The 57392-nt window shown below is 68.7% G+C and carries 54 protein-coding genes and 1 pseudogene (1 of these 55 only partly in view); 22 read left to right on the top strand and 33 right to left on the bottom strand.

Going from position 1 to position 57392, the window contains the following annotated elements; genetic code table 11:
• Positions 1-37: 37 nt before the first annotated feature.
• From yczE to M8859_RS27230, 3 genes are all read left to right on the top strand, one after another.
• Positions 38-676, top strand: coding sequence for a membrane protein YczE (yczE, locus tag M8859_RS27240; protein WP_443678229.1), 639 nt, complete (start codon positions 38-40; stop codon positions 674-676).
• A 238-nt stretch (positions 677-914) separates the two neighbouring features.
• Positions 915-1484, top strand: a complete 570-nt coding sequence (locus M8859_RS27235; RefSeq protein ID WP_249645007.1) for a GNAT family N-acetyltransferase — start codon at positions 915-917, stop codon at positions 1482-1484.
• A gap of 65 nt (positions 1485-1549) precedes the next feature.
• Positions 1550-3763 (top strand): molybdopterin oxidoreductase family protein, encoded by a 2214-nt coding sequence (locus M8859_RS27230; protein WP_249645006.1) that lies wholly within the window; start codon positions 1550-1552, stop codon positions 3761-3763.
• A gap of 255 nt (positions 3764-4018) precedes the next feature.
• On the opposite strand, the gene M8859_RS27225 is transcribed toward M8859_RS27230, so the two are convergent.
• Complete coding sequence (locus tag M8859_RS27225) at positions 4019-4417, bottom strand: PPOX class F420-dependent oxidoreductase (protein ID WP_195071042.1); 399 nt, start codon at positions 4415-4417, stop codon at positions 4019-4021.
• A 30-nt stretch (positions 4418-4447) separates the two neighbouring features.
• Positions 4448-4924, bottom strand: a complete 477-nt coding sequence (locus tag M8859_RS27220) for a DUF1772 domain-containing protein (protein ID WP_159928656.1) — start codon at positions 4922-4924, stop codon at positions 4448-4450.
• A 236-nt stretch (positions 4925-5160) separates the two neighbouring features.
• Between M8859_RS27220 and M8859_RS36980 the strand changes: the two genes are divergently transcribed.
• Complete coding sequence (locus M8859_RS36980) at positions 5161-5289, top strand: hypothetical protein (protein WP_255466260.1); 129 nt, start codon at positions 5161-5163, stop codon at positions 5287-5289.
• Positions 5290-5344: 55 nt separating this feature from the next.
• Here M8859_RS36980 and M8859_RS27215 read toward each other — a convergent pair whose 3' ends face one another.
• From M8859_RS27215 to M8859_RS27205, 3 genes are all read right to left on the bottom strand, one after another.
• Positions 5345-5917, bottom strand: a complete 573-nt coding sequence (locus tag M8859_RS27215) for a TetR/AcrR family transcriptional regulator (RefSeq protein WP_195071043.1) — start codon at positions 5915-5917, stop codon at positions 5345-5347.
• Positions 5918-5997: 80 nt separating this feature from the next.
• Positions 5998-6969, bottom strand: a complete 972-nt coding sequence (locus tag M8859_RS27210) for an enoyl-CoA hydratase/isomerase family protein (protein WP_159928652.1) — start codon at positions 6967-6969, stop codon at positions 5998-6000.
• Positions 6970-7053: 84 nt separating this feature from the next.
• Positions 7054-7956: an alpha/beta fold hydrolase gene (locus tag M8859_RS27205; protein ID WP_159928650.1), complete on the bottom strand. Its 903-nt coding sequence runs from the start codon at positions 7954-7956 to the stop codon at positions 7054-7056.
• A gap of 127 nt (positions 7957-8083) precedes the next feature.
• Here M8859_RS27205 and M8859_RS27200 point away from each other — a divergent pair, with 127 nt between their 5' ends.
• Positions 8084-9940: a Na+/H+ antiporter gene (locus M8859_RS27200; RefSeq protein ID WP_159928648.1), complete on the top strand. Its 1857-nt coding sequence runs from the start codon at positions 8084-8086 to the stop codon at positions 9938-9940.
• A gap of 9 nt (positions 9941-9949) precedes the next feature.
• On the opposite strand, the gene M8859_RS27195 is transcribed toward M8859_RS27200, so the two are convergent.
• Positions 9950-10498, bottom strand: coding sequence for a TetR/AcrR family transcriptional regulator (locus M8859_RS27195; RefSeq protein WP_159928646.1), 549 nt, complete (start codon positions 10496-10498; stop codon positions 9950-9952).
• 202 nt (positions 10499-10700) lie between these two features.
• Between M8859_RS27195 and M8859_RS27190 the strand changes: the two genes are divergently transcribed.
• The 3 genes and pseudogenes from M8859_RS27190 (at position 10701) to fadD11 (ending at position 13672) form a co-directional block, all read left to right on the top strand.
• Positions 10701-11303 carry a TetR family transcriptional regulator gene (locus tag M8859_RS27190; RefSeq protein WP_195071044.1) on the top strand — a complete coding sequence of 201 codons (603 nt, stop codon included), beginning with the start codon at positions 10701-10703 and terminating at the stop codon, positions 11301-11303.
• 37 nt (positions 11304-11340) lie between these two features.
• Positions 11341-11634: pseudogene (locus tag M8859_RS27185) on the top strand (Clp protease/crotonase-like domain-containing protein); the annotation flags it as partial.
• A gap of 190 nt (positions 11635-11824) precedes the next feature.
• The gene (fadD11, locus tag M8859_RS27180) at positions 11825-13672 is read left to right on the top strand and encodes a fatty acid--CoA ligase FadD11 (protein ID WP_249645005.1); all 1848 of its coding nucleotides are present in this window, start codon (positions 11825-11827) and stop codon (positions 13670-13672) included.
• Here the strand turns inward: fadD11 and M8859_RS27175 are convergent.
• From M8859_RS27175 to M8859_RS27145, 7 genes are all read right to left on the bottom strand, one after another.
• Positions 13656-14735 carry an MBL fold metallo-hydrolase gene (locus M8859_RS27175; RefSeq protein ID WP_249645004.1) on the bottom strand — a complete coding sequence of 360 codons (1080 nt, stop codon included), beginning with the start codon at positions 14733-14735 and terminating at the stop codon, positions 13656-13658. The two genes, fadD11 and M8859_RS27175, sit on opposite strands and share 17 nt — an antisense overlap.
• A 43-nt stretch (positions 14736-14778) precedes the next feature.
• Positions 14779-16017 carry a cysteine--1-D-myo-inosityl 2-amino-2-deoxy-alpha-D-glucopyranoside ligase gene (mshC, locus tag M8859_RS27170; protein ID WP_159928638.1) on the bottom strand — a complete coding sequence of 413 codons (1239 nt, stop codon included), beginning with the start codon at positions 16015-16017 and terminating at the stop codon, positions 14779-14781.
• A gap of 137 nt (positions 16018-16154) precedes the next feature.
• Positions 16155-16577 (bottom strand): hypothetical protein, encoded by a 423-nt coding sequence (locus M8859_RS27165; RefSeq protein ID WP_159928636.1) that lies wholly within the window; start codon positions 16575-16577, stop codon positions 16155-16157.
• A gap of 84 nt (positions 16578-16661) precedes the next feature.
• Positions 16662-17468 carry an SCO1664 family protein gene (locus tag M8859_RS27160; protein WP_249645003.1) on the bottom strand — a complete coding sequence of 269 codons (807 nt, stop codon included), beginning with the start codon at positions 17466-17468 and terminating at the stop codon, positions 16662-16664.
• Between the two features lie 4 nt (positions 17469-17472).
• Positions 17473-18057 carry a DUF3090 domain-containing protein gene (locus M8859_RS27155; protein WP_039798216.1) on the bottom strand — a complete coding sequence of 195 codons (585 nt, stop codon included), beginning with the start codon at positions 18055-18057 and terminating at the stop codon, positions 17473-17475.
• A gap of 73 nt (positions 18058-18130) precedes the next feature.
• Positions 18131-18889, bottom strand: a complete 759-nt coding sequence (locus M8859_RS27150) for a histidine phosphatase family protein (RefSeq protein WP_159928632.1) — start codon at positions 18887-18889, stop codon at positions 18131-18133.
• A 16-nt stretch (positions 18890-18905) separates the two neighbouring features.
• The gene (locus M8859_RS27145; protein ID WP_159928779.1) at positions 18906-19835 is read right to left on the bottom strand and encodes an undecaprenyl-diphosphate phosphatase; all 930 of its coding nucleotides are present in this window, start codon (positions 19833-19835) and stop codon (positions 18906-18908) included.
• Between the two features lie 291 nt (positions 19836-20126).
• Between M8859_RS27145 and M8859_RS27140 the strand changes: the two genes are divergently transcribed.
• The 4 genes from M8859_RS27140 (at position 20127) to M8859_RS27125 (ending at position 24175) form a co-directional block, all read left to right on the top strand.
• Positions 20127-21092 (top strand): aldo/keto reductase, encoded by a 966-nt coding sequence (locus M8859_RS27140; protein ID WP_159928630.1) that lies wholly within the window; start codon positions 20127-20129, stop codon positions 21090-21092.
• A gap of 20 nt (positions 21093-21112) precedes the next feature.
• On the top strand, positions 21113-22168 hold the full coding sequence (locus M8859_RS27135; RefSeq protein WP_159928628.1) for a heme/hemin ABC transporter substrate-binding protein: 1056 nt from the start codon (positions 21113-21115) through the stop codon (positions 22166-22168).
• Positions 22165-23259 (top strand): FecCD family ABC transporter permease, encoded by a 1095-nt coding sequence (locus M8859_RS27130; RefSeq protein ID WP_159928626.1) that lies wholly within the window; start codon positions 22165-22167, stop codon positions 23257-23259. Before M8859_RS27135 ends, M8859_RS27130 begins: the two co-directional genes overlap by 4 nt.
• Before the next feature lie 82 nt (positions 23260-23341).
• Positions 23342-24175 (top strand): heme ABC transporter ATP-binding protein, encoded by an 834-nt coding sequence (locus tag M8859_RS27125; RefSeq protein WP_249645002.1) that lies wholly within the window; start codon positions 23342-23344, stop codon positions 24173-24175.
• Positions 24176-24377: 202 nt separating this feature from the next.
• Here the strand turns inward: M8859_RS27125 and M8859_RS27120 are convergent, their stop codons facing one another.
• Genes M8859_RS27120 through M8859_RS27110 form a run of 3 tightly spaced genes read right to left on the bottom strand, consistent with a single transcriptional unit; the run spans position 24378 to position 27383 of the window.
• Positions 24378-26471, bottom strand: a complete 2094-nt coding sequence (locus M8859_RS27120; protein WP_283780107.1) for an MMPL family transporter — start codon at positions 26469-26471, stop codon at positions 24378-24380.
• A 15-nt stretch (positions 26472-26486) separates the two neighbouring features.
• On the bottom strand, positions 26487-27023 hold the full coding sequence (locus M8859_RS27115; protein WP_195071050.1) for a WKL family lipoprotein: 537 nt from the start codon (positions 27021-27023) through the stop codon (positions 26487-26489).
• Positions 27024-27029: 6 nt separating this feature from the next.
• Positions 27030-27383: a hypothetical protein gene (locus M8859_RS27110; protein WP_159928618.1), complete on the bottom strand. Its 354-nt coding sequence runs from the start codon at positions 27381-27383 to the stop codon at positions 27030-27032.
• A gap of 153 nt (positions 27384-27536) precedes the next feature.
• Here M8859_RS27110 and M8859_RS27105 point away from each other — a divergent pair, with 153 nt between their 5' ends.
• From M8859_RS27105 to M8859_RS27095, 3 genes are read left to right on the top strand one after another with little or no spacing between them, the layout of a single operon-like run.
• Complete coding sequence (locus M8859_RS27105) at positions 27537-28547, top strand: YncE family protein (protein WP_195071051.1); 1011 nt, start codon at positions 27537-27539, stop codon at positions 28545-28547.
• The gene (locus M8859_RS27100; protein ID WP_223516131.1) at positions 28547-28846 is read left to right on the top strand and encodes a DUF5703 family protein; all 300 of its coding nucleotides are present in this window, start codon (positions 28547-28549) and stop codon (positions 28844-28846) included. Before M8859_RS27105 ends, M8859_RS27100 begins: the two co-directional genes overlap by 1 nt.
• 4 nt (positions 28847-28850) lie before the next feature.
• Entirely contained in the window at positions 28851-29927 is a 1077-nt protein-coding gene (locus M8859_RS27095) for a quinone-dependent dihydroorotate dehydrogenase (protein WP_195071052.1), read from the top strand.
• 15 nt (positions 29928-29942) lie between these two features.
• Here the strand turns inward: M8859_RS27095 and M8859_RS27090 are convergent, their stop codons facing one another.
• Positions 29943-30326: a hypothetical protein gene (locus M8859_RS27090; RefSeq protein WP_195071053.1), complete on the bottom strand. Its 384-nt coding sequence runs from the start codon at positions 30324-30326 to the stop codon at positions 29943-29945.
• Between the two features lie 680 nt (positions 30327-31006).
• Here M8859_RS27090 and M8859_RS27085 point away from each other — a divergent pair.
• Positions 31007-32599: a PfkB family carbohydrate kinase gene (locus M8859_RS27085; RefSeq protein WP_249645000.1), complete on the top strand. Its 1593-nt coding sequence runs from the start codon at positions 31007-31009 to the stop codon at positions 32597-32599.
• Between the two features lie 279 nt (positions 32600-32878).
• Positions 32879-34711: an AMP-dependent synthetase/ligase gene (locus tag M8859_RS27080; protein ID WP_159928610.1), complete on the top strand. Its 1833-nt coding sequence runs from the start codon at positions 32879-32881 to the stop codon at positions 34709-34711.
• Positions 34712-34767: 56 nt separating this feature from the next.
• On the opposite strand, the gene M8859_RS27075 is transcribed toward M8859_RS27080, so the two are convergent.
• Positions 34768-34914, bottom strand: a complete 147-nt coding sequence (locus tag M8859_RS27075) for a hypothetical protein (protein WP_159928608.1) — start codon at positions 34912-34914, stop codon at positions 34768-34770.
• A 430-nt stretch (positions 34915-35344) separates the two neighbouring features.
• Here M8859_RS27075 and M8859_RS27070 point away from each other — a divergent pair, with 430 nt between their 5' ends.
• The gene (locus M8859_RS27070; protein WP_159928606.1) at positions 35345-35497 is read left to right on the top strand and encodes a hypothetical protein; all 153 of its coding nucleotides are present in this window, start codon (positions 35345-35347) and stop codon (positions 35495-35497) included.
• Positions 35498-35669: 172 nt separating this feature from the next.
• On the opposite strand, the gene M8859_RS27065 is transcribed toward M8859_RS27070, so the two are convergent.
• The 3 genes from M8859_RS27065 to M8859_RS27055 all read right to left on the bottom strand — a co-directional run bounded on the left by M8859_RS27065 (position 35670) and on the right by M8859_RS27055 (position 38509).
• Positions 35670-36863, bottom strand: coding sequence for a glycosyltransferase (locus M8859_RS27065; RefSeq protein ID WP_195140205.1), 1194 nt, complete (start codon positions 36861-36863; stop codon positions 35670-35672).
• Between the two features lie 158 nt (positions 36864-37021).
• On the bottom strand, positions 37022-37441 hold the full coding sequence (locus M8859_RS27060) for a hypothetical protein (RefSeq protein WP_201295337.1): 420 nt from the start codon (positions 37439-37441) through the stop codon (positions 37022-37024).
• A 117-nt stretch (positions 37442-37558) separates the two neighbouring features.
• Positions 37559-38509 carry a MerR family transcriptional regulator gene (locus tag M8859_RS27055; protein ID WP_159928602.1) on the bottom strand — a complete coding sequence of 317 codons (951 nt, stop codon included), beginning with the start codon at positions 38507-38509 and terminating at the stop codon, positions 37559-37561.
• 72 nt (positions 38510-38581) lie between these two features.
• Here M8859_RS27055 and M8859_RS27050 point away from each other — a divergent pair, with 72 nt between their 5' ends.
• Complete coding sequence (locus M8859_RS27050) at positions 38582-39238, top strand: maleylpyruvate isomerase family mycothiol-dependent enzyme (RefSeq protein ID WP_195071055.1); 657 nt, start codon at positions 38582-38584, stop codon at positions 39236-39238.
• 60 nt (positions 39239-39298) lie between these two features.
• On the opposite strand, the gene M8859_RS27045 is transcribed toward M8859_RS27050, so the two are convergent.
• From M8859_RS27045 to M8859_RS27035, 3 genes are all read right to left on the bottom strand, one after another.
• A complete protein-coding gene (locus M8859_RS27045) occupies positions 39299-39832 on the bottom strand; it encodes a YbhB/YbcL family Raf kinase inhibitor-like protein (protein WP_195071056.1) in 534 nt (177 codons plus the stop codon).
• Between the two features lie 22 nt (positions 39833-39854).
• Entirely contained in the window at positions 39855-41216 is a 1362-nt protein-coding gene (locus tag M8859_RS27040; protein ID WP_195071057.1) for a M20/M25/M40 family metallo-hydrolase, read from the bottom strand.
• Positions 41217-41344: 128 nt separating this feature from the next.
• Positions 41345-41848, bottom strand: coding sequence for a GtrA family protein (locus M8859_RS27035; protein WP_249644999.1), 504 nt, complete (start codon positions 41846-41848; stop codon positions 41345-41347).
• Between the two features lie 98 nt (positions 41849-41946).
• Here M8859_RS27035 and M8859_RS37345 point away from each other — a divergent pair, with 98 nt between their 5' ends.
• Together M8859_RS37345 and M8859_RS27025 are read left to right on the top strand one after the other, a co-directional pair.
• Positions 41947-44361, top strand: coding sequence for a beta-ketoacyl synthase N-terminal-like domain-containing protein (locus M8859_RS37345; RefSeq protein WP_249644998.1), 2415 nt, complete (start codon positions 41947-41949; stop codon positions 44359-44361).
• A gap of 302 nt (positions 44362-44663) precedes the next feature.
• The gene (locus M8859_RS27025; protein ID WP_159930121.1) at positions 44664-46109 is read left to right on the top strand and encodes a serine/threonine-protein kinase; all 1446 of its coding nucleotides are present in this window, start codon (positions 44664-44666) and stop codon (positions 46107-46109) included.
• A gap of 299 nt (positions 46110-46408) precedes the next feature.
• On the opposite strand, the gene M8859_RS27020 is transcribed toward M8859_RS27025, so the two are convergent.
• The 8 genes from M8859_RS27020 to gmd all read right to left on the bottom strand — a co-directional run bounded on the left by M8859_RS27020 (position 46409) and on the right by gmd (position 56372).
• The gene (locus M8859_RS27020; RefSeq protein ID WP_159930120.1) at positions 46409-47758 is read right to left on the bottom strand and encodes a cytochrome P450; all 1350 of its coding nucleotides are present in this window, start codon (positions 47756-47758) and stop codon (positions 46409-46411) included.
• 11 nt (positions 47759-47769) lie between these two features.
• On the bottom strand, positions 47770-49047 hold the full coding sequence (locus M8859_RS27015; RefSeq protein WP_195071060.1) for a flavin-containing monooxygenase: 1278 nt from the start codon (positions 49045-49047) through the stop codon (positions 47770-47772).
• Between the two features lie 145 nt (positions 49048-49192).
• Positions 49193-50758 (bottom strand): glycosyltransferase family 87 protein, encoded by a 1566-nt coding sequence (locus M8859_RS27010; protein ID WP_195071061.1) that lies wholly within the window; start codon positions 50756-50758, stop codon positions 49193-49195.
• Between the two features lie 25 nt (positions 50759-50783).
• Entirely contained in the window at positions 50784-51959 is a 1176-nt protein-coding gene (locus M8859_RS27005) for a nucleotide disphospho-sugar-binding domain-containing protein (protein WP_195071062.1), read from the bottom strand.
• 4 nt (positions 51960-51963) lie between these two features.
• Complete coding sequence (locus M8859_RS27000) at positions 51964-53148, bottom strand: class I SAM-dependent methyltransferase (protein WP_195071063.1); 1185 nt, start codon at positions 53146-53148, stop codon at positions 51964-51966.
• The gene (locus M8859_RS26995; RefSeq protein WP_195071064.1) at positions 53145-54098 is read right to left on the bottom strand and encodes a GDP-mannose 4,6-dehydratase; all 954 of its coding nucleotides are present in this window, start codon (positions 54096-54098) and stop codon (positions 53145-53147) included. Before M8859_RS26995 ends, M8859_RS27000 begins: the two co-directional genes overlap by 4 nt.
• A gap of 1 nt (position 54099) precedes the next feature.
• Entirely contained in the window at positions 54100-55353 is a 1254-nt protein-coding gene (locus M8859_RS26990; protein ID WP_249644997.1) for a class I SAM-dependent methyltransferase, read from the bottom strand.
• On the bottom strand, positions 55350-56372 hold the full coding sequence (gmd, locus tag M8859_RS26985) for a GDP-mannose 4,6-dehydratase (RefSeq protein ID WP_159930114.1): 1023 nt from the start codon (positions 56370-56372) through the stop codon (positions 55350-55352). Before gmd ends, M8859_RS26990 begins: the two co-directional genes overlap by 4 nt.
• 86 nt (positions 56373-56458) lie before the next feature.
• Here gmd and M8859_RS26980 point away from each other — a divergent pair, with 86 nt between their 5' ends.
• The gene (locus tag M8859_RS26980; RefSeq protein ID WP_159930113.1) at positions 56459-57217 is read left to right on the top strand and encodes a polyprenol monophosphomannose synthase; all 759 of its coding nucleotides are present in this window, start codon (positions 56459-56461) and stop codon (positions 57215-57217) included.
• Here M8859_RS26980 and M8859_RS26975 read toward each other — a convergent pair.
• A protein-coding gene (locus M8859_RS26975; protein WP_249644996.1) for an NAD-dependent epimerase/dehydratase family protein crosses the window boundary here: on the bottom strand, positions 57195-57392 show its 3' end. 528 nt of this gene lie beyond the right edge of the window; only the last 198 of its 726 coding nucleotides appear in the window; its start codon lies beyond the right edge, outside the window; it ends in the stop codon at positions 57195-57197. The genes M8859_RS26980 and M8859_RS26975 overlap by 23 nt on opposite strands.

Below are 57392 nucleotides of genomic sequence, written 5' to 3'. Positions count from 1 at the left end.
CCTGGATGTGGTGTCCAGTTCGCGGCACCCTGAGTCGGTGCTGGTTCGTCGGTTGGTCGCGTTGTGCGTCGGATTGTGGTTGTACGGGTTCTCGATGGCGGTGATGGTGCGGGCCGGGCTCGGGTTGGATCCGTGGGATGTGTTCCATCAAGGGGTGGCGCGGCACGTGTCGATCGGTTTCGGTGCCGTGACGGCGGTTACCGGTGTCGTGGTGCTGGTGGCCTGGATTCCACTGCGGCAGATGCCGGGTTTGGGCACGGTGACCAATGTCGTGGTGATCGCCTTGTCGGTCGATGCCGGGCTCGCGTGGTTGCCGTCGTGGGATCTGCTCGCGGTGCGGGCCGGCGCCATGGTTGCGGCTGTGGTGCTGAATGCGGTGGCGAGCGTGTTGTACATCGGCGCAGGTATGGGGCCGGGACCGCGGGATGGACTGATGACTGGACTGGTCCGGCGAACGGGTCGATCGGTGTGGGTGGTACGCACGGCGATCGAGGTGACAGTGTTGGCGACGGGCTTGATCCTCGGCGGCAGCGTCGGCATCGGAACGCTGGTGTACGCCTTCGGGATCGGCCCGCTGATTCACCTGATGAGTCCCGCCGTGAACGGCTTCCTGCCGGGCTTCGCGCCGTCGGAGCCGGAGCTGGAACCTGTTGTCGGTGTGGCCCCCGCGGTGTGATCGGTTGCTGACTCCCCTATCGGTTCGGTCCCGCGCTGGTGGATTCGCTATCGTCACAGTGACGAAGTTGGTCGCTCGGAGAAGTCTCAGTCCGGTCGGATCAGTGCTGCATTTCGTTCCAGGTGACATCGAATCGCTTGCGAGGGAGTGCAATCGGTCACCGCCTTCGATCGGCATGCCTGTCCCCTGGCGCTGATAATTCGTGGCGATCGGCGGCATGTCCGGGGACAATTCGGGTGTGTCCGCTCTGCTGCCCGACGTGGTGCCCGCCGAAGTGTTCGCCGCGAGAATCCAACCCACGTTGAGGAGTGAGACGCTGCTGTTGCGGCCGTGGGTTGATGCCGACGCGGCCGTGGTGCACGCGGTTTACCGAGATCCGGACATTCAACGCTGGCATGTTCGCGATGTGGTCTCCGAAGTCGAGGCTCGGGAGCTGATCGCGCGCTGGCGGGCGGGGTGGACGAACGGGGACGGTCCGCAGTGGGCGGTCGTCGTCGATGATGTGGTCGTGGCCCGGATCGGGTTGCGGAAGATGTCGCCGCCGGAGGGCTTGGCTGAACTGGCGTATTGGACTGCGCCGGCGTGGCGTGGGCGCGGGGTGACGCCTGCGGCGGTCGAGACGGTCTCTCGCTGGGCATTCGAGGTCGGTTTCCATCGGCTGGAGGTGCTGCACTCGGTGCGCAATCTGCCGTCGTGTCGTGCGGCGGTGAAGGCGGGGTTCGCGGCGGAAAGTGTTAGGCGCAGCGCCGGATTGCACGCTGACGGGTGGCACGACATGCATGTGCATGCGCGCGTCCGCGCGACGTAGATCCCTGTACGGAACGTACTGTCCCAGATAGTCTGTGGGCAGCGATCCGGCAGAAGGTGAAATTCATGAGTGCTACCACCATCGCCCGGCAGTGCACCTTGTGTGAAGCGCACTGCGGAATCCTCGTGACGGTCTCCGGCGACCAGGTGACGCGGATCGAGGGTAATCCGCAGGACGTGTTGTCGAAGGGGTATATCTGCCCCAAGGCGACGGCGATGGGCGGGTTGCACCATGATCCGGATCGGCTGCGTACGCCGGTGCGGCGAGTGGGCTCGTCGTTCGAGCCGATCGGATGGGACGAGGCCTTCCTGGAGATCGGGCAGCGGCTGCGGAAGGTGCGTCGTGAGCACGGGAACAGCGCGATCGGCATGTATCTCGGTAATCCGGCCGCGCACAGCTCGTCGGTGCTGTACGCGGGGCTGCTGCGTGCGGTGTTGCTGACCCGGAATTTCTTCTCGGCGTCCTCGATCGACCAGTTCCCGCAGGAGTTCGTCGCCTGGCGGATGTTCGGCTCGAATGTGCTGATGCCGGTGACCGATATCGATCGGACCGAGCGGCTGGTGATCCTGGGGGCGAATCCCGCGGTGTCCAACGGGTCGGTGACCACCATGCCCAACGCGAAGCAGCGGATTCGGGATGTGCGGCAGCGCGGCGGGAAGGTCGTGGTGATCGACCCGCGGCGCACGGAGACGGCGCGGCTGGCCGATCAGCACGTCGCGGTGGCTCCGGGTGGTGATGTGTATCTGCTGCTGGCGATGCTGCATGTGCTGGTCGCCGAGAATTTGTGTGACGAGAAGGCGATTCGTGGGTCGAGCACCGGCTGGGAGCAGGTGGGTGCGCTGGTGGCCGAGGCGTCCCCGGAGAAGATGGCGGTGTACGCGGGGGTGGACGCGGAGACGATTCGTGGGCTGGCCCGGGAGCACGCGGCGGCGACCTCGGCGGTGCTGTATGCGCGAATCGGGGTGTGTCAGCAGGTGACCGGTACGTTGACGCATTGGTTGGTGAACACGATCAACGCGGTGACGGGGAATCTGGATCGGGCGGGTGGTCAGATGTTCGCCACGCCGCCGATCGATGCGCCACGGTACGGGAAGTATCTGCCGATGGGGTACGGGGCGTGGACGGATCGTTCGGGGACCTACAAGTCGTTCCGTTCGGAGTTGCCGGTGGCGGCGTTGGCGGAGGAGATGCTGACCGAGGGGCCGGGCCGGATCCGCGCGATGATCACGTATGCGGGCAATCCGGTGTTGTCGACGCCGCAGCGCGGGCGGTTGGGGGCGGCGCTGGATTCGCTGGATTTCTATGTGGCCGTGGACATGTACGTCACGGAGACGACGCGGCACGCGGATATCATCCTGCCTCCTATTTCGCCGTTGGAGCGGGAGGACGTCAATATCCTGTTCCCGATGTTCAGTGTGCGCAACAATCTGCGTTTCGACGCGCGGGTGTTCGAGCCGCCCGCAGGCGGGTTGGAGGATTGGCAGATCATGGCGCGGTTGATCACCGAGGTGGCGCCGCTGCCTGCGCGCCGGTTCGCCGCGCGGGTGCTCAATGGGTTGTTCGATCGGGTCAGTCCGGTTCGGATCGCCTCGCTCGGGGTGGCTGCGGGGCCGTATGGGGTGTTGCGGCGGGGCCACAAGGGCTTGACCGTGGGTAAGGCGCGGGCGGCGGGCGGCGGTATCGATCTGGGGCCGTTGCGGCCGCGGTTGCGTGAGCTGCTGGGCACCAAGGATCGGAAGGTTCATTTGGCGCCGGACGATTTCGTGTCGGCCGCGCGTGATGTGCTCGCCGACGCGCAGCGAGGAAAGGCGTTGACCGCGCCGGTCGATGGTTATGACTTGAAGTTGATCGGTCGCCGTCATCTGCGCAGCAACAATTCGTGGCTGCACAATGTGCCGTCGATGGTGAAGGGGCGGGATCGTTGCACGGCGCTGATGCACCCGGAGGACGCCGCGGTGCGGGGGTTGCGCGATGGTGAGCCGGTGACGGTGCGTTCGCGGACCGGATCGATCGTGGTGCCGTTGGAGGTCAGTGACGATATCCGGGCGGGGACGGTGGCGATTCCGCACGGGTGGGGGCATCAGGAGCCGGGTGTCGGGTGGACGGTGGCGGCGTCGTTGCCGGGGGCGAATGTGAATTTGCTGCACGATCCGGCGTTGACGGATACGTTTTCGGGGACTGCGGCGGTAAACAATACCTGGGTGACGGTGACCAGGGCGGCTGTCGATTCCGATGAGCGCCTCGAGGTTGGTGAGCGCGAGCCCGCGCCGACTGCTTGACGGTTGCAGCGTGTGCCGTCTTGCCTGGGTTGCCGCTTTTCACTGTGCGCTGTGATTCGATGGCCGAAGCCGGATTTCCCGCCTACGGGGGCGGCTGACGTGTGGTCAGCGTGTGCGGCCGTGCTGGTCGGGAAGGGTACCTGCGACCGGGTACCGATGTCGTGGTGCCCGGTCGCGTTCGCTGCGGCGGTCCATTCCGCTCATCACCGGACGGTCGGTGACGGCCTTTCTCGTGGAACTGCCTGCGAGGCCTGATTACTCGGCGCGGCGACTGGTGAAGTCGAAGGATCCGCCGTCGATGCCCCAGGAGATGACCCGTTCGGGGTGAATGCGGATGACCGTGCGTTCCTGCGGTGGGAACGGTGGCTCCTCGTCATCGAGCGCCTCGGCCGTGCCGCGTATCTCGATGCCGCGGATCACGTATGGCTCCAATGACACCTGTTGGTCGACCACGAACGACACCCGGCTGCCCGCCTCGACGTTGCGGTACTTTCGACTGGCACGCATTCGCATGCCTCCGATGTCGATCGTGCCGTCGGCGTTCACCCGATAGCTGGTCGGGTTGTTCTGCACGACGCCGTCGGGCGATACCGTGGCCAGGCGGCCGATCCCGGCCTCGGCGAGAAACTGCTGTTCGTTGCTGGTGAAGGTCATGTCGGTTACTCCTCGGTGATTTCGATGAGATCAGAACAGAATCAGCGCGGCGCACAGTCCAGCGATGGCGATGAACTGCAGGGTGACCCGGTACTTCAGAATGCTGTCCCACTTGTCCTGCAGTGCGCGGGCATCGGGCGGGATGATGCCGCTCTGCGCAGCGGCGGTCTGCTGGGAATTGATCGGTTTGGCGATGCGGACGTAGAAGGTGAGCCAGGTGAGCAGTGCCGCCACGGTGATCCCCGCCGCGACAGCGGCGCCGAGCTGTCCGGCCAACAGCGCGATCAGCAGCGTGAGCACGGCGGTGACCACACCGACCACACCGACAACCGGCATGCGCTTGTCGCCGTAATAGTGCCCCCAGCCCGCACTCATGGTCACGGCCGCATCATCGAGCTTGCGGTACACGGACCGGGTGATCACGGCCCCGCAGACGTCGGTGCCATAGACGATGGCATTGGAGAGAACGGCGGCGGCGGCAATGGCCTGGCCGGTGAGAATGAGCATTTACGGCGGCTTCCTTCCAAATTCTAGCAGCGTTAGAAACTGAAGCAACGGTAACATTCGGCCGCTAATTTGTCTAGCCTTGCTAGATTTCCGATCGTTCTCGCGGGATCGCGCTGTCAGCAAGCTGCACATGCCCGTTCCGGCCGAAGCGGACGCTGTCGCAGGCATGCTGGTCACCGAACGTCGGCGGATCTTTCGGTCTGCTGTTGCTCAGGTGGTGCTACGTCATCGCTGCTATGGACGACATGACCGCCGACCTCATCGGCGAGGGCGCCCCGGAAGGGCTCGAATCCGTTCGCGTTCGCGGCCGCGGGCGGTCGGCGGCGTCGACCGAGTTGCGGGCGCTCGAAGCGCGCCGGATGTAGGACGAGACCGACGAACGTGGCAAGCGCCGCTAGATCCGTCGGTCTCGGCGCAGGTCTACTTGGTCCACTGGTCGACCAGAACCGCCAGGCGGGCGTCTCGCTGAGCCGGCCGCAGACGTCCACCGCGGTCCAAGGTCGCCAGGCCGTGCAGGGCGCTCCAGCCGACCTCGGTGAAGGTCTCCGGATCGTGCTCCCCCGCGAACGGTGAGAAGGCGGCGAACATGACGGCGAACGCGTCCCGCAGCGGCTGGGAGGCATTCTCGCCGAACGCGAGGTTCACCTTCATCAGGAACATCGCGTCGTAGAGCGCGGGCCGCGCGGTCGCGAAGTCGAGGTAGGACCGCGCCACCGCCGCCAACGCCGCGCGCGGCTCTCCGCCCGCGGACTCCAACGCCGCGCGGCTCCACGCGGCCATCTCCGCGATGCCTTCCTCGGCGACCGCCGTGACGATCTCGTCCTTGCCGGCGAAGTGCGAATACAGCACGGGCTGGCTGTATTCGATCCGTTCCGCCAGCCTGCGCACAGTCACCGCGTCCCAGCCCTGCGACTCGGCCAGCTCCCGAGCGGTGTCGATGATCAGCCGGTGCCGTTCGGCGCGTTCCCGTTCTCGTCGCGTCTGGGGCGTCATAGGCTGATAATAGCATCGCTCGGCAATCTAGTATTACTAGATCTATCGCGCCGCAGTGGTGGCGGGTACGGCGGGGGTGGTCATTTGCTCACCTGGTCGACTCGGGTGCCGTCCAGCCACGGTTGTGGGTCGGCGAGGAAGGGGGTGTCGTCGAGGCGGTCGAGGTCTTCGAAGAAGGCTTTGGTGGTGCGGGCGGCCGCGGCAGTGGTGCCGACGGAGACGAATCCGGCTTGTTCGGCGTCCAGGCCGCGGGAGAGGGATTTGTCGCCGCCGAAGTAGACGGCGCGTTTGAGTTCGGCGACGACGATCGGGTTGCGGGCGGCCAGTCGCGTGGCGGTCGCGTGCGTTTCGGCGAGCAGGTCTTCGGCGGGCAGCACGCGGTGGAGCAGGCCGAGGCGCAATGCTTGCTGCGCGGTGTAGGGCGTTCCTTCGAGGGTGATCTCGATGGCTTTGGCCGCGCCGAGCAGGCGGGTAAGGCGTTGGGTGGCGCCGCCGCCGGGGATGAGGTTGGCCAGTGTCTCGATCTGGCCGAGGCGTACGTGGTCGGCGTCGGCGGCGTAGCGCAGGTCGCAGGCCAGGGCGATCTCGTGACCGCCGCCGAGTGCGGGTCCGTTGACGGCGGCGAGGTAGGCGACGCCGGAGCGGTTCATCCGCAAGGTGGTGCGCTTCCAGCGGTAGCCCCAGACAAGGCCCGCGCCGAGGCCTCCGCCGTGGCGTTCGAGGACGCCGGTGGCGCCGGGTACGCGCAGCGCGGCCGCGACGGCGCGCAGGAACGGGGCGGCGGCGCGGGAGGGGACGAAGGGGTGTGGGAGTTCGATCATGCCGCCGAGGGCGGCGGGGTCGGCGTGGGTGAGGAAGCGGCCGGGCAGTCCCCCGGTGAGCACGACCGCGCCGATCGTGTCGTCGGTGTCGACGGCGGCGGTGAGGGTGTCGAGGTCGCGGACGACGGCGGGGGTCACGAAATTCCACGGTGGGGCGACGACCCGTGCGGTGAGGACTCGGCCGGTTTGCTCGAGTTCGATGGTTTCCAGGGGAAGTTCGGCGGCGGACATCGGCGGCTCCTTCGGTGCGCTACATGGTGCTCCCGGTGTCCGGACCGGCCGTGAGCCGGTCCGGACGACGTCTCGGGCGGCCGGTCAGGCCGTGGGCTTGTGCACTCGGTCGGTGTGGAATTCCAGCAGCGCCGCGAGCGTCTGCTCGGGTGCTTCCACCTGCGGGTAGTGGCCGATTCTCGGCAGTTCCACCACGTCGGGGTCGGGGATCAGTTCGCGGTAGCGGCGTGCCATGTGGCCGCCGGAGACGGGGTCGGCCGCTCCGTCGACGAACCGGACCGGAACGTGCGCCTGTTGCAGTGCGCCCACCCAGCGCTGCCGTTGCTTGCGGCGCTCGGCCATGTAGCCGACGAGCTTGTGGCCGTTGCGTTTGCCGTGCTTGCTGCACCACAGCAGCCAGAATTGGTGGAGTTCGACGTCGGTGGGTTTGGTGTCGGGCCCGAACACCGCTGCCAGGCTGCGGTGGAAGGTGTGTTCGGTGCCGAGCACGCCGACCAGCGGGCCCAGCGGGCTCGCCAGCAGACGTTGCACCGGGCGTGGGCGGTGCGCCTCGGGGAACAGGCCGCCGTTGAGCAGGAACACCGATTCGACCGTCAGTGAGTCGTCGCCGGCGGCGCGGCGTTCGCTGTCGCGCGCCAGCAGTTCCTGGGCGACGGTGTCGCCGTAGTCGTGGGCGAGGATGTGGAATCGGCTGATTCCATGTTCGCGCAGCAGGTTCTCGTGGATGTCGGCTTGGTCGGCGATGCGGTAGTCGTAGTGGCGTGGTTTCGCCGACCAGCCGAAACCGATCATGTCCGGGGCGATGACCCGGGCGAAACGCTCGCATAGGCCGGGCCAGATCCGATGCCAGTCCCAGGACGCGGTGGGAAATCCGTGGATGCATACCAGCGTCCCGTCGGCGCCTCGGCCTCCGTCGCGCCAGAAGATCTGGTGGCCGCGGTGCGTGTGGCGTCGTCCGTTCGCCCGCCAGGACGCGAATTCCTCCATGTCTACCTCCTGTTCGTGGACAAGCATGGCGCGTGGGTGCGCCCGGGCACAGCCATTCGGTGGGTCGCGCACGTGTCATCTACCGCGCGGTCCGTTTGCCGATCGTGCGCTCTGCGAGAATTCCACCGTGGATGTCGCGATCGGCCTGGTTGTTCTCGTCGCGTCGGCGGCCGCGTTGGCGGCGCTGGCGCGCCGGTTCGGGGTCTCCGAACCGTTGGTGCTGACGGTGGGCGGGGTGGCGGCGTCGTATCTGCCGTTCGTGCCGGAGATCCACCTGGAACCGGAGATCATTCTGCTCGGTTTCCTGCCTCCTTTGCTGTATACCGCCGCGATTCGCACGTCGCTGGTGGATTTCCGGGCGAATATGCGCACGATCGCGTTGTTGTCGGTGGGGTTGGTGTTGTTCACGACGTTCGTCGTGGCGGTGGTGGTGTGGTGGTTGCTGCCGGTGCCGTTCGCGGTGGCGGTCGCGGTGGGGGCGGTGGTGGCTCCGCCGGACGCGGTGGCCGCGACGGCGGTGGCGCGCCGGATCGGGATGCCGCGGCGGATCGTGACGATCCTGGAGGACGAGTCGCTGTTCAACGACGCGACCGCGCTGGTGGCGTTGCGGACGGCGCTGGCCGCGACGGCGGGCACGGTGTCGGTGTGGGAGGCCGGGGGCGATTTCCTGCTGGCGGCCGGTGGCGGCGCGGCGGTCGGGGTCGTCGTGGCCTACGTGCTGGCGATGCTGCGGCGGCGGATCACCGATCCGGTGATGGACACCTCGCTGTCGTTTCTCGCGCCGTTCGCGGCGTATCTGCCCGCCGAGCGGATTCATGCTTCGGGGGTGATCGCGGTGGTCGTGTGCGGCATGATTCTCGGGCACAACGCGCAGCTGTGGCAGAGCGCCGCGTCGCGGATCGCCGAACGCACCAATTGGCGGACCATCCAGTTCCTGCTGGAGAGCGCGGTGTTCGCCCTGATCGGGTTGCAGGTGCGCGGGATCGTGGAGGGCGCCTGGCACAGCGGGCTCGACCATCGCACCCTGGTGTTGGCGGTGCTGGCGGTGCTGGCGGCGGCGGTGCTGTCCCGTCCGGTGTGGGTGTTCGGCTCCTCGCTGCTGTCGCGAGGTCTCGGGCTCGGTGGTGCGGCGCCGACGCGGCATCTGGTCGTGGTGTCGTGGGCGGGGATGCGTGGGGTGGTGACGCTGGCGGCGGTGCTGCTGCTGCCGCAGGACACTCCGCAGTTGCCGGTGCTGAAGCTGCTGGCGCTGGTGGTGGTGGCGGGGACGCTGCTGGTGCAGGGGACGTCGCTGCCGTGGCTGGTGCGGTGGTTGCGGTTGCGCGGTCCCAGCCGCGCCGAGGACGCGTTGCAGAAGGCCAACTTGATGCAGCAGGCCACCGCGGCGGGCTTGGCGGTGCTCGAGCGGCAGGCCGGGCCCGATACGCCGCCGGGGGTGGTTGAGACGTTGCGCGATCGGGTGATGTGGAAGACCAACGCGGCATGGGAGCGGCTCGGGCGGGCGGAGTCGGAGATGGTGACGCCTACCGGAGAGTATCGGCGGCTGCGGTTGGAGATGTTGCACGCCGAACGCGAAACCGTGTTGCGGGTGCGGGATTCGGGCACGGTCGACTACGAGGTGCTGCAATACGTGCTGGCGCAGTTGGATCTCGAGGAGTCGATCATCGATCGTTACGACGAGGCCGAGGAGGACCGCGCCGAACCGCTGGCGGCGCCGGTGGCCGAGCACTCGTGCGCGCATCTGCGTGCCGCGCCGCTGGTGCGGGCGCACGGCGGACCCGACGAATGCGCCGAATGCGTCGAGGAGGGACTGGCGTGGGTGCATCTGCGGATGTGCTTGGCGTGCGGGCACATCGCCTGCTGCGACTCCTCCCCGGGCAATCACGCCACCAAGCATTACGCCGGCAGCGGCCATGCGGTGATGCGCAGTGTGGAGCCGGGCGAGGCGTGGCGGTGGTGCTACGTGGACGAGCTGCTGGGGTAGCCGCGCGGGTCAGCGTTGGGCGTGAGAGTAGATCAGTCGAGCGTATTCGGCCAGCAGCTGATCCAGGGACAGGTCCTCGCCGCCCGCGGCGATCTGCTGGTAGCCGACGAGCATCGCCATACCCAGTGCGGTGACGACGGCGGCGGTCTCGTTGTCGCCGACGACGCCTTTGACGGCCTTGTGTACGGTGCGCCTGCGGGATTCGTCGACGCGTTTGAGGGCGAGGTTGACCGATTCGTCGTTGGCCGCCCAGGCGCGGATCGCGGCTTCTGCGGCGTGGTGCAGCCCGGCGGCCAGGGCGGACATCGCGCGGATGTCGTCGTCGGGGTTGCCCTGGTTGAACGGCATGGTGCCCAGGATGCGCACCTGGCGGTTCTCCCAGTGCTCGAGCAGGGCGTCGACGAATCCCTGCCAGCTGCCGAAGTGGTGGTAGAACGACCCGCTGGTGACGCCGAGCTGCCGGCACAGCACGCCGATGTTGAGACCCTTGAAGCCGAGTTCGGCGAGCACTTCCAAGCCGGTGTCGAAGTACTGCTCCTTGGTGACCACTCGTGACATACGCGCGCCGTTCTCTTCGTTCGGTCAGGGGGGAGGGACCGAACAGTACCCCATCGTAGCGTCGCTGGGACCGAGCTCGGGAAGTACCGATGCGTACCCCCAGCACACCCTTCGATAGCTGTCACCTGCGTGGATAGCCGGCCCTCTCGGGTCATCCGATGCCGGGCACGTAACAGAGCAATTGCTCTATTATGGTGTCGTCATGCCCCGGCCCCGCATCCACGATCCTGATCTCGTGCTCGACGCCGCGGAGTCACTGGCCGTTCGCTCCGACCCCGCCGCGGTCACCACCCGCGCGGTCGCGGCCGCCACCGGCATCTCCAACGGCGCGATCTACCACACCTTCGGATCCCACGCGGAGCTGCTCGGCCGCACCTGGCTGCGCGCCGCGCGCCGGTTCCTCGACCTGCAAACCGCGCTGGTCGCCGACGCACTCGCCAGTCGCGACGCCGGCGAGGCGGTGGTCGCGGCCGCCGAGGCGCCCGCGCTCTTCGCCGAACGCCACCCCGACTCCTCCCGGCTGTTGCTCGCCGTGCGGCGCGAGGAGTTGCTGGGCGATGTACCCGAGGGTGTCGCCGCCGACCTGGCGGCGACCGACGCGGTGCTGGTGGAGCTGCTGGTGCGGTTGTCGCGTCAGCTGTGGCAGCGCGGTGACCGCCACGCCGTCGACGTCATGACCCTGTGCCTGGTCGACCTGCCCACCGCCGTGCTGTTGCGTCGTGACCGGCTGGCGGATCCCCGCGCGCGGGAGTACCTCCGCAGCGCCGTACGCGCCGTCCTCGACGTCGGCCCGCCGCCCCTGTGACCCCCCGATCCGCAACCCCCTCACGGAAGGAACCACCATGCCCACGCTCGACTACCACGACAAGATCGCCGTGCTCGATCTCGGCGGCGAGGAGAACCGCTTCTCCCCCGACTTCCTCGAACAGGTCGGCGCCCACCTCGACACCGCGCTCGCCGACGGCGCCCACGGCCTGGTCACCACGGCCAGTGGCAAGTTCTACTCCAACGGACTGGACCTGGACTGGCTCGCCGCCCACGGTGACCGCGCCGGATGGTACGTCGAGCAGGTGCAGGCACTGTTGGCGCGCGTGCTCACCCTGCCGGTGCCCACACCGTGGTCGAGTCACTCACACGATCACCTGAGCGCGCCTGCGGCCGAACTCGTCACGATCGAGCCTCTCGACGCGCCGAACCTGTTGCCGGACAGGGGATTTACCGTCGCGTGGGCATGAACTCACCGTGCGGAATCGGTCGAAACGCTCCCACGCGGCGGGTCGGGCACCTACTGTCCGGTGCACAGGGATGTACCGAACGAGGTGTGCGATGAACGAACCGAACACGTCCTGTGCCGCATTCCAACACACCGCGGCGATCGATCCGGACGCGGTGGCCGTGCGGTCCATCGGCGGCGAGCGGGCACTCACTTGGCGCGAGTACGCCGAACAGGTTCGCGCGGTCGCGGCGGGGCTGGCCGCGCTGGGCGTCGGCCGCGGTGACACCGTGGCGTTGATGATGGGCAACCGGGTGGAGTTCTATCCCCTGGAGGTCGGCGCGCAGCACACCGGCGCGACCTCGTTCTCGGTGTACAACACCCTCTCCCCCGAACAGTTGAACTACGTGTTCGCCAACGCGGGCAACAAGGTGGTGATCTGCGAACAGCAGTACCTCGAGCGCATCCGCGGTTGCGGCGCGACCGTCGACACCGTCGTCTGCATCGACGCCACCGTTCCCGGGACGGTCGGACTGGACGAGCTGAAAGCCCTGGGTCGCCCCGATTTCGACTTCGAGGCGACCTGGCGGGCGGTGCGGCCCGAGGACGTGCTCACTCTCGTCTACACCTCCGGCACCACCGGCAACCCGAAGGGCGTGGAGATCACCCACGCCAATCTGCTGGCCGAGGCGCGCGCGTTCCACGCGGTGCTGCCCGTCGAGTTCGGTGACCGCCAGACCTCCTACCTGCCCTCGGCGCACATGGCCGACCGGTTCTGCTCGCTGTATCTGCAACAGGTGTACGGCACGCAGATCACCGTGGTGCCCGACCGGTCACTGCTGCCCGCCGCGCTGGTCGACGTGCACCCGACGATCTGGGGTGCGGTGCCGCGGGTCTGGGAGAAGATGAAGGCGGCCATCGAGTTCTCCGTCGCCGACGAGCGCGACGACACCAAGCGCGGCGCGCTGGAATGGGCGCTGGGCGTGGCGGCGCGCAAGGCCGGCGCGCAACTGCGCGGGGAGCCGATCGATGCGGCGCTGGCCGAGGAATGGGCGGAGGCCGACGAACTGGTCTTGTCGGGTTTGCGCGCGAAGATCGGTCTGGACCAGCTGAAGTGGGCGATGTCGGGCGCCGCGCCGATTCCCCCGCAGACCCTCGCGTTCTTCTTCGGGCTCGGCATCCCGATCTCCGAGATCTGGGGCATGTCCGAGCTGACCTGCGTGGCCAGCGCGTGTTCGCCACAGCAGGCGCGGCTGGGCTCGGTGGGCCGGATGCTGCCGGGGATGCAGTGGCGCATCGCCGAGGACGGGGAATTCCTGGTGCGGGGACCGCTGGTGATGAAGGGATACCGCAAACAGTCGCAGCAGACCGCCGAGGCGCTCGATGCCGAGGGCTGGCTGCACACCGGCGACATCCTGTCCGTCGACGCCGATGGCTACCTGCGGGTGGTCGACCGCAAGAACGAGCTGATCATCAACTCGGCGGGAAAGAACATGTCGCCGGCCAACATCGAGAACGCGATCAAGGCCGCCACCCCGCTCGTCGGCGCCATCGCCACCATCGGGGACGCGCGCCCCTACAACACGGCGTTGATCGTGCTCGATGCCGAAACCGCGGCACTGTATGCCGCCCGGCATGCGCTGCCGGACGCGTCGGCGGCTGCGCTGGCCGCCGACGCGGGTGTCATCGCGCAGATCGCGCACGGGGTGGCCGCGGGCAACGCGACCTTGTCGCGGGTCGAGCAGATCAAACGGTTCACCGTGCTGCCGGTCTTCTGGGAACCCGGCGGTGACGAGGTGACCTTGACGATGAAGTTGCGGCGCAGACCGATCGAGGCCAAATACGCCGACCGGATCGCTCTGCTCTACGCCGAGGCCCTCGCCGAGACCGTGCACGAACCCCGAGCGCGGCCGCGAGGATCCCGGGTCGGTGATGCGGGCGCGCTCACAGCGGGAACGTGAGGCGCTGCGGGCGGATGTAGTCGGCGGGATCGTGCAGGGCGCGCAGTTCCGGTCGCCGCGCCGCGGGAATCTTGTCCAGTTCCGTGCGCAGCGGCGCGTCGTAGTGCGCCGCGCTCGCGGTGAGGCCGGGCAGCCAGTTGTCGTGATGGGCCGGGACGAACAGCGCCGGGGTGAGAGCCTGGATGTAGGTGCGGGGATCGCGCAGGCCGTTGCTGATCTGGTTGTAGCCCTGCACCGCGCCGATCTGCACGTCGGTGGCCGGTAGCGCGGCGAGGACGTCGAACACCTGAGGTGCGCGCTCGGTGAGCGGCCCGGTCGAGTCGTGCCAGACCAGCGCGAAGCCGGGCACCCGGAACTGATACAGCAGCACCCCGCCCTCGGGGTCGCGCAAGCGCGGCAGCCCTTGCAGCAGGCCGGCGAGCGTCGGCGGGTGTGTGCGCATCACGCCCGGTTCGGGACGGGGGAAGAAACGTGGCGAGCCGTCCACGGGATCGGGTCGGGTGCGTGCGGAGTGCAGGTGCCGGACAACGGTCACCTCGACCGCGCCGACGGTGTAGTCGTGTCGGGTGCCGACCGCGGTGTCGGCGTCACCGTGGCGGACGGTCGGGAACGCCGGGTCGGTGACCTGTGCGGCGATCGCCGCGCAGTGCTCGGCGGTGCCGTGCACGCCTGCGCCGCAGGCCTGGGCGATCCGGCCTGCGTCGGCGGCGTGGTCGAAGTGGCCGTGACCGATGAAGATCCCCGCGGGCGCCAGATCCACCAACTGCTGTGGGGTGGCCGGAACGTATCCGGTGCTGGTCAGCCGCGGCACCCACGCGTCGAGCAGGAACACCGCCCCGCCGATGGCCAGGGCGTAGGTGGTGCAGCCCACCCAGGACAGCACGACCCGGTCCGTGCGCAGCGCGCCGTTGCCGGGATCGACGGTGTCGGCGCCGAAGAATCGGGTGCGTGCCGCGATCGTGCGTGGATCGGCGGGATCGGCCGCGGGCCGCAATCGTCCGGCCGCGAGAGTCGCCAGTTTGCCGCCGGGACCGAACAGGCCCGAGCCGGAAAGCGTGCACACACCGGTACCCCACCACGCGCGAGAGGATGGGGCAAGCGTTCGACTACAGCCGGATGCCGAGCAGGGCGTCGACGGCGGTGGTGATCAGAGTGGGCGCGTCGGTGTCGCGGCCACCGTAGTCGAGGGCCCGGCGGGCCCAGTTGTCGATCGCGTCGAGCGCTTTGGGGGTGTCCAGGTCGTCGGCCAGGTGCTGGCGCAGGCGGGCGACGGTGTCGGCGGCCGAAGGGCCCGCCGGGCGGGCGGCGGCCTCGCGCCAGAGGGTCAGGCGCCGCTGCGCCTGTTCGAGCACGGCATCGGTCCACATCCGGTCCTGGCGGTAGTGGCCGGCCAGCAGGCCGAGGCGGATGGCGGCCGGGTCGACGCCGCCGCGGCGCAGCGCCGACACCAGCACGAGGTTGCCGCGGGACTTCGACATCTTCTCCCCGTCCAGCCCGATCAGTCCGGCGTGCACGTAGTGGCGGGCGAAGCGACGGCCGGCGATGAGCGACTCGGCGTGAGCGGCGGAGTACTCGTGGTGGGGGTAGATCAGGTCACTGCCGCCGCCCTGGATGTCGAACTCCGGGCCGATGCGGTTCAACGCGATCGCCGAACACTCGATGTGCCAGCCGGGACGCCCCGGGCCGAAGGGGGCGGGCCAGGACGGCTCGCCCGGACGCGCGGAGCGCCACAGCAGCGCGTCGATGGCGTCGCGTTTGCCGGGACGGTCGGGGTCGCCGCCGCGTTCGGCGAACAGCCGTTCCATGGTGGCGCGGTCGTAGCCGGACTCGTAGCCGAACTGTTCGGTGGCGTCGGCGCGGAAGTAGACATCGGGGTACTCGGCGTCCTCGACGATGTAGGCGGCGCCGGAAGCCAGCAGTTTCTGCACGAATTCCACGACCTCGTCGACGGATTCGACGGCGCCGACGTAGTCGCGCGGCGGGATGATCCGCAGCGCGGACATGTCCTCGCGGAACAGATCGGTTTCCGAGGCGCCGAGCTCGCGCCAGTCCAGGCCGTCGCGGGCGGCGCGTTCGAACAGCGGATCATCGACGTCGGTGACGTTCTGCACGTAGTGCACCTCGTGGCCTGCGTCGCGCCACAGCCGGTTGACCAGGTCGAAGGTCAGGTAGGTCGCGGCGTGCCCCAGGTGGGTGGCGTCGTAGGGGGTGATGCCGCAGACGTACATGGTTGCGGTGGCGCCGGGGGCGACCGGGCGCACCTGACGGTCGGCGGTGTCGTACAACCGCAGCGGCGGTCCTGCTCCGGGGACGGTCGGGAGGGCGGTATCGGACCAGGACTGCATGCTTACGAGGGTAAAGGTGTGGTGGAGGTCATCCGCTCCCGCCCCGGTGTCCCCGCTCGTCCCCCGGTAGTCCTCGTCCGCCGCGACCTGCGTCTTCCAGCAAATCGTGGGATGTCAATGATTTCGGTTTCGCTGAATCACCCGTCGGCGCGGCGGGTGGGATCGGCGATCGGATTGCGGGTGATCGCGAACGTTCCGTCCAGTTCGGGGATGTCGGGGTCGGTGTCGGCGAGCGCGAGCTGGGTGAATCGGCCGCGGGCGACGTCGAACTCGAGTTCGTGATAGGCGACGGTATCGCCCCAGTCCGGAGAAGGCAACGAGATGAACCGCATGGTGAACCGCCCGGAGTCCACCGAGCCCTCGGTGAGGACATAGACCCCGAAGTGGTTCTCCCCTTCCGAGCTCAGCCAGTAGACGCCGTTGTCGTAGAGATGCAGGTCGGTGTCGGGATACGGCTTCTTGTCATACAGGCGCAGGTAGTGCAGCGCGATGCGGTAGGTCGGGGCGCCGATGACGATCCGCACCGCCGGCGCGGCGCGGTCTCCGCTCGAGTGGGTCATCGCGTTCTCCTGCTCGTCGCGCCGGGCATTGGAAGCTTCAACTGTGCCAGGAATCTTCCCGCGCGGCATCGGCGGCGGTCACGCTCAGAAGGCGGGCCAGGGAATGGGGCGTGCGGTGCGTGGCAGCGGCATCACCGGCTCGTCGAGCACCTGCTGGGTGCGCTCGATCAACGCGTCGATCTCGGCGTCGGTGATGTGCCGGCTGAGGGTGTCGGCGAACTCGCCCGGCAGTTGTTTGGCGAACGCGGTGACGTCCGCGATCAGACCCTCGCCGATGGGTTGACCGGCCCAGCCCCACAACACGGTGCGCAGTTTGTGGTCGGTGTGCAGGCAGATGCCGTGGTCGACGCCGTAGACATGCCCGTCCACTCCTTCCAGGGCGTGCCCGCCTTTGCGGTCGGCGTTGTTGAGCAGCACGTCCAACAAGGCCACGCGCTGCAACCGCGGATCGTCGGCGTGGATCAGCGAGACTTCGTTGCCCGCGTCGTCCTGTGCGCGCAGCACCTCGCGGAATCCGTCGGGGACCGCGCCCGCGGGGCACAGATCGATCAGGTCCAGCCGGTCGCCGCGGTCGGTGTGGTTGTCCACGCCGACGACCCAGCGTTGCACCATGCCGGGGCCGAAAGGCCCTTCGCGCAGAATGGTTTCCGGGATCACGCCCCACCCGATCGCCTCGGAGATCAGGTAGGAGGCCACCTCACGCCCGGCCAGGGTGCCGTCGGGGAAGTCCCACAGTGGTCGTTCGCCGCGGATCGGCTTGTAGACCACCCGAAGCGGCGCGTCGCCGGCGGTGTCGGTCACCTCGCAGACCAGGGTGACGTTGCTGGCGGTGTTCACCCGCCCGATCACCGTCAGTTCGCCGCTGTGGAATCCGTCCCCGGCCTGCGCCACCGAATCACTCCTCTAGTTCGGCCGCGCCGAAGATGTCGCCGCGCTTGTAGCCGTTGGTGCGTACGCACATGTGCCCGCGCGCCGACAGCGGTTCGCCGCACAGCGGGCACGGTGGGCGGCCCGCCGCGATCACCCGGGTGGAGCGCAGCGCGAATTCGCGTGCCTGGATCGGGGTGAGGAACACCCGCACCGCGTCGGGGCCCTCTTCGGTGTCGTCGAGCACTACCGACTCGTCGACCTCGGTCTCGGTGATCGCCAGCAGCTCCACCACCACCGCGCCTGCGTCGGCGTCCCAGCCCAGGCCCATGGTGCCGACCCGGAATTCGGCGTCGATCGGGGTGACCAGCGGCGCGTTGTCGCTGACGTCCTCTGCCTGCGGGGGCACTTCCGCGCCGAAGCGGCGCGCGACCTCGTCCAGCAGCAGGCCCATCCGGTCGGCGAGCACCTTCACCTGCTGCTTTTCCAGCAGCACGCTGACCACGCGCGGTTCCTGCACCGCCTGCAGATAGAACGCGCGATCGCCCGGCTCACCGACGGTCCCGGCGACGAAACGATCGGGGGTGCGGAATACATGGATTGCGCGTGACACATGCACCTCCTGATACGTGACCCTGATCGACTACCCGCGGCGCGGGGATTCCATACAACGACCGCTCGGTTGTTTACAAGGAATCGCGGCGCTCCGCATTCCCATTATCCGCACTCCCCGCGGCGCCGAGCTCGCCACCGGGAACAGGGCCGGAGACCTCCGGTCCCGGGGCCGCCGACGCCGCCGCCGGGCGTTGCCCGCCGGACGCTGCGAGGGCGGACAGATCGGCGCCGGTGTCGTTGAGCCGCCACACGTAGGGCGCGGTCGGGGTGTAGCGCACGACGCTGAGCGAGGCGGGCTCGACGACGATCCGCTGGAAGCCGTCGAGATGGATGCCCAGCGCGTCGGCGAGCACCGACTTGATCACGTCGCCGTGCGTGCACGCCACCCACAGTGCGTCGCCGCCGTGCTGCTCGGCCAGCGCGCGGTCGTGGTCGCGGATCGCGGCCACCGCACGGGCCTGTACTTGAGCCAAGCCCTCACCGCCGGGGAACACCGCGCCGGAGGCATGTCGCTGCACGACTTTCCACAGCGGCTCCTCCAGTAGTTCGGCGAGGGGGCGGCCGGTCCACTCGCCGTAGTCCACCTCGAGCAGCCGATCGTCGAAAACCGGTTCCAGGCCGAACTTTTCCGCCAGCGGTGCGACCGTGCGCTGACAGCGCAGCAGCGGAGAGTGCACGATGCGTTCGATCGGCAGCCCGGCCAATCGTTCGGCCACGGTCCTCGCCTGCTCCTCGCCGCGCTCGGTGAGCTCGACGCCGGTACTGCGACCGGCCAGGGTGCGGGCGGTGTTCGAGGTCGACACACCGTGCCGCAACAGGATCACCGTCATGCGGCAAGCCTAGCGATCATGTCGCCGAGACCACGCCGCCCGCCAGCAGACCCATGATGATCGCGCCGAGCACGATGCGGTAGCCGACGAACCAGTACAGCGAATGCCGTGCCACGAAACGCAGCAGCCACGCCACCGACGCGTAGCCGACCACGAACGCCAGCACGGTGGCCACCAGCAGTTGCGGCCCACTGGCGTTGAGTCCCTCACCAGCGGGTTCGAACGCGTCCGGCAGGCTGAACAGTCCCGAGGCGGTCACCGCCGGAATGGCCAGCAGGAACGAAAACCGCACGGCCGCTTCGCGCTCCAATCCCAGGAACAGGCCCGCGGTCGAGGTCGCTCCCGAACGCGAGACCCCGGGGATCAGCGCCAGGCATTGCGCGAAACCCATGGCCAGGCCGTCGCGGGTGGTCAGCTGCTCGATCGAGCGCTCCTTGCGGCCGAAGTACTCACCGGCGGCGATGACCAGGGCGAAGAAGATCAGCATGAACGCCACCAGCCACAGGTTGCGGGCGCCGGTGCGGATCTGGTCCTTGAACACGAAACCCAGCACACCGATCGGGATGGTGGCGATGATCACATACCAGCCGATGCGGTAGTCGAGTTCGCGCTGGGCCTGTTCGTCCAGGACGCGTGTGTGGTCGGCGGTGAGGACCGGAAGTTTCGTGGTGGGCTGATCGTGCAGCGGCAGTTCCTGGCGACCGCGCGCGGTCACGTGCGTGCGCAGGCCCGCGAACCAGGCCAGCACGATGCGCCAGATGTCCTTGGCGAAGAACACCAGCACCGCGGCCTCGGTGCCCAGTTGGGTGACCGCGGTGAACGAGGCGCCGGCGTCTTCGCCGTAGAAGACCGCCGACACGATGCGCAGATGCGCCGAGGAGGAGATCGGCAGAAACTCCGTGAGTCCCTGTACCAGCCCCAGCACCAAGGCCTGCACCCAGGTCATCGACTCGCCAACCACAAACCATCCTCCACTTCCGCGCGAAACACGCGTTCCTGCCTGGGCGTTGGCGCGGCGCTCGGTCGCGTCACCGTCGTTACCGCCCCAATCACGCAGCGACAGTACAGTGTCGAGGCCGGTGCGGCGTGCCCGGCCGCTGCGCTGCGGTCACCGCGCGGGTTTGCGAGGGTGGGGCGGTTTGCCCGCGCACCGATGTGCGACCCACTGTGCTGGTGGGCGCCGTGTCGCGTATCCACACTCTAGGCTTGGCGCCGTGACGAATGCGCGGACACGGTGATGGAACAGCGGACGGTGGGCCGTAGCGGCCTGCGGGTATCGCGGATGGGCCTGGCGACCCATACCTGGGGTTCGCACACCGACGCCGAGGACGCCGCGGGGCAGCTGGTGGCGTTCGTCGAGGCCGGCGGCACGCTGGTGGACACCTCCCCCGCCTACGCCGGTGGCGCCGCGCAGCGGATCCTGGCCGAACTGCTGGGCGATCTGGTCTCCCGCGACGATCTGGTGCTCAGCGGGTGCGCGGGGACCGCGCCGTGGGGGTTCTCCGCCGCCGGGGTGCCGGTGCCGGGAGCGGCGCAGGTCACGGTGGACACCTCGCGGCGGACGCTGCTGCGGCAGCTGGATCGCACGCTGCTGGAGTTCGGCACCGATCACCTCGACATCTGGAACGTCGCGGTGTGGGATCCGCGCACGCCGCTGGAGGAGGTCGCATCGACGGTGGAGCAGGCGGTGCGGTCGGGCCGGGTCCGTTACGCGGGGGTGCGCGGGTTCGGGGCCTGGCAGCTGGCGAGCTTGGCGGCGGTCGCGCCGGTCACCGCGGCGCAGACACCGTATTCGCTGCTGGCGCGGGGTGCCGAGGACGATGTCGTACCGGCCGCGCGGTATCACGGGGTCGGGGTGATCGCCTCGGCGCCGCTGGCGGGTGGCATCTTGACCGGGAAGTACCGCGACGGTGTCCCGGCGGATTCGCGGGGCGCCGACGAGGCGACCGCCGCGGAGATCCGCGATGGTCTCGACGACCGTGCCACCCGGGTGGTGGATGCGCTGGTGACCGCGGCCGACGGGCTGGGTACCTCGCCGCTGGCGGTGGCGCTGGCCTGGATCCGTGACCGGCCGGGCATCGCGAGCATGATCGTGGGCGCCCGCGACATCGGGCAGCTCACCGGCGTGCTGGCCGCCGAGACCTTGGAACTGCCGCGGGCGATCGCGGCCGCTCTGGACGACGTCAGTGCACGCGCCGAGTGACACAGATTAGCCTTGCCTGCATGAGCACAGCAGTGGCCCGGGGTGGGCGTGGGAACCGAGTCCGAGCCGTGTGGTGGCGTGCGGCGGCGGCTCTGCTCGCGGCGTGCCTGCTGGCGGGGTCGGTGGCGTGCGGCGGCGACGCGGGTTCCTCGCACGGCGGGCACGGGCCCACCACGGCGACGCTGACCGATCTGGATCCGGTGCCGATCGGGCCGGAGCCCACGCCCGCGTTGCCGGTGACGGTGCGTTCGTTCGACGGCGCGGAGGTCACCGTCACCGACGCCTCCCGCATCATCGCCGTGGACCGCTACGGCACGCTCGCGCAGATCGTGTACGCGCTGGGGCTGGGTCCAAAGCTGGTCGGGCGCAGCACCTCGGCGGCGTTTCCGGCGGTGCGCGAGGTGCCCAACGTGGCGGGTGGCAACGGGTCGCTGAACATCGAATCGGTGCTGGCGTTGCGGCCGTCGGTGTTCTTGACCGACACCACCAGCGCCGCTCCCGCGGTGCGCGAGCAGTTGCGCGCGGCAGGTGTCACGGTCGTCTATTTCGACCCGGAGCGCACGATGAACGGGGTGACGCCGCAGATCGAGGCGGTGGCGGGCGCGCTGGGGGTGCCGGAGCGGGGGCAGGCGCTGGCGCAGCGCACCCGCGACGAGATCGCCGCGGCGAGCGCCGCGGTACCCGATCAAGACCCGCAGTTGACCATCGCGTTCCTGTATCTGCGTTCCACCGCGATCACGATGCTGGCGGGCCCGGGGTCGGGCGCGGACGCGTTGATCGCGGCGCTGGGTGCGCGCGACGCGGGCACCGTGGCCGGGTTGACCGAGCCGTTCACCGCGATCACCAGTGAGGCGATGATCGGTGCTGCGCCGGATGTGCTGCTGGTGATGTCGGATGGTCTGAAGTCCGTCGGCGGTGTGGAGGGGTTGCAGAAGGTGCCCGGTATCGCGCAGACCCCGGCCGGGCGGGACCGGCGGGTGGTGGACATGTCGGATGCGGTGCTGCTGAGTTTCGGGCCCAACACCGGCCGGGTGATCGCGGCGCTGAGCGCGGCGGTGTACGGCACCGGGGCATGAGCTTTTCGGGGACTCGGGCGGCGCGGCCGCCGGTGACGTCCGTGCCGAAGTCGCGGGGCCGTTCCCGGGTGCTGCTGACGTTCACGATCGCCGTGGCGGGTCTGGTGGCGTTGGCGGTGGTGTCGGCGGCGATCGGGCAGGTGCCGACGACGCCCGCCGAAGTGGCCGGCAGCGTGCTGCACCGGATCGGGCTGGATATCGGGCCGATGCCCGCGCATCCGGCGGGTGAGGTGACGCTGTGGGAGGTGCGGTTCCCGCGGGTGGTGCTGGCGATGCTGGTCGGTGCGGCGCTGGCGACAGCGGGTGCGTTGTTGCAGGGTGTGTTCGCCAATCCGCTCGCCGAGCCCGGGGTGATCGGGGTGTCGGCGGGGGCGGCGGTCGGTGCGGGCACGGTCATCGTGGTGGGCGGGGCGTTCGTGGCGGCGTGGTCGGTGGCCGCGGCGGCGTTCGTCGCGGGGTTGGCGACCACGTTGCTGGTGTATCTGCTGGCCCGCTCCGGCGGCCGCACCGAGGTCGTCACGCTCGTGCTCACCGGGGTCGCGATCAATGCTTTCGCGGGTGGTTTGATCGCGTTGCTGCTGTTCGTGGCCTCCCCCGCGGCGCGCGACCAGATCGTGTTCTGGCAGTTGGGCTCGCTCAACGGCGCCACGTGGGAGTCGGTCGGTGTGGTGGCGCCGCTGGCCGCGGTCGGAGTCGCCGCGGCGGTGCTGCTGGCGCCGCGGCTGGATCTGCTGGCGCTCGGGGAGTCCGCGGCTCGTCATCTCGGGGTCGATGTGGAGCGGCTGCGCCGCAACGTGATCGTGGTGGTGGCGGTCCTGGCGACCGCCGGTGTCGCGTTCACCGGCATCATCCTGTTCGTCGGGCTCATCGTCCCGCACCTGGTGCGGATGCTCGTCGGTCCCGCCCACCGGGTGCTGATCCCCCTCAGCGCCGTGGTCGGCGCGGTGGTGCTGCTGGCCGCCGACGTCAGTGCCCGCTCCCTGGTCGACAACGCCGACCTCCCGCTCGGCATGCTCACCTCCCTCATCGGCGGGCCTGTCTTCTTCTGGCTGCTGCGCCGCACCCGAGCCCGCTCCGGAGGCTGGGCATGACCCCTCCTTCAGCGGCACATGGCTGCCGCGAACACCGAGAAGACCTCACGATGGTGTGCCCCTCAGGGCAGGGGGGTGTGCAGTGAGCGTGTTGCGGACGGTGCACCAGTTGCCGGAGTGGCCGCGGAAGGGGGATGCGACGGTGCGGGCGGACGGGGTGAGCGTCCAGCGCAGGAGTGGCGGGCAGTCACGGCTGGTGCTCGACTGTATCGACTTCGAGGCGGTGGCGGGGCAGATCGTGGCCCTCGTCGGACCCAACGGCGCTGGCAAGTCGACGCTGCTGGCCGCGTTGGCCGGGGAATTGGCGCTCAGCGCGGGGACGGTGGAACTGGACGGGCAGCCGTTGTCGCACTGGACGACGCTGGACATGGCCCGGCGGCGAGCGGTGTTGCCGCAGACCCATACCGTGGGCTTCCCCTTCACCGCACGCGAAGTGGTGGCGATGGGCCGCGCGCCCTGGGTGCGCACCGAGCGCCGCGAATTCGACGAGAAACAGATCGCCGCGGCGATGGCCGCCACCGACGTCGAACACCTCGCCGCCCGGTCGTTTCCGACCCTGTCCGGCGGTGAACGCGCTCGTGTCGCGCTGGCGCGGGTATTGGCGCAGGACACCGCCACGTTGCTGCTGGACGAGCCCACCGCGGCTCTGGATCTCGGGCATCAGGAATCCGTGCTGGGCTTGGCCGCCGCCCGCGCCGCCGAAGGCGCCGCCGTGGTGGTGGTCCTGCACGATCTCGGTATCGCGGCCGCCTATGCCGACCGCGTCGCGGTACTCGATTCCGGTCGCCTCGCCGCGGACGGACCGCCCCGCGACGTGCTCACCACCGAACTGCTCACGCGCGTCTATCAGCACCCGGTCGAAGTGCTCGACCACCCGGTCACCGGCGCCCAACTGGTCCTGCCCGTGCGCCGCTGAGCTCGAGCCACTGCGATGGGCGTCGTCGCCGTGGCCGGGCGCCGCCGATCCGCCCCGCTTCGGGCGCGTTCTCGATGCCACAGCGAGATGCCACACCGAGGTGTGCATCGCGCCGATACTCCGGGGCGCGCACGCGGTGCCGCCGCCCACCGCAACCGCAGGCTTGCCAGCCGGAGCCGTGGTGGGCTGGGGCCGGACGGCGTTATCGCCAGATCAGTCTCAGCACCGCGGGTGTCAGCAGCATGCGGATCACGGTGGCGTCCAGGATCAGCGCCGCGATCATGCCGTAGGCGATGTATTTCATCAGCACCAGATCCGAGAACCCGAACGCGCCGGTGACCACGATGAGGATCGCGGCCGCGGAGGTGATCACGCCGCCGGTGTGGGCGATGCCGTAGCGGATCGCCTCGGGCGGGTCCGCGCCGGCGGTGCGGGCCTCCGACACCCGCGACAGCAAAAACACCTCGTAGTCGGTGGACAACCCGAACACCACCGTCACGATCAGCGCCAGCACTGCGAACATCAACGGTCCCGGGGTGAAGTGGAAAACCCCCGCGCCGTGCCCCTCGACGAACACCCAGGTCAGCACCCCCAGGGTGGACACGAGACTGAGCGCGCTCATCGCCACGGCCTTCAGCGCCAGCACCAGCGAGCCGAACGCCGCGTACATCAGCGCCAGCGCCGCCGCCACCAGGATGGCCAGCAGCGTCGGCAGGCCGTCGAGCAATCCGTTGATGCTGTCGCGTTCCAGTGCGGGCACACCGGCGACCATCACCCGCACCCCGGGTGGGTCGGGGATCGCGCGCAACGCGTCGATGACCCGGTCGGCGTCGCGTTTGTCGGCCAGCCCGGCGGCGAGCACGTTGATGCCGTCCTTGGTAGCCGCCGCGGGCTCGAAGCGTCCGGTGAGACCGGGGACCTGGTTGGCGGCGTAGCGGATGTCGCTCAGTTGCCGCGGGTCGGCGCCGACGACCACCAGTTTCAGAGGTTCGGTGCGGAAGCTGGGAAACAGTTCGTCGAACCGTTCCTGCGCCACCCGGGCCGGGCTGTCGTCGGCCAGGTACCGTTCGCTGAGCCCGCCGAATTCGATGTGGCGCATCGGGATGCTCAGCGCGAGCAGCGCCAGCACGATGGGCACGGCCACCGCAAGCGGGCGGCGCATCGCCCACAGCGCCAGACGGGAGAAGAATCCGGCGTCGATCTGCGCTTCGGTTTTGCTGCGGGAGAACCGTTTCCAGCCCAGGAAGTCGATCCGGCGTCCGACGATGCTCAACGCCGCCGGGAGAGCGGTCACCGACAGCAGCGCCGCCAGCAGGACCGAGCTGATGCCGCCCAGCGGCACCGAGCGCAGTACCCCGTTGGGGAAGATGAACAGCGCGCCCAGGCTGACGGCGATGATCGCCGCCGAGAACAGCACCGTGCGCCCGGCGGTGGCGACCGTGCGGGCGGTGGCGTCTTCGACGGTGTGGCCTGCGGCGAGCTCCTCCCGGAACCGGGTGACGGTGAACAGGCCGTAGTCGATCGCCAGCCCCAGGCTGACCAGGGTCATCACCGCGCTGGCGAAGACGTTGACGTCGATGTGGTCGGTCAGCAGCCGCAGCCCGCCCTGGGTGCCCAGGATCGTCATGCCGCCGATGAGCACCGGCAGCAGCGCCCCGATCACGCCGCCGAACACGAAGTACAGCAGGATCGCCACCAGCGGCAGGGCGATCATCTCCGCGCGCCGGATGTCGCGTTGCATGCCGGTGTTGATGCCTTCGACGATCGGCTGCAACCCGGCCAGTTGCACCGTCGTGCCGCCGGGGCCGCCGCCTGCGCGTCCGGCGCCGAGATGGTCCTTGATCGCGGTGTAGTTCTCCACCGTCGCGGTGCCCGAGCCGCGCAATCCGACGCTGGCGAACGCGTGGGTGCGGGTGGCGTCGGTGGCTTGGGCGGAGAACGGGCTGTCCCAGTAGCTGTCGATCTTCTGGATGCGGTCGGGGTAGGTGGCCAGCAGTCCGGCCAGCTGCCAGGTGACCGGGCCGCGGACGGCCGGGTCGTCGACGGTGGCGCCTTCGGGCGCGGTGTAGAGCAGGATGAGGTCGCTGTCGGTGTCGCGGCCGAAGGTGCCGTCGGCCAGTTCGGCGGCGGCGACCGATTCGCTGCTCTCGTCGAACCAGCCTTCTTGCGTCAGCCGCCCGGCCAAGTCGCGGCCGTACCAGCCGGAGACCAGCACGAACAGCACGAAGAAGCCGAGGACGAGGAAGCGGTGGCGGTGCACGAACCGTCCCCACCGCAGTGATCCGGAACGGCGCATCGCGTCGCGGCCCGGTCAGCCGCAGGCCGGGGTGCGGTAGTCGGCCGAGCGCAGGATGCCGCACAGGTCGGTGCGCGAGATCTTCCACTTGCCGTCTACGAGCACGAAATGCACGACCGTGGTGCGGACCGCGGTGCCGGTGCCGTCCTTGTCCAGCCGCATGGTGGCCGTGAGCGTGCCGTCGTGGTTGTCGAACACCGGGTCGGTCACGCCGTAGACGGCGCGCGGGTTGTCCTGCAGCGCCTTGTACATGTCGGGGATGGCTTGGCGGAAGGATTCCCCGTCCTCGATGAGGGCGGTGCGCTCGCTGTCGGGCAGTGCCGGGTCCAGCGCCCGCTTGATCTGGGCGTCGAGGTCGGCGGCGGTGGGCAGCGGCGGGTGCGCGGCGCTGGAGGAGGCGGCGATCGAGGACGACAGCGACGCGTTGGCCGACGAGCGGGCGGCGTCGACGGCGGCGTCGTCGGCGGTGTCGCTGCCGCACGCGGCGGCCGCCGCGGCCAGCAGCAGGCCCGCGGCGGTGAGCGCGGCGCGGGCGAGTCGTGTGTGGGTCATCACTTCCTACATACCTTCGATGACGGAGCTGATCCGTCCCAGCAGGGCACGCACGGTCGTGACGTCCCGTGCCGCGGCGTCGACCGGCGCGGCGTCGGGGATCATATCCCGCACCAGGGCGGCGACACTGCGTTCGTCGTCGAGGTCGATGTCGGTGACCCTGGCTTCGGCGACCGCGAGCACGTCGTCGGGGCCGGGGACGACCTCGCCGAGGTCGCGGCGGTAGATCTCCAGTGTCAGGGTGGCGCGGACCGTGCGGAACGCGAAGGGGTGGCCATCGGCGGTGGACCCGAATCCGTGCGCGTACGGGCCGACGGTGATGTCGTCGATGGCAAATTCCGACGGATGGTCGGTTTCCAACCCGGATCTCCCTGTATCGGACGGTGTGAGACTCCACCGTAACCCTGAGCACCGACATTCCGCTCGAGCCGATACCCGGTCGGTCGGTTCGTTACGTCATCATGGTCAGATGGAAAGGTTGCGGATGATTCGTCGGTAGAAGGAGTTCGGTGGATGCGCCCTCGCGGCTCGGTCGTCTCGGCATTCGCGGGTGTGGCGGTGCTGGCGTTGCTGGCGGGATGCTCCTCCGGCGGCGGTCCCGATCTGCCGACCAGGGAACCGGCCACCGCCGCGGACGCGCCCGCGGTGACGACACCGCCGGCCGGGCGGGTTCTGCCCGCGGGCCCGATCACCGCGCTGGAAGCCGATCCCTCCAGCGGGCTGCTGGTGGGCCTGGACGGCGCCGTTCTCACCGTCATCGACCCTGACGCCGCCCCGCCCGTGGTCCGCACGGTGCGGCTGCCGGAACGTGCCGGCGGTCTCGCGCCGGGCAGACCGGGTGAGATGCTGGCGGCCGCGCCGGGCCGGGTGCTGCGGGTGGATCTGACCTCGGGCGCGGTCGGTGAGGTGGCCGTCGACGGCGACGTGCGGTCGGTACGCGCCCGCCGGGACGGCGGGTTGCTCGTCGGCACCGCCGACGGCCGGGTACTGGAGCTTGCCCCCGGCGGCGAGGTGACCCACACCGTGTCCGGGCTCGTCTCCGCCGACGCACTCGCCGAAGCCGACGGCAAGCTCACCGTGCTCGACCGGCGTCAGACCGCGATCTTCGAGTTCGACCCGGCCCAGCAGCGCCCCGGATTGGCGCTGCGGGCCGGTGACGGGGCCACGCAGCTGATCGGCGACACACGCGGCCGGTTCGTGGTCACCGATACCGCCGGGGGCGAACTGCTGGTCTACACCGCCGGACCGCTCGTGTTGCGCCAGCGTTTCCCGGTAGGATCTTCGCCTTACGCACTTGCCTACGATCAGCGGTCCGACACCGTGTGGGTGACGTGCACGCAGCGCAACGAGGTCGTCGGATTCGACCTGTCGACTGGTATACCGAAGGAAGTGGGCCGCTACGCCACCGTCCGGCAACCGAACTCGGTGGCCATCGAGCAACGCACCGGCGATCTGTTCGTAGGGTCCGCGACCGGCGAGGGTCTGCAACGGATCGGTGCGGACGATCGGAAGAGAGGGCACTGATGGCTCGGACATCACGCGCGGGCGACGATTCCGCGGCATCTGCTGATCCGACAGCTCATCGGGGGCGCGGGCGCGCGCTGCCCGCGGGCTGGGAAACCACGAGCGACGACTACGAGTACGTGCCGCTGCGGCTGCCGCCGGATGTCACGCGGGTGACCGCGTCCATGCGGCTGGCGATCCAGGCCGAGTTCGGTGGCTGGGAACTCTCCCGCGTGCGGGCCTACACCGACGGCAGCAGGCGGGTGCTGCTGCGGCGGCGAAAATCCGCACTACTACCCCAGCCCGAACCCGGAATGTGAGCCGATGTACGCCCTGCTACTCCGACTGATGTTCCTGGTCGCGCCGGAACGCATCCACCACCTCGTGTTCGCGGTCATGCGGTTCGCCGCCTGGTTACCGCCCCTGCGCTGGGCGATGAGTCAGATCCTGCGCACCCGCGATCCGATCCTGCGCACCGAGGCCTTCGGGGTCGAGTTCCCCGCGCCGCTGGGCCTGGCCGCCGGTTTCGACAAGAACGCCGACGGCGTCGATGCCTGGGCGCCGTTGGGGTTCGGTTTCGCCGAGATCGGCACCGTCACCGCGCAGGCGCAACCGGGCAATCCGGCGCCGCGGCTGTTCCGGCTTCCCGCCGATCGGGCGCTGATCAACCGGATGGGTTTCAACAACCACGGCGCCGCCGCGGCCGCCGAACGTCTGCGCAGGCGGCGTGGCGGGGTGCCGATCGGCGCGAACATCGGCAAGACGAAGATCGTCGAGCCGGATGCCGCGGCCGCGGACTACGCCGCCGGCGCGGCGCTGCTGGGGCCGCTGGCCGATTTCATCGTCGTCAACGTCAGCTCCCCCAACACCCCCGGCCTGCGGGATCTGCAGGCGGTCGAATCGCTGCGCCCGCTGCTGCGGGCGGTGCTGGACAGCGTGCGGGTGCCGGTGCTGGTGAAGATCGCACCGGATCTGTCCGACGAGGACATCGACGAGGTCGCCGATCTGGCCGTCGAACTCGGCCTGGCAGGCATCGTGGCCACCAACACCACCATCCGCCGCGACGGCCTGCGCACCCCGGTCGGTGAGGTCGAGGCCATGGGGGCGGGCGGCCTGTCCGGTCCGCCGGTCGCCGACCGTTCGCTCGAAGTGCTGCGGCGGCTGTACCGGCGCGTCGGCGATCGTCTGGTGCTGATCTCGGTCGGCGGTATCGAAACAGTCGACCAGGCGTGGGAACGCATCCTCGCCGGTGCGACGCTGTTGCAGGGCTACACCGGTTTCATCTACGGCGGTCCGTTCTGGATGCGCAGGATCCATCGCGGCCTGGCGCAGCGGTTGCGCGCCGAGGGGTACGGCAGCATCGGCGAGGCAGTCGGCGCGGAGCACAAAGCGCACGCCTGACCCGCGCGATGACGTTCAGCCGTGCACGAACGGTGTTTCCGGGCTGTGCGATCGCCGGTCGCGGGTATCGTGCCCCGGCGGCGCCGGATCCTCCTTCGCTGCCAATTGCCGGCCCAGCCGCGCCGCCATGCGCTTGGCGAGCAGGATCACCGCGTGGTCGCGCAAGATGCCCAGTTGGTCGGCGTAGACGTCGACGCGGGCTTGTGCCATGCGGTCGTGCACGAGGTGCGGGTCGCTGAGCAGTTCGTCCAGGTGCATGCCGGCCAGCGCCTGACTGCGGGTGAGCCGTCGGTCCGGCAGCCAGCTCAGCCGCCAGTCGTCGGTGGCGTCGGTGTCGCGGCAGGCCGATTCCGGGGTCAGGTCACTGGTCATCGTCCACTCGGTGGTGTGGATGGTCATCGCGGTCTCCGGTGCGACAGGTGGAGTGAGGCAGGCTCCAGGGCGCTTCGAGTTCGATGATCACGAATGCCTCCGGTCGTGCATCTGTTGGTGCGGCGCGGTGGATGTGCCGCACCTGCCGTGTGCTGTGTCGGTGGGCGCGGGCAGCCCGTGTCCGGGCCGAGTGGCCCGCGGCCGGCCCAAGCCGTCGAGCGCGTCGCTCGGCAGCGGTGCGGTCCGGTGATGTACGGGTGTGTCGGCGAGATGGGTCGGCGGTGAGTTCGCCGCAGCTGTGCGGTCCACGCCTGCGGCGTGGTGCGGTGCGGCCGATGAGGGACGTTGCCGGGGCCGACGTCGCCCGTGACAGGTGAATACCGGGCGTCGGCGACGTCTGGAACGAATCCGTCCTCGTCGGAGGCGTGGTCGGCGGGGAAACGCCGTGAAGAGCACGCAGGCCGGTCGTTGTCCGGTGCTCGGTGCCGCGAGCGTAGCTCACGGGCCGTTCAGTCCATCACCGACTTCGGCGCCGGGTCGATCTCCGGTGCGGCGGGGCGGTGCCGCCGTCGCCGTCGGAGCCGCTTGATCTGAAGTAGCATTCTCGTCACCAGCCCTCCCGATGCGCCTGGTGGAGCGATGGGAATCGCCACAACCATTGTGGCATTTGCCGTTCCCCGAGTGCAATTGCCGTTATAATTTGGTAATTGACATTTCGCCTGCTGGATAAACCCGATTTGCGCGGCGTAGGCGCGTACACGCGTCGGTCTCGCGCCGATCGAGGAGGTGGCATCGCCGTGGTCGCGCCCGATCCGGGAATGGTTGCCATTCGCGATATCCTCACCCGGCTGTGCACGCGCTCGGGTCTGAGCTCGGATCGGTTGCGCAGCACCGAGATCGACGTGCTGCCGCTACTGGATCTGCTGGCCGTGCGCCAGTTCGCGCGACGGGCGGGCGTCCCGCGGGAAGAGGCGGTGCTGCCGGTGGTACGTGAGCTGGCGCGACGATTGTCGCCCAGTGATCGTTTCATCACCGACGCGGAATTGTCGCTGGGGCTGTTGCGCGAAAATCCGCCCCCGGATGTGGATCCCGCCCGGCTCTACGCCCATGATCTGGGCGAGCGCCGCGAATACCTCACCGAAAAATGGTCGGTTCTGCACGAAACGTCCGGGGCGCAACCGATTCCCCGCACGCTGACGGTGCGGTCCCTGCGCGGGACTCCCGCGCGTCGCGCGTTCGCCGAACTGGCCGTGCGGTTGGCCACGGCCTCGGTATTCGCCGGAGCACATGCCGTGGACGCTGATTCCTCATCGAAAGGTTCTTCTCCGCAACGGAATTCGTCAGATCGCCGCGGCATGGTGACCGTGATCGGCGACGCGGTCATCGACCACATGTACGTGGTCGACGAGATCCCCGGTCCCGGTGCCGCCGCGCGCGGCAGTTATCAGGAGCATCCCGGTGGCAAGGGACTCACCCGCGCCGTCGCGGCCGCCCGGCTCGGCCTGCGGGTGCGGCTGATCTCGGTGGTGGGCGACGACGGCGCAGGCGACCGCATCCTGGAGTATCTGCGCAGCGAAGGTGTCGACACCGAACTGGTGAAAGTGGTGCCCCATGCGCCGACACCGGTCACGGCCGTGATCGTCGCGAGTACAGGTGTGGCCAGCCGAGTCGGCTGCAAAGACGAGCGAATCCGGTTGAGCGCCCCGGATTTACGCGGCCACGCCATCGCATCGGCGATCGCGGGTTCCGAGGCGCTGCTGCTGACCTTCGAGCAACCCGCCGGGGTGCTCGAGCTGATCTTGGCCCAGCTGCGCAAGCTCCCGGCCCGCCCGCTGGTGGTCGCGCATCCGGCCCCGCGCCTGGATCGCCCGCAATACCTGTATCGGCATCTCGGCGTGGTGGACTACCTCGTCGGCGGCGACAAGGACCTGGAGGCGCTGGCGATGGTCGCCGACGGCGCGACCGCATGCGGTGCACAGACCGCGACGCGGTTGCGGGCGCTCGGCGTGGGCACGGTGTGCGCGCTGCGAGATTTCCGGTGCGCGGTGTGGTCGGATGAGGTCGACGACCGATTCCAGCCCTATCCGACCGCGCTCGAGCGCTCTGTCGGCGCACATGCCGCCTTCTGCGCCGCTCTGGTCTACCGTCTGCTCACATCGCGGCGCCCTGCCGCACGCGAGGACTACCTCTGGGCGACCGCCGCCATGGTGGCGACCCAATCGGTGGGCGACGTTCCCGGAGCCATGCCGCTACCCAGTGAGATCGACAGGATTTCCCGGCTGGCCGTACACGAGCCTTGACCGGCCTGGCGACGCCGGGCACCGGTTCGTCGTAAGGGCAGTGATCCGGCAGTCCTCAGTGCGGCGACGAGCCCGATCATTGCCTGAAGGATTGTTGAAGTTCGGCCCACCCGGATTGCCGCGTCTGGCTACGATGAGTGAGCCGCGCCACACGTGGCGCACCGACTCGTGAGAGACTGACGGAGTATTCACCGCATCACGTCAAGGTTTCGAGTCTCGGATCGGACATCGGCGCACACCGGCGTCCGGTTCACCCCCAGCGATATCGGGAACAGGGATATGACGACAACAGAAATCGGATACGCGCACCAATCGGGCAAGACGGTGTACACCGTGCCCGCCGCATTCCAGGAGACCGCGCGGCTGCGCCCGGAGCAGATCGCCTTGCGCAAGGTCGGCGGCACGCAGGAATACACCTGGCGCGAGTACGCCGAACGGGTGCGCTCGATCGCCGCGGGCCTGGCCGGTCTCGGCATCGGCCACGGCGACACCGTCGGCATCATGCTGACCAACCGCCCCGAATTCAACCTCGTCGACACCGCCGCACTGCACCTGGGCGCCACCCCGTTCTCGATCTACAACACCAGCTCCCCCGACCAGATCACCCACCTGTTCACCAACGCGGGCAACAAAGTCGTCGTGACCGAACAGGTCTTCCTCGACCGCATCACCGCCTCCGGTGTGCCGATCGAGCACATCATCATGGTCGACGGTCCCGCCGAGGGCGCCATCACCCTGGAGCAGGTCGAGGCCGCCCCCGCCGCCGACTTCGATTTCGACGCCGCATGGCAGGCCGTCGGCGCCGACGATCTGGCCACCCTGATCTACACCTCCGGCACTACGGGGCCGTCCAAGGGTGTGGAGATCACCCACCGCAACGTGCTCGCCCAGATCATCGCCCTGGTCAACGGTCCACTACAGGTCGGCCTGGACGACCGCGCAGTCTCCTACCTGCCCGCCGCCCACGTCGCCGACCGGATCTCCGCCCACGCGATCAACCTGCTCACCGGCATCCAGATCACCACCGTGCCCGACCCGCGCGAAGTCGCCGCGGCGCTGCCCGACGCGCGCCCGACCGCCTTCTTCGGCGTGCCCCGCGTGTGGCAGAAGATCAAGGCCGGTGTGGAGGGCAAGCTCGCCGAAGAGTCGAGCCCGGTCAAGAAAGCGCTGGCCAACTGGGCGATCGCCACCGGAGTCGCCGCCGCGCGCGCCGATCTGGCAGGCAAGGGTCGCGGTCCTCTGCTGAGCGCGCAGCACAAGATCGCCGAGACGCTGGTGTTGTCCAAGTTGCGCCACGCACTCGGCTTGGATCAGCTGACCGTCGCCTCCTCAGGCGCCGCCCCGATCCCGCCGGAGACGTTGGAATACTTCTTGGGTCTCGGCTTCACTGTGAGCGAGGTGTGGGGCATGTCGGAGACCACCGGCGTGGGCACCTTCACCGAGCTGGACAAGCCCCGCCCCGGCTCGGTGGGGCGCCCGGTCGACGGCATGGAACTGCGGCTGGACGCCGACGGCGAGGTGCTGGTGCGCGGACCGATCGTCACCCGCGGCTACCGCAACATGCCCGACAAGACCGCCGAGGCCATCGACGCCGACGGCTGGCTGCACACCGGTGATGTCGGCACTCTCGACGCGGACGGTTACCTGCGGATCGTGGACCGCAAAAAGGAATTGATCATCAACGAGGCGGGCAAGAACATCGCCCCCAGCAACATCGAGAACGCGGTGAAGGCCGCTTCCTCGCTGATCGGCCAGGCCGTCGCGATCGGCGACGCCAAGCCCTACATCGCCGCGCTGATCGTGCTCGACCCCGACGTCGCCGCGATCCGCGCCAAGGAACTCGACGCCACCGGCGAGGACATCGCCGCCCTGGCCACCCGCCCCCAGATCGTCGACGAGGTGCTGGCGGCAGTGCAGGCGGGCAACGCCAAACTGTCGCGGGTCGAGCAGATCAAGCGGTTCACCATCCTCGGTGCCGTGTGGGAGCCCGGCGGTGAGGAGCTGACTCCGAAGATGTCGCTCAAGCGCGCTCCCATCGCGGCCGAGTACCAGGCCGAGATCGAGGCGCTGTACGCCAAGGAACCCTCCGATCGGGTGATCAACGTCAAGTAGGCGGCGCGCCGAAAGCATTGTGGCCCTGAGCATTACGCTCAGGGCCACAGCCGCTCTCACGGTTCCAGATACAGCCGCTCACAGGGCAAGCGCGGATACCCGTCGGTGTCGTCGGCCGACACCTCGACCGCCTCGTGCCAGTGCCGGGCACGCCACTCCTGCACGAACAAGCACGCGGCGGTGACGCACGCGACGAAGTCCATCCGGGCACCGTGCCAGAACACCGACAGGTGGACATCCGGCTCGCAAGGCCTCGGAGATTCCCGCCGCTCATCACGGTTCACGACTGTCGCTCCCTACACTGTTGTAGCGCGCCAGCAAACAAGTATCGCATGTGCCGAACCCGCAGTGCACCAACATGATCCAGGACCCCTTCTCACCCCCGCGCATACACGCGGCCCGTCCTCCGGCGAGCGGCGCGCTCGGCTGCACAGCCACGAATCGCGGCGACCACAACACTCCCGGAAGGCCGGAAACCACTGCGCGGGCACACGACCCACGCACGGAACCCGGTCCCCCGAGCGGCAGGACTCGGCAACGCCACCGTGCCACCCGCCCGCACCACCGAGACGTCGAGCCGGAACAGTTCCGCGAACAACGTCATGTCCTCCGGCAAATCGGGCTGTGTCAGAAATGTCCACCGTTGCGACCGGGGATGCGATATCGGTATTCGACTCCGATTCGTTCGAACAGGGCGTGTCCCGCGGCTACCTGTTGATGGGCAAACTGATGTCACTGGTTCCGGCCGTGCGGATGATCGCCCAGTACCACCGCTACGCGTTCTGAATGGTCTATCCAGCACCGGGTTCCGACGCGACAACGGATAGGGCGCAATCGGCGGGAGACATAGGTGTTCGCGTTCGGGGCGCCGGGGTGCGGGGCCGGTGGCAGAGCCACACACCATCGCAGACCGGCGGCTCGCGATCGTGTCCGCATCTGGCCGAGTGCGGGCGGAGTCTCAGCTGATCGCGTCGATCAGCAGTTTGGCCGCCACCGCCGCCCCGTCCGCGCGGATCATGCCGGCCACCGCGCTCGCGCGCGCTCGGGTGGTGGACGCCAAGGCGATGTCTAAAGCGGCGGACAACGACGCTGTGCTGGGGTCAGCGTCTTCGCATGCCGCGCCGATGCCGAGATCGGCTACTCGGCGCGCCCAGTACGGCTGGTCCATCATCTGGGGTACCACCACTTGAGGCGCGCCCGCCCGTGCGGCGGCCGTCGTCGTGCCGGCGCCGCCGTGGTGGATGACGGCGGCGACCCGAGCGAACAGCGCCTGATGGTCGACCTCGCCGACGGCCATGCAATCGGGCAGGTCATCGGTCAAAGCCAACTCGGCCCAGCCACGAGAAAGGAGCACACGGCGGCTGTGGGCGCGGATCGCTTCGATCGCCGCCCGGGCGATGCCGGCGCGCATCGGCATACTGCCGAACCCGACGTACACCGGTGGTGTGCCCGCGTCCAAGAACGCCGACAACTCGGGGGGCAATGCGCGTTCGTCGGGCACGATCCAGGCACCGGTCTGCACAACGTTCAGATCCGGCGATGGCGACCATGGACCCAGGACCGGGTCCGCGGCCAGCCATGGGCTCTCGGTGATGACGTGGTCGCGTACCGCGGTTACCGGCGGTAGCCCGAGCGCCGCCCGGCCGGTGTTGAGCGGGTAACCGAACTGCGCGTTCCAACCGTGGGTGTCGATTTCCCACAGCAGCTGGTTGCCGATGGCGGCCGGTGCGGGTCGATCGCCCGGCAGCGGCATCGGCGGGTGATGTGGCGAGGGCAGGGTGGTCGGCTGGTAGCTGACGTACTGGTAGTGGATGCCCAGCTTCTCGGCGACGGACCGGGCCGCGATCTGTGTCACGCCGGATGCGACGACCACGTCGCATCCGGCGGCCGCTGGAAGGATCGTGTCGAACTGAATTGCGGGCCAATCGGTCACGTACTGCGACAGTTCGACCCGCGACAGCCTCCCGCCTCCCGAACCGGCCTTCAGCGGCCCCAGCGGCACCAGCGACAACCCGAGCTCAGCGCAACGCGGCGCGATGTCCGGCGGCGCGCACACACGCGCTTGGGCGCCGAGCTCCCGCAACCACAGCGCGAGCCCCAACAGCGGCTCGACGTCCCCACGCGACCCGCTGGCCACCAATAACGCCCGCACGTGTCACCGACGATCCGCAGCCGGATCCGCAGTGAGCCATTCAGTCAGAACGAGGTCATCGATGCCGCCCATGCCAACCATCATCGAGCCGAAGCGCCATGCCGCGACCCCCGAATCGTTCCCACCCTTGAAAATCACCTGTGTGTGACGTCGAACCCCTAGCCCAACTGCTCTACGGCGAAGCCGGTGAGCAGTACGGCGAAGCCTCCGATCTCGCCGATGATCAGGGCGACGAGGACGAAACGCATCGAGGGCGGTGGGTTGCGCATCTGGTTGTCGGTTTCGCGCTGCAATCCCAGGCGGATGTAGTTGGAAATGGTGACTGCGAACAGCAGGACTATCGCACCGGCGGCTGTGGCGTTCACCGCGGTCGGCCAGCCGGACAGTTCGACGAACAGTGCGATCAGTCCGGTCGCGAACGAATACAGCAAAGCGGCTCGGTGGGCGATGTCGACGTAAGGATGTGCCAGACCATCCGGGGAGGTGGTCATCGCCTGCCACTTCCATACGCCGAGAATCAGTGCCCACAGAAAGATGAGCCCAGCGAAGAACAGTACCCAAGCCGTTTCCGTGCGAATGATCAAATCCGTGCCCTCATCACTCCATCGCGCACCCACTTGGGCGGCCGTCCAGCGGCAGAGTACCGCCTTCGGCCGACCGTGGCGCGACAACGACAACCACTGCTGGGCATACCCTCAGCAATCGAGTCGGCCACCATCCAGCGATGCCTGATCGGCCCATCGTGCCAATGCTCGGTAGAGCCAATACTGAGCCGCCCCGGTGGTCCTGGCGCCGGTGATCCGAGTGGTGAGCGTCCAGTAGCGGTGGATGCGAGGGTCGGTGTCGGTGGCGTCGGCGAGCAGTTGGCGCCGCAGGCGCGGGGTGTCGCGGTCGCGTCGAGCGGCTGCGTGGGCGTGGACGAATCGGTCGAGTTCGGGACCGGGGTGCGGTTCGCGGTATGTGGTGATGAGCGAGTCCACGCTCTCGCAGACTTCGGCCACCGCGGTCAGCAGGGCGCGTTTGTCGCCGATTCCGGCGGGATCTGTGCGCCAGAGCTGGTGTGAGAGTGCGGCGCTCAGGGCTGGGTCGGCGATGCCGATGGCGAGTTCGGCGTAGGCGAGGACGTGCCGAGGATCCGGGTCGGCCGGCGGGTCGGGGATGTTCATCGCGACGAACCCGTCGAACATCGCCGGCGGTAGAGGTGCGAGCAGTCGTCGCCAGAACCGCACGAGCGCGTCGTGCGCGTGGCTGCGGTCCTGCACGGCGGCAAGCATCTCCAAGCGTGCGGCGCGGTCGGCGGGGGCAGCGTTCTCGACCGCGACCAGCGAGGCCCGTCGCCAGGCCAGTGCGCCGAGTTCGGTGTCGAGCGCGGCGCGCTCGGCGGCGACCGCCTCGGCGATCGAGATCCCGCCGGTGAGAACGTCGGTGATCGCGCACAGGCTCAGACCGAGTGCGCGCAGCCGACGCACCAGCAGCACCCGATCGGCCGCGGTCACCGGATCGAACAACCGGTGACCGCCTCCGCTGCGCCGCGACTCCAGAATCCCTTCGTCGCAGTAGAAGCGCAGCGTGCGCACCGCGACGCCGGTCGATCGCGACAGCTCCCCGATACTCACCAGGCCGTCGCGGCGTGTGTTCTCCGTCACGATCGCTGGAACCTCCACCCGAGTGGAGTTCCTACCGTACCGGAACACCCACCGCGACAAGGAGCTACACCGATGACCGAGGACACCACGATGAGCGCCGAGCAGATCTGGCGGGCTGTCGCCGCCGAACGAGCCGGTCTGGCCGCGCTGCTGGCACAGCTGCCCGAAACCGGCTGGGACCACCCTTCGCTGTGCGAGGGCTGGCGGGTGCGTGAGGTCGTCGCGCACCTGGTCCTGTCGGCCCGCGCCGATATCGGCTGGATTCTGGTCAATCTGATCCGCGCCCGAGGCAGCCTGGACCGAGCGATCCGCGATACCGCCATTCGCCACGCGGACCGCGTCACGACCGGCCAGTTGCTCGATGAACTGCGTGGCAGCATCGACGCGCGGGTCACGGCGCTCGGCACGACACCGGCGGACCGGCTGATGGACCTGCTGGTGCACGGCCAGGACATCGCGATCCCGCTCGGCATCGCCCGGGAGATGCCGAGCGCCGCCGCGCGAGTGGCGATGGAGCGAATCTGGACGACGGGCGCCCCTTTCCACGCGCGGAGGAAATTCGCCGGCTACCGTCTCGTCGCTACCGACGCCGACTGGGCCGCGGGCGACGGGGCGATCATCACGGGCCCGATCGCTGCCCTCCTGCTGACCGTGACCGGTCGCAGCCAAGCGTGGGACCAGCTCTCCGGAGACGGGGCGGCACGGTTCGCGGCAGATGACCGCCCGTAGGCGGCGGAACGCATTGTGGCCCCGAGCGTCCGCTCGAGGCCACATTCCGGCGAGGGTGCCCTACTTCTGCTCGTAGGTGCCGATCAGGGTGGCGCGCGCCAGCGTGTGGGAGAACAGGTTGAAGCCGAGGTAGGCGGGCGTGGCGCTCTCGTCGATACCCAGGCTGTCGACGTCGACGGCGTGCACGACGACGAAGTAGCGGTGGGGGCCGTGGCCGGGCGGCGGGGCGGCGCCGACGAAGCCGTGGAAGCCGCCGTCGTTGCGCAGGGTGATCGAGCCGGTCGGCATGGCGCCGCCTTCCTCACCGCTGCCCGCGCCCGCGGGCAGGGAGGTCACGCTCGCGGGGATGTCGGCGACGGCCCAGTGCCAGAAACCGGAGGCGGTGGGTGCGTCGGGGTCGTACACCGTCACCGCGAAGCTCTTGGTCTCCGCCGGGAAGCCCGACCAGGACAGCTGCGGGGAGATGTCCTTGCCTCCCGCGCCGAAGATGCCGCTGACCTGATCGTTGCCCAACGGCTGCCCGTCGGTGACGTCGGTGGAGGTGAGGGTGAACGACGGCACCTGGGGAAGCGCGTCGTAGGGGTTGTAGGTCATGGAACCTCTTTTCGAGTCGGGTTCAGCTGTGCAGTAGGAAGTGTTCCAGCACGCGAGTGCCGAATTCGAGAGCCTCCACCGGCACCCGCTCATCGACGCCGTGGAACAGGGCGGTGAAGTCCAGCTCCGGCGGCAACTGCAGCGGCGCGAAACCGAAGCAGCGAATACCCAAGCGGGCGAACGCTTTCGCGTCCGTGCCGCCGGAGAGCATGTAGGGCACGGTGCGGCCCCGCGGATCATGGGCCAGCACGGCGTTGTTCATCGCGTCGACCAGATCGCCGTCGAAGGTCGTCTCATAGGAATCGAGCTTGGTGATCCACTCGCGTTCGACGTCGGGGCCGATCAACTCGTCGACCTCACGTTCGAACGCCGCCTGCCGCCCGGGCACCACGCGGCAGTCGACCACCGCCTCGGCGGTCTGCGGGATCACGTTGGCCTTGTAGCCGGCTTGCAGCATGGTCGGATTCGCCGTGTCACGCAGTGTGGCGCCGATGATCCGGGAAATGGTGCCCAACTTCGCCAGCTGTCCCTCGATGTCGGGGCTGGTCGGATCGAACTGCAGGCCCGTCTCCTCGGCGACGGCGGCGAGGAAGGCGGCCACCGAATCCGACAGCACCACCGGGAAGGTGTGTTTGCCCAGCCGGGCCACCGCGTCGGCGAGGATGGTGACGGCGTTGTCCTCGTGCAGGAACGAGCCGTGGCCCGCGCGGGCCTTGGCGCGCAACCGCATCCAGCCCAGCCCCTTCTCCGCGGTCTCCACCAGGTAGAGCCTGCGTTCGGTGCCGTCGGGCCGCGGCACGGTCAGCGAGAACCCGCCGACCTCCCCCACCGCCTCGGTGACGCCGTCGAACAGGTCGGGGCGGTTGTCCACCAGCCACTGCGAACCCCATTTGCCGCCGTTCTCCTCATCGGCGAGGAAGGCGAAGACCAGATCCCGCGGCGGCACCGTGCCCTCGAGCTTGAACTGGCGGGCCACCGCCAGCGTCATCCCGACCATGTCCTTCATGTCGATCGCGCCGCGACCCCACACGTAGCCGTCGCGCACCGCGCCGGAGAACGGATGCACGCTCCAGTCCGCGGCCTCGGCGGGCACCACATCCAGATGCCCGTGGATCATCAGGGCGCCGCGCCCCGGGTCCGCGCCTTCCAGCCGCGCGAAGACATTGCCGCGACCTTCCGCTCCGGACTCGACGTACTCGGTGACATATCCGGCCTGGTGCAGTTGGTCGGCCACCCACTGCGCACATTCGCGCTCTCCCTTGGTGGTGGCCAGGTCACCGGTATTGGAGGTGTCGAAGCGGATCAGCGTGCTGACCAGCTCCACCACTTCCGACACCGCGCGCGAGCTTCTGTTCGGGTCGATTCCTTCGCCAGTTGCGGACACGTCCCCCTTCCTACCACCCGCGCGGTGGCGCAAACGTGTGACCGGGGTATCGCGACGTGGCGCCGCTACCCGCACGGTGGGCGATCACGCGCGACAGGGTTGCGGTCAGGGTGATCGCAACCGCGCGTTCACACCGTGCCGGGGCGGTCCACCTCGTGCGGGAACACCACCCGCACGAACGCCCAGAATCGGAACACCAAGCCCAGCGCCGTGCCGATCAGCTGGGCGGCGACGAAGTCGGCCATGTTCTGGGTGAAGCGGGAGACCTCGGGCACCTCCAGATGCAGCACATACCGCGACACCCACAGCGGTGCGGTGTTGATCGCGACGGCCAGGAAACTGACCAGATAGAACAGCGCGGCTTCGTGATGCCCGCGCCGCCCGCCGCGCGCATCGAAGGACCACTGCTTGTTGAGCACGTACGACAGCGTGATCGCCGCCAGCACCGCGACCACCTTCGCCGTGACCGGGTGCGACTCGAGCACAGTGCTCTTCAATGTCAGGAAGACCGCGGTGTCCAGCGTGAACGCCGCGAGGCCGACGGAGGCGAAACGAAATAGTTCTCGACGCCGTGCCTCGCCCCCCAGCACGGACGTCACCCGAGCGAAAACGGGGCGTTCGGAAAACAGCACAGGTAAAGTCTCCGGCACATGTCCCGACCCCACAACAAGATCGGCGGATTCACCGCACCGCATGTTCCGCGGGTGCACGGTCGGTGGATCGCGGGCAGGTGAGTAGCGTGAAAAAGGCCAAGCGGCGCAACCGTCTTCGGCAGGCAGAGTCCGACGTCCCCGCCTACGCCGTGGAGCCGATCGCCGTGATCGGCATGAGCTGCCGCTTCGCGGGCGGCGTGGATTCCCCGGAAGCGTTGTGGCGGTTGCTGATCGAGGAGACCGACGCGGTCGCCGACCAACCGCCGCCCGGTCGCTGGTCGGGCGACTACCGTGACCGTGACCGCGCCGCCGCGGGCAAAACGGTATCGGTCGCCGGTGGATATCTGCCGGACGTCGCCGGTTTCGATGCCGAGTTCTTCGAAATCACCCCGCGCGAGGCGACCGATATGGATCCGCAGCAACGCTTGGCGCTGGAATTGGCGTGGGAGGCGTTCGAGGACGCGGCGATCCGGCCCGATCGAATTCCGCGGAGCGGCGTGTATTTCGCCAACAAGTTCAACGACTACCGCGCCGTCAAACTCGCCAGGGGCGCCACCGCGATCACGCCGTTCACCAGTACCGGAGACGTCGAGGGCGTGATCGCCAACCGGGTGTCGTACTTCCTGGGTCTCGACGGCCCCAGCATGACCGTGAACGCCTCCTGCGCCGGGTCCCTGGTCGCGGTGCACCTGGCCTGTCAGGCGCTGCGCGCGGGTGAGAGCATGCTGGCCGTCGCCGGTGGTGTGCAGCTGAATCTGATCCCGGAGACCGCGATCGGGCTGTCCGCTCTGGGGGTGCTGTCCGAGCGTGGCCGCTCGCGCACCTTCGACGCCTCCGCCGACGGCTACGTTCGTGGCGAAGGCGGCGCGGTCGTGATTCTCAAGCCACTGCGGCAGGCGCTGTGCGACGGCGACCGCGTCTACTGCACGCTATTGGGCAGCGCCACCAACAACAACGGCAGGCATCGCTCCATGCCCGCCAGCAGCGCCGATGGGCAGCGGCAGTTGTTGCGGCGCGCCTGCGCGCATGCCGGGGTCGATCCCGCCACCGTCGACTACGTAGAGGCGCACGGCACCGGCACCGCTGTCGGTGACCGCGCCGAGTTGTCCACGCTGGCCGAGGTCTACGGCACCGGCCGCGCTCCCGAAGCGCCGCTCATCGTCGGCTCGATCAAGACCAATATCGGGCACACCGAAGCGGCGGCGGGCCTGGCGGGGCTGGTGAAGGTCGCGCTCGCCCTGTCCCGTGGTCGCATTCCGCGCAGTCTCCACTTCGACTGCCTCCCAGCGGAATTCGATTCGAAGACCACGGGACTGCGGATCGCCGACGCCGCGTTGCCGTGGCCACGGCACGACGGCCCGGCGCGCGCGGCGGTGAGCGCGTTCGGTTTCGGCGGCTCCAATGCTCACGTCGTGGTCGAAGCAGCGCCCCTACCCGGCCCGCTGACCGCGCCCGCATTCTCGGAGCGGCTGGTGGTGCTGTCCGCGCGCACCGAGACCGCGTTGCGCGCGCACGCGCAGCGGCTACGTGAGCATCTCGTGCGCCATCCCGGCATCCGCCTCGGCGACCTCGCGCACACTCTCGCGACGAGAACACCGTTCCAGCATCGGCTTTCGGTGGTGGCCGACGAGGTGGACCAAGTCGTCGAGTTCCTCGACGGCTACCTCGGCGAGACCGCTCCGGAACGGGCAGGCGACGCGGAGCGCAAAGCGCTGAACCTGGTGCTGTCGGCGGCGCTACGCCCCGGCACGGTGGCCCGCCGGGACTTGCTCACCGCGGCGGGGACACTGTTCCAGCGTGGCATGGAACTCGACTGGGCGGCCGTGAACCCGCCCGGACGTCCGATCTCGCTACCCACCTATCCCTTCCAGAGGGAACGGCATTGGGCGGATCCGCAGACACCCGCCGGGGAACGCGGCGGCACTCCGGCGGCGCCGACCGCCGCTACTGACCCGGTCGAAATCGCTGTACGGGTTGATCATTCGGCCGCTGTCCGCGTGTGGTCGGAGAAGCCGACCGTGCCGTCGATGCCGACCGCCGCACCGGCCGTGCGAGATGCGGCAGCGCAGCCCGCGACCACCCGACAAGGACCGCCGCAAGCCGCTGACGATTCCGGCGTCGCGGCGCTGGCCGTGCTGGTCACGCGGGAACTGGCCGAAGTCGTCGGCATCGCCCCCGACCGGGTCGCCGCGCGCCAGAACTTCGATCAGCTCGGCATCGGCTCGGTGCACGCCGTGGAGCTGTCCGCCCGCCTCGCCGCCCGTCTCGGCATCGACGTTCCCGCCGCTATCATCTGGGGTTGCCCGACGGTGGAGTCGCTGGCCGCCGAACTGAGCGCCAGACTCGGGCCGGGTCACGCACCGGGGGAGCCGCTCGCCCGCACGACCAGTACACCTATAGCGGATCCGGTACGGCCGGTGGACCCGCTGATGCCGGAGGAGGTCCTTTCCACCGCCGAATTGGTGGCGTTGAGCCGAGAACTACTCGGCTGAACAGGCTTTCGGCAACAATTCGGCGACGCGGCAGATCCGGCGGTGGACGCACTGTCGCCCGCTTGCAACAGCGACGTGCGGCGCGGCCAGGCCTCGTGTGGACCAGGAAAGCGAGCACTTCTACCGCTCCCACGCCCGGCCACCGATTTCGACGCCTCGGCTGGCCGAAGCTTCACCGGGAAGCTGTCGGCGTCCGCGTGCATGCGGTAAGGAAGTGAGCGGCATTCGCCGACCCGGTTCGTCTCCGGTCCGGGGGTTATGCTGCCCTCGGTCCGGGTGGGTTTGGTCTAAGGGGGCTACAGGTGTTGAGGCAGCATGAGTCGTTCGCCGGCTACCTGGTGGAGGGCGTACTCGGGCAAGGCGGCATGGGCACCGTTTATCTGGCCCGGCACCCGCGCCTGCCGCGACTGGTCGCGCTCAAACTGCTCGATCGCGAGGTGTCCGAAGACCGAGAGCTGCGGCGGCGGTTCGAGCAAGAAGCCAATGTCGTCGCGCGCCTGGACCATCCGGGCATCGTCGGCGTCTACGATCGCGGCACCCACGACGGGCACCTGTGGATCTCGATGCAGTACATCCGCGGCACCGACGCCGCCCGGCTCGATCCACGCACCGCGAGCCCGGACCATATCCTCGGCATCATCCGCGATACCGCCCACGCGCTCGACTACGCCCACAGCCGAGGTGTGCTGCACCGCGACATCAAACCGGCCAATATCTTGATCGCCGAGCCGGAAGCCGGGCGCGAAAGCCGCGCCCTGCTGACCGATTTCGGGATCGCGCGATTGCTCGACGCCGACACGAAACTGACCGCCACCGGCACATTCACCGCCACCCTCGCCTACGCCTCACCAGAACAACTCTCCGGTGAGCCGGTCGATCACCGCGCCGATCAGTATTCCCTCGGCTGCACCCTGTACACCCTGCTGGCGGGACAGCCGCCGTATCCCGCGACCAATCCCGGTCAGATCGTCGCAGGGCATCTGGCCAAGCCGGTGCCGCGGCTGAGCGATATCCGTCCCGGGTTGTCCCGGCGGCTCGACGACGTCATCGCACGCGCGATGGCCAAACACCGGGACGAACGATTCGCCAGCTGCGGCGACTTCGCCACGGTCGCGGCGGCGGCGCTGCACGGGGAAGATCCCGGTGCGTGGGCAGCACCGGCGCGAACCGTGGTCAACCAGAGATCCGCTCACCCGGCCGCGGCGGTCGATCCGTGGCCTCGTTCCGGACCGTCCGAGTTCCACCAGCCTCCCGACCCGATCCCGCGCGCGGAGTTCGGCCCCGCCGCGCGGGCCCTCGCTCCCGTCGGCGATCGGCGGCCCTCCGGGGTCGTCGCCAGGATCGGGGCCGTCGTCGGACTCGGTTTCGGTGTGCTCGTGGCCCTGCTCGTCGCGCTCGGGGTGGCCGAGTGGGCAACCCGGCGCAGCGGCGGCCACGGCCGAACGCCGCGGACTACGGCCATTGATCTCGTCGGGCCCGTGGCGGCCTCTTCGACGATGTCGCTGCTGCTGATCGGCGGTTCCCTCGCACTTTTCGCGGGCAAACGCGCCGGGCGTATCGCTGTGGCGCTGGGCACCGGGATTCTCACGTTGCTCGGGGTGATCGCGGTAGGGGCCAGCCTGGGCAACAGCCCTGGGGAGGTGGTGTTCTCCGGCACGATACTGATGTTGGCGTTCACAGGATTGGCGTGCACGGTGTCTCCCTCGACCAAGCGGTGGATCGCCTACAAGCGATCCAGGACCCGGTGAGGTGCAAGACCGAGGCAGCTGCCTGGTGACCCGCCTCCGGGACTCGTCGGTGCGCTTGTTCCCTCGGCCAGAGATGATTCCCCCGTCGCGGCGGAAGCCGCGCGAGCAGGCAGCTCGATGGCCGAAGGCTTGCACCCGGGCGAGTGCGTCGATACCTCACCGCCCGCGAGGCGTGGCGCGCCACCGCCGCCTCCGCGGGCGTCGGCGCACCGGAGCTGTAGAAACCGCCGTCCGCCGCGACGCCGGCTCCGCGAGCGGGCGCAGCACGGTGCTCGGCGTCGACGCCGGTGCCAGGACCGTCAGGTCGCCACCGGCTCGGTGACGCGGCGGACCGGCCGGATGCGGATGCCGAACTCCGGACGCAGGTTCACCGACGCCAGCGGCACCACCGGATGGTCGTCATCGAGTTCCAGCCGGAAACGCTGCACCGTCATCGCCAGGATCAGCACCATCTCCGTCATCGACATGTCCTTGCCCAGGCAGACGCGCGGGCCGCCGGAGAACGGGAAGAACGCGAACTTGTGCCGTTCGGCCACCTCGGTGTCGGCGAAACGCTCCGGGCGGAATTCCTCCGGATCGTCCCACAGGCGCTTGTCGCGGTGGATGTAGTACATGCACAACGTGACTCGCGCGCCCGCGGGCACGTGGTAGCCGCCGATCTCGTCGTCGGCGATCGGGGTGCGTTCGACGATCCACGCCGGCGGATACAGCCGCATGGTCTCCTCGATCACCATGCGGCAGTAGCTCAGTTGCCCCAGATCCGCGAAGGCCGGGGTGCGGTCGCCGAGCACGGCGCGCACCTCCCGCGCCAACCGCTCCTGGATCTCCGGATGCGTGGCCAGCAGATAGCACGCCCACGACAGGGCGTTCGCCGGCGACTCGTGGCCGGCCACCAGCAGGGTCTTGATCTCGTTGAGCAGATCCTCCTCCCGCATGCCCTGACCGCCTTCGTCGCGGGCGCGCACCAGCGCGGTCAGTACGTCGGTGGTGTCGCCGCCGCGTCGGCGTTCCTCGATGAGCTGCCGCACCACGTCGTCGAGTTCGCCGACCTTGCGCGCGACCCGCCGTGCCTCGGGTGTCGGGAAGGACTGCGGCAGCTTCACCGGCGCGTTCACCCTTTTCATGATGAGCGCGAACGCCGCACGCATCGCGTCGGTCACCTGGGCGGTGCCGGTGGACAGGTCGATGCTGAACAGGATCCGGCCGGTCACCGCGAGCAGCAGCTTGACGTAGTCGTCGTAGATGTCGCGGAACTCCCCGGCCGCGGCGTCCCAGTTGTCGAGCATCGCCGCGGCGCTGTCGGTGATGTCGTCGGCGAAGCCCTTGACGTGCGAATGGGAGAACGCCGGCGAGATGAGCTTGCGCTGTTTGCGCCAGTACTCCAGGTTGTTGGTGGTCAACTGCCCGTCGCCGAGCAGGATGCTGAACTCGTCGTAGATCGGGCTCTTGCGGTAGTTGGTGTAATTGTCCTTCAGCACGTACTCGGTCAGCGCCGGGTCCGCGACGAGGTAGACCAGCATCGGGCCCGCCTTGACCCGCACGACGTCGCCGTAGCCGTCCAGCAGCGCGCCCACGGTCGCCAGCGGGTTCTTCGCGAGTTTCGGCAGCATGCGTCCGGTCTCCACCAGACCTGGCCCGGGTGCTTTCATGGTCCGACCTTTCACTTCAAAAGCTTCGCGTGCTTGCGCAGCTGGTTCACGTAGTCCTGTTTCTCCACCACCAGCGGGTACTGGTCGGCGTGGTAGAGCCGCAACCCGGCGTACAGGTCGGGCTGGCGGCCCTGAGTGGCGCGGTCGAACCGCTCGACCCGCCGGGGATCGCTCGCTTTGACTCGCAGATACTCCGCGACCAGATCGGCTTGTTTCTCGTAGACGTCCCAGTGCGAGCCGATCGGCCGCACCATGCCGACCACGAACAAGTCGCGGGCGTGCGGCGGGAAGATGTTGAGATACAAGCCCGGTCGCAGCTCGCCCTCCGACCAGTTCAGATGGGCTCGGTCGACGACGGGATAGTTCGGAACGAATCCGGTGGCCAGGACCACCAGGTCGAGCTTCTCCTCGGTGCCGTCGGTGAACGTCACCCGGTCGTCATCGATCGCGGCGACGTCCGGCTTGGGCGTGATATCGCCGTGGGTGTAGTGATGGTGCAACTGGTCGCCGAGCATCGGGATGACGATGCCTTCGCCGAAATCGGGCACCGGTAACCCGAACGAGCGCGAGCGGCCGCGCAGATACGAGAACAGCCGCTCGAAGGCCCGCTTGCGCAGCGGCCGCCACATCCGGCCCTGAAGCATGCTGTCGGTCGGACGGCCCAGCATGTACTTCGGCATGCAATAGAACCCGCGCCTGCTGCTGTGCAAGGTCAGCGCGGCATTGACCGCGCAATCGGACAGTATGTCCGCCGCCGACTGCCCGGCGCCGATCACCAGCACCCGCTTGCCGAGCACCTGTTCGGGATGCCGGTACTCACTCGAATGCAGCACGGGCACCGTGCCCGAGCCGGGAATCTCGATGCGTCGCGGGGTGCGGTCGTGGCCCGTCGCGATGACGACCCCCGCGTATGGCCGCTCGGTACCGTCGGACAACGTCACCGTCCAGCCGCTGTCGGCGGGCTCGACGCGCTGGACCGCGGTGTTCAACCGGATCCGCGGCCACAGGTCGAACGCGTCGGCGTAGGAGTGCAGATAGCGCAGCACGAGTTCGTGCCCGGGATAGTCCGGATAGTCCTCCGGCATCGCGAAACCCGAAAAAGCCTGCACCCCTTTGGAAGCGATCACGTGCGTGTTGCGGCTGACGGGAGAGTCCGGGCGCCGTGCATCCCAGATCCCGCCGATTCCGCCGGCCTCCTCGAGCACCTCGAAATCCAATCCGCGCGCGGCGAACCCGCGCGCGGTCGCCAAACCGGCAGCACCCGCGCCGATCACGCAATACGTGCTCATGCCACATCCTTTCCGGCACACGCGGGGCCTTGCGGGGTCACGCTGCGCTGCCACCTCCAGGCCTGACCGCTCATGCTGTGTCTTCTGTCGGCATGAGCGGGGCCTTGCGGGGTCACGCTGCGCTGCCACCTCCAGGCCTGACCGCTCATGCCGCGCCGACCCGTTCGGTGTGCGGGGCATCCTCCCGCGGGGCTGGTTGCGGGTCGGTGCCCGCGCTCGCCCGCCAGGCCACGAGGAAGCAGGCGACGTAGATGACCGTCTGACCCACCAGCGTGAAGTAGACGTTCTCGTTGTAGACCGCGACGATCAACCAGGCCAGGGTGAGCAGGGCGACGGCGCGTTTTCCGCCGCGCAGCAGTCCGGCGTACACCGCCAGCATCCACACCGCGCCGACGGCGATGTACACCCACGGCCCGAACGGGGCGCGGAAAGAGGCCAGTGTCAGCACTGCCAGCCAGATGGCCAGTTGCTCGGCGCGCACCCGCGGGCCTTGCGCACCCGCCGACAACCGCCGGTGGATGCGGACAGCGGTGACCGCCACCAGGATCAGCAGCAGCAGCGTGTAGATGTTGGTGATCACGCGCGCGGGCCCGGTGGGATCGGCGATGTCCCAACCGAGGATGTTCGCCTTGTAAGGCAGCCCGAACGGCGAATAGTTGACCAGCTGGTTGGCTCGTTCCACGAGTACGAACTGGTGGAACTCCCCGCTGGCCAGCCTCTGCCAGGTGCCGTCGGACAGGAATTGCCGCCACGGCTCCCGGCCGAAGATCGCCAGCGTGGCAAGCGAGTAGAACCCGCAGAACGCCGCGGTCCAGATCGCGGGCCGCCAGCGCCGCTGGACCAGCAGATAGACCAGCAGAATCGCCGGTGACACCTTGGCGATGATCGCCAACGCCAGCGCCGCGCCGCCGAAGATATTGCGCCGCAGATGGAACAGGACCATCGCGCCCGCACCGCCGACATACAGCAGCAACACGTGGATGTTGCCGATCTGCAGGGTCGCCAGGGTCGGCAGGCTGATCCATACGACCGGAGTGAGCGCGGCCAGCACCCCGCCCGGCCTGCCGCCGATCCAGCGGGCGATGGCGAACATCGCCACCAGCACGATCGCGACATACAGCGAGTACCACAGCGCCCGCAGCGTGGCGAAGTCGTGGCTGAACAGCAGCAGCAGTCGTGGCAGCAGCAGGAACGGCGGCGGGTAGAGGTAGGCGTCGCGGTCCTGCGGGGTCACGGCGGGCAGCGCCGAATCCGCCTGCGGCGATGCGTAGCGGTGCCGGTCGTAGAGGCTGCCCGGTTCGTGCTCGGCCATCAGCGCGCCGCTGATGTAGCCGGACAAGTGGGACTTCTTCACCAGGAAGTCGTCATCGGCCGACAAGGAGGCATCGACGTTGTCGGCGTCGAGGATGAACTGCGTCAACCGGGCCAGCACCGCGACGACGAGCAGGATGACCACGCTCCACAGGACCCGGACCACGATCGGTCTGCCCCGCACCGCCTCTCGCCACTCGGTGGGCACGGTCGGCACGAACAGCACGAAAAGCGCCGCGCCGCAGACGATGCCGAGTACGGCGGTCGCGGGGCCGGGTAGGCCGGTGAGCGCGAGCACGATCATCACCACGGGGACGAGGATGCCGACGACGAACACCGCGTACATCGCGGCGTAGTAGTCGAGCGAACCCCGGAACCTGGTCCATGTACTGGATATCATCTGCAACCTACGGCTTTCGGATGGTCTATCTGGTCGCTGTGGCGTGCTCGGCCAGCAGCGGAACGACCTGTGTCACCACGTCGTTCGGTGTGGGCGCGGCGCGCAGGTCGGCGCCGATCCGCGCGGCGGCGTCGCGGAAGCGCGATTCCTGCAACAGGGCGCGGACCGAGGTGGTCAGCGCTTCGATGTCCCCCTGACCGGCAGGCGTCTCGGCGGCCAGGCCCACGCCGGCGCGCACCAACCCCCGGGCGTAGTCGAACTGATCGAACATCTGCGGCAGCACCAGTTGCGGCAGACCGAACCAGCCCGCGGTCAGACCCGTGGTCGAGCCGCCATGATGCACCAGCAGGTCGCAGCCGGGTAGGAACAGGTTGAGCGGTACCTCTTCCACGACCCGGACGTGGCCGGGCAGCTCGCCGACCGTAGCCCGGTCGGACGCGGACAGCGCGACCACGACCTCGGCGTCGCCGATTCCGCTCAGCGCGGCCAGCACCGACTCCAGTGGCCGCGGACCGGTCAGGCCGAGCGTGCTGCCGCCCATACAGACCGCGATCCGCTTGCGGCCGTCGTCATTGCGGTGCCACGGCGGCAGCGCGCCGGTGCCGTTGAACGGGACGTAGCCGACCGGAGTGCCCGGCGGGGCGTCGGGCGCTTGCAGGCGCGGCGGGCAGATATCGAGGATGGCGACCGGGTCGGCCAAACGGGTGCCCGCCTCCTCGGCCAGCACGGCGGTGCGTTCGGTGAACGGGCCGCCGGTGGGGTCGATACCCCACCGGTGCACCAGGACCGGCAGATCCAGTTCGGCGCCGAGTGCGCGACCGATGGTGGCCAGCGGGTCGGTGAGGATCACCTGCGCTCCCCAGTCGGTGGCCACCGCGGCGAACGTCTCGAGGTACTGGCGGGCGTGGTTGTGCCAGTTCTGTGCGGCGACCTGCCACAGACCCTGCCCGCTGGACTGATCGCGGTCGGCGAACAGCGGTAACGGGAACATGCCCGGGTGCACCTGGGTGCGCAGCTGGTCCATCGGCACGTTCAGCGCGGTCAACTCGACGGCGTTGAGGCCCGAGCGCAGCGCCGTCGCCGTCACGTCGTTGCGGGAGGCGACCAATACTTCATGGCCTGCCAGCCGCAGCGCCCAGCAGAACGGCACCATGGCGAGCAGGTGGCCCGACGAGGGCACCGGCACGACGAGAAACTTCATCCGATCACTCCTTCGGCTTCATCCACTCCATCGGATTGGTGTGCCGCGGCACCCATGATGGAGCCGATTGCTCGGCATTGCGGCGTTTTTCGATGACCACGATGTTGTGGTAGAAGTGCAGCGCCCCGATCCAGTCGTCGAAAGCGCCTGCCGCGCGGCCGGATTCCTTCTCGAATTCCTGGTGATGCAGGGCGTCCACCAGGGTTTTCAGATAGCCGATGGTGGTGGCCGGGTCGTCGGTCGCGGTGCTGCTCCCGCCCCAACCCGACCAATAGGAGGTCTGGGTGTCCTCCACCACGTACAGCCCGCCGGGCCGCAGGTGGGTGAACAGCGCCTGGAACGAGGCGATCACGTCACCGCTGATGTGGCTGCCGTCGTCGACGATGATGTCGAACGGGCCCAGCGAGCTGCCGAGTTCGTCGAGGAACGCCGGGTCGCCCTGGTCGCCGCGCAGTGGTTGCAGGCGTGGTTCGGCGATGCCGGACTTGTCGAAGTAGTCCAGGCCGAACACCAGGCCGCGGCGGAAGTACTGCTTCCACATCCGCAGCGACGCTCCGCCCACATCGGGTGCGGTGTATCCGCCGATGCCCAGTTCCAGAATCCGCACCCGGCTGTCGCGCAGCGGCGCGAAGTGCCGCTCGTAGTGCTGGGTGTACCAGTGCCCGCCCCACTTGTCGGAACCGAAGTGCAGTGACAGCGCGTCGAGGTCGTGATGGTGCGGGCGGCATGCGGCGACGATCCGGTCGGCGGCGACGGCGGCGGCGTCGCGGGCCAGTCGCCACGGATCGTCCGGGGCGAAACTGCCCGGCCCCGGTTCGTCCTTGATCGCGATGGCGCGGGTGGCCAGGGCGGCGTCGGGCGGACCGTAGACCGTGCGCAGCAGCTCCACCAGATCCTGACGCACCACCAGCCACGGATCTTCCAGGGTGCCGGGACCGACCGCGGGGTCTTCGGCGCCGAATGTCACGAGGTAGTCCAGCTGCTTTCCGTCGTGGGTCAGCTCGAACACCGCGGTGACCGGCTGCTCGGGCCGCCTGCCGTGGCTCGCGCGCCAGGCGATCTCCTTCAGCACCGCGTCGGCGACGGCCTCGGTGCCGATCTCACCGAGGCGCGCGGCGGTTTCCTCGTAGATCCCGTCGGCGACGGAGATCAACTGGGCAGCAAGGACATTCTCGTCGTTCAGGGTCACGTCATCCAATCCGTTCCGCCGGTGCGCACCGGCCTCGATTCCTCTGCCAGGCGCGCACCCTCGGCGGTGAGCATGGCCCGTACCATGCCGTGGAAGTCCACCGAAGGGCGCCATCCGGTCCGTTCCCGCAGCCTCGTCGCGTCACCCACCAGCGGCCGCCCGCTGCGGGTGAGCACCGAGGAGCGCTCGCGGACATGGTTTTTCCAGTCCAGTCCGGCCGAGCCGAACGCCGCCGCGCAGAACTGCGCGACCGTGTGGTGTTCGCCGGTGGCGACGACGAAGTCGTCGGGCTCGTCGAGGGCCAGGATTCGGGTCATCGCCTCGACATAGTCCGGCGCGTACCCCCAGTCGGCGCCCGCGTCCAACCTGCCCACCTCCAGCGTGCCGGTCTGCTCCCGCTGGATGCGCGCGACGGCGCGCACGATCTTGCGGGTGACGAACTTCTCCGCCCGCAAGGGTGACTCGTGGTTGAACATGATCCCCGCCGCCGCGAAGACGCCGCGGGCGCGGTAGGCGCGGCAGGCCAGCAGACCCGCCGCTTTGGTCACCCCGTAGATCGAGTCCGGTCGCAGCCCGCTGTTCTCGTCGCATATCGCGGAGCCGTCGGAGCCGAAGACATGCGAAGAAGCCGCGTAGAACAGGCGGGTGCCCGTGCGGTGACGATCGATCGCCTCCGCGAAATGCTGCACCGGAAGCGTGTTCACCCGATGCGAGGCGCGGGCCAGCTCGTGTGGGTCGCCCGGGTCGTCCTGCGAGGAGTGCTGCACCGCCGCCAGCAGGTATACCTGTTCGGGGCGTTCGGACGCGATCAGCCGCTCCACCGCGGCCGCGTCGGTGATGTCGACCGGGCCGTCGCGGCCGATCCGCAGCACTCGCTCACCGCGCGCGGCGAGCAGGTCCGACAGCAGTGTGCCGTCCTGCCCCGCCGCGCCCGTGACGACGACGGTCATCTCAGACCACGTCCAGTTCCGGCAGCGGGAACACCAGCCGTCCGCCCGCCGCGCGGAAAGCGCTCTCCCGCTCCAGCATCATGGCGCGGAAATGCCAGGGCAGCACGAAGAACTGGTCGGGCGCCAGCTCACGCGCCCGCGCTTCCGACACGATCGGAATCGCGCTACCCGGGGTGAATTTGCCGAACTTGTCGTCGTTGACCTCCGCGATGCACGCCATGTCCTCCGGCCCGATCCCGCAATGCTGCAACACCACGTTGCCTTTGGTGGAGGCGCCGTAGCCGAGCGTGCGCAGACCGGCCTTGCGGGAGCGGTCGAAGAAATCGCGGACCTGTTCGCGATGCTGGTCGACCCGCTTGGCGAAATCCGCGTACGGCTGCGCGGTATGCAGGCCGAGCACGGACTCCTCCTGACGCATCCGCTCCAGCGCGGCGGCGTCGGCAGGCGACGGCACGCCCTGCTTACCCAGCGTCAGCGCGAAGCTGCCGCCGTTGACGGTATTGCGTTCCACCTCGAGCACCACGAATCCGCACCGCCGCGCCATCCATTCGATCTGATCGAGGGTGTAGTACTCCAGGTGCTCGTGGCAGATCGTGTCGTAGGAGGTGGTGGCCAGCATCGCGGGCAGATAGCTCTGTTCCAGCACCCAGATGCCGTCGTCGGTGAGGCTGTCGTACACCGCGCCCATGAACCGCAACGGGTCGGGGACGTCGTAGAACATGGCGATCGAGGTGATCACCTTGGCCCGTCGCTCCGCCAGCACCGATGCGACCAGCTCGGGGGTGAAGTAGCCGGTCACCAACCGCACGTGCGGCGGATAGAACCGGCGGAACTTCTCTCCCAGCGGGTCGATGCCCAGAATCGTCGCCGACCCTTCGGGGTAGGCGCGCAGCAGTGTCGCGTCGTTGCTGCCGATGTCGATCACCACGTCCTGCGGCGACAACGTCACCCGCTGCCGGATCCTGGCCACCCGGTGGGCCAGGTGATCGATCATGGACTTGTTCAGGCCGGAGCGGTATCCGTAACCGGGGGAATACATCTCGTCGAAATCGGCCGTGTGGCGCAACTGCACCAACCCGCACTCCTCGGGGCCGGCGGGCACGCAGCGCACCAGTTCCAGGGGGTAGCGCGGCACCCCGGTCGGGTCGGTGGCCGGGAACACCCCGGTCAACGCCATGGTGCCGAGGTCGACGACCGTTTCGAGCCGGGTGTTGCCGCACACCCGGCAGCACTCCACCGCCACTGCTTGCGTCACGCGTTCTCCATATCGTGGGCGACCATCAGCTCGACCAGTTCGGTGAAACTCGTACGCGGTTGCCAGCCCAGTTTCTGGCGCGCCTTGGTCGGATCACCGGTGAGATAATGCACCTCGGCGGGCCGGAAATAGGTCGGATCGACCTCCACCAGTACCCGCGAGGTGCGCCGATCGATGCCCCTTTCCTCCAAACCGGTTCCCTCCCAAATCAACTCGACGCCCGTAGCGGAGAACGCGGTCTCGCACAGCTCGCGCACGCTGTGCGTCTCACCGGTCGCGATCACGTAATCGTCGGGTTCGGGCTGTTGCAGCATCAGCCACATCGCCTCGACGTACTCCTTGGCGTAGCCCCAGTCCCGGCGGGCGTCCAGATTGCCGATGAAGAGCTTCTCCTGCTTGCCCTGCGCGATGCGCACCGCGCCCCGTGTCACCTTCCGGGTGACGAAAACCTCCCCGCGCCGCGGTGATTCGTGATTGAACAAGGTGCCGTTGACCGTGTACATCCCATAGGCCTCGCGATGGTTGACCGTGATCCAGTACGCGTACAGCTTCGCCACGGCATACGGCGAACGTGGATGGAACGGTGTCTCCTCGCTGAGCGCCACGTCGTGCAGGCCGCCGTAGAGTTCCGAGGAGGATGCCTGGTAGAACCGGGTCGCTATGCCGGTCTTGCGGATGGCGTCCAGGATGCGCAGCGTGCCGATCGCGTTGGTCTCGGCGGTGAACTCCGGGATCTGGAACGAGATGTGCACGTGCGATTGCGCGCCCAGGTTGTAGATCTCCGACGGGCGCACGTCCTCCAGAATCCGGTTGAGACTGCTGGAGTCCATCAGATCCCCGTAGTGCAGAAACAACCGGCGTTGACTATGTGAATCGGAATACAGGTGGTCTATGCGGTCGGTATTGAAATTCGACGCACGCCTGATAATCCCGTGCACCTCATATCCTTGCTGCAACAGGAATTCTGTCAGATAAGACCCGTCCTGGCCGGTGATGCCGGTTATCAGCGCCTTTCTCATCAAACCTCCAACCCCGAGACTAACGGGACGTCGAACAGCGGGCAATACCTATCTTTCGGTCGCCGCCGGTATTAGAATTCGATTGCATGAGCGCGGCCTCCGAAAAAACTCTGGTGATGATTCCGACATACAACGAGCGTCGCAACGTGGGCCCGTTGCTGGCTCAGATCCTGGAACAGGGCACCGATTTCGATGTCCTGTTCGTCGACGACAACTCCCCCGACGGCACCGGTGACCTGCTCGATGAGCTGGCCCGACAGCATTCGCCCCGAATCCATGTGCTGCACAGGGCCGGCCGCCAAGGCGTCGGCTCCGCGCACCAGGCCGGTATCCGCTGGGCCTACGCTCAGGGGTATCGGCACATCGTCACGATGGATTCCGATTTCGCGCACCCGCCGTCGTATCTTCCGGCATTGCGCGCCGCAGCGGACGGTTTCGACATCGTGGTCGGGTCGCGTTATCTGAGAGAGGACAGCCTCGCCGACTGGACTCCCTTCCGCAAGGTCCTCACCCGGGTCGGGCATTTCCTCACCGTGACATTGCTGCGCATGCCATACGATGCCACCGGCGCGTTCCGATACTACCGGTTGGACTCCGTTCCGGTTGCCGCTTTCGATCGGGTTCGTTCGACCGGTTACTCCTTCTTCTTCGAAAGTCTCTACATTCTCGCCGCCAATGGCTACCGGATCGAGCAGGTACCGATCCACGTTCTCAACCGCACGGCAGGCGCGTCCAAGATGCGCACCCGCGACGTCGCGACCAGCGTGCGTTTCCTGCTGGTGCTGTGCGCGGAGAAGTATCTGCGCCCCAGCAGGCATCGCATCAGTTCGCCCGCGCACCGCTGACCCTCCGCCCGGCCAGCCAGTCGATCACCGCCGCCGCCTCCGGCCAGTCGGCAGCGGGGGCGGTGATCGGGAACTGGTCGTCGACATGATCTTTGGCGAACTCCGACCGTGAGCCCACCGCGTCCCGCACCTCGGCGAGCGTCACGGTGGTGCGCGCGCCGACCTCCCGCAGCCC

This window comes from Nocardia sputi, assembly GCF_023501985.1.
Note: the sequence above shows the minus strand (reverse complement) of the source record. Positions and strands in the feature narration are given on the sequence as shown.

Coding starts and splice junctions, on each gene's coding strand:
- M8859_RS27130 (WP_159928626.1), top strand. CDS start 22,165: ATGAGCTTTTCGGGGACTCGGGCGGCGCGGCCGCCGGTGACGTCCGTG.
- M8859_RS27195 (WP_159928646.1), bottom strand. CDS start 10,498: ATGTCACGAGTGGTCACCAAGGAGCAGTACTTCGACACCGGCTTGGAA.
- M8859_RS36980 (WP_255466260.1), top strand. CDS start 5,161: ATGGACGACATGACCGCCGACCTCATCGGCGAGGGCGCCCCGGAAGGG.
- M8859_RS27140 (WP_159928630.1), top strand. CDS start 20,127: ATGGAACAGCGGACGGTGGGCCGTAGCGGCCTGCGGGTATCGCGGATG.
- M8859_RS27075 (WP_159928608.1), bottom strand. CDS start 34,914: ATGGACTTCGTCGCGTGCGTCACCGCCGCGTGCTTGTTCGTGCAGGAG.
- M8859_RS27095 (WP_195071052.1), top strand. CDS start 28,851: ATGTACGCCCTGCTACTCCGACTGATGTTCCTGGTCGCGCCGGAACGC.
- M8859_RS27210 (WP_159928652.1), bottom strand. CDS start 6,969: ATGTCCGCCGCCGAACTTCCCCTGGAAACCATCGAACTCGAGCAAACC.
- M8859_RS27045 (WP_195071056.1), bottom strand. CDS start 39,832: ATGACCTACAACCCCTACGACGCGCTTCCCCAGGTGCCGTCGTTCACC.
- M8859_RS27215 (WP_195071043.1), bottom strand. CDS start 5,917: ATGACGCCCCAGACGCGACGAGAACGGGAACGCGCCGAACGGCACCGG.
- M8859_RS27190 (WP_195071044.1), top strand. CDS start 10,701: ATGCCCCGGCCCCGCATCCACGATCCTGATCTCGTGCTCGACGCCGCG.
- mshC (WP_159928638.1), bottom strand. CDS start 16,017: ATGCAGTCCTGGTCCGATACCGCCCTCCCGACCGTCCCCGGAGCAGGA.
- M8859_RS27070 (WP_159928606.1), top strand. CDS start 35,345: ATGTCCACCGTTGCGACCGGGGATGCGATATCGGTATTCGACTCCGAT.
- M8859_RS27015 (WP_195071060.1), bottom strand. CDS start 49,047: ATGAGCACGTATTGCGTGATCGGCGCGGGTGCTGCCGGTTTGGCGACC.
- M8859_RS26995 (WP_195071064.1), bottom strand. CDS start 54,098: ATGACCGTCGTCGTCACGGGCGCGGCGGGGCAGGACGGCACACTGCTG.
- M8859_RS27205 (WP_159928650.1), bottom strand. CDS start 7,956: ATGGAGGAATTCGCGTCCTGGCGGGCGAACGGACGACGCCACACGCAC.
- M8859_RS27220 (WP_159928656.1), bottom strand. CDS start 4,924: ATGCTCATTCTCACCGGCCAGGCCATTGCCGCCGCCGCCGTTCTCTCC.
- M8859_RS26980 (WP_159930113.1), top strand. CDS start 56,459: ATGAGCGCGGCCTCCGAAAAAACTCTGGTGATGATTCCGACATACAAC.
- M8859_RS27120 (WP_283780107.1), bottom strand. CDS start 26,471: ATGCGCCGTTCCGGATCACTGCGGTGGGGACGGTTCGTGCACCGCCAC.
- M8859_RS27010 (WP_195071061.1), bottom strand. CDS start 50,758: ATGATATCCAGTACATGGACCAGGTTCCGGGGTTCGCTCGACTACTAC.
- gmd (WP_159930114.1), bottom strand. CDS start 56,372: ATGAGAAAGGCGCTGATAACCGGCATCACCGGCCAGGACGGGTCTTAT.
- M8859_RS27225 (WP_195071042.1), bottom strand. CDS start 4,417: ATGACCTTCACCAGCAACGAACAGCAGTTTCTCGCCGAGGCCGGGATC.
- M8859_RS27105 (WP_195071051.1), top strand. CDS start 27,537: ATGCGCCCTCGCGGCTCGGTCGTCTCGGCATTCGCGGGTGTGGCGGTG.
- M8859_RS27115 (WP_195071050.1), bottom strand. CDS start 27,023: ATGACCCACACACGACTCGCCCGCGCCGCGCTCACCGCCGCGGGCCTG.
- M8859_RS27050 (WP_195071055.1), top strand. CDS start 38,582: ATGACCGAGGACACCACGATGAGCGCCGAGCAGATCTGGCGGGCTGTC.
- M8859_RS27135 (WP_159928628.1), top strand. CDS start 21,113: ATGAGCACAGCAGTGGCCCGGGGTGGGCGTGGGAACCGAGTCCGAGCC.
- M8859_RS27005 (WP_195071062.1), bottom strand. CDS start 51,959: ATGAAGTTTCTCGTCGTGCCGGTGCCCTCGTCGGGCCACCTGCTCGCC.
- M8859_RS27090 (WP_195071053.1), bottom strand. CDS start 30,326: ATGACCATCCACACCACCGAGTGGACGATGACCAGTGACCTGACCCCG.
- M8859_RS27020 (WP_159930120.1), bottom strand. CDS start 47,758: ATGAAAGCACCCGGGCCAGGTCTGGTGGAGACCGGACGCATGCTGCCG.
- M8859_RS27080 (WP_159928610.1), top strand. CDS start 32,879: ATGACGACAACAGAAATCGGATACGCGCACCAATCGGGCAAGACGGTG.
- M8859_RS27100 (WP_223516131.1), top strand. CDS start 28,547: ATGGCTCGGACATCACGCGCGGGCGACGATTCCGCGGCATCTGCTGAT.
- M8859_RS27230 (WP_249645006.1), top strand. CDS start 1,550: ATGAGTGCTACCACCATCGCCCGGCAGTGCACCTTGTGTGAAGCGCAC.
- M8859_RS27165 (WP_159928636.1), bottom strand. CDS start 16,577: ATGACCCACTCGAGCGGAGACCGCGCCGCGCCGGCGGTGCGGATCGTC.
- M8859_RS27150 (WP_159928632.1), bottom strand. CDS start 18,889: ATGACGGTGATCCTGTTGCGGCACGGTGTGTCGACCTCGAACACCGCC.
- fadD11 (WP_249645005.1), top strand. CDS start 11,825: ATGAACGAACCGAACACGTCCTGTGCCGCATTCCAACACACCGCGGCG.
- M8859_RS27145 (WP_159928779.1), bottom strand. CDS start 19,835: ATGACCTGGGTGCAGGCCTTGGTGCTGGGGCTGGTACAGGGACTCACG.